Origin of the sequence: Klebsiella sp. C239 (assembly GCF_048822715.1) — a bacterium.
Taxonomy (GTDB): Bacteria; Pseudomonadota; Gammaproteobacteria; order Enterobacterales; family Enterobacteriaceae; genus Klebsiella; species Klebsiella quasipneumoniae.
This window is the reverse complement of sequence record NZ_JBMEZK010000003.1, coordinates 113,534-169,292: the sequence shown is the minus strand read 5'-3', so window position 1 is coordinate 169,292 and position 55,759 is coordinate 113,534. Positions and strand designations below refer to the sequence as shown.

The window sequence follows — 55,759 nt, the reverse complement described above, 5'->3', positions numbered from 1 at the left end:
GGCGATGGATCTACCGCCGGAAACGGTCTATGCCCAGACGCTGTATCAGATTGGCGCTCTGGCGGCGATCGTTCAGGCGCAGGGCGGCCAGCTGCAGCACGTGAAGCCGCACGGCATGCTCTACAACCAGGCGGCCAAATCGCCGCCGCTGGCCGACGCGATCGCCCGCGCGGTCCGCGATGTTAACCCGCAGCTGGTGCTGGTGGGTCTGGCGGGCAGCGAATTGATCCGCGCCGGACAGCGCTATGGTCTGACGACGCGTCAGGAGGTGTTTGCCGATCGCGGTTATCTGGCCGACGGCAGCCTGGTGCCGCGCAGCCAGACCGGGGCGCTGATTGACAGCGAAGAGCAGGCCCTGGCGCAAACCCTCGAGATGGTGCAACACCACCGGGTGCGCAGCGTCAGCGGCGAATGGGCGAATGTGGTGGCGCAGACGGTATGTCTGCACGGTGATGGTCCGCATGCCCTCGATTTTGCCCGCCGTTTGCGGGCGGCGTTCGCCGGGCGCCATATTCTGGTCAGCGCTCAGCCTGAGGCTGAGATATGACAATCGGCATGACCGCGAAGGAGAGGATGGTGGCGGGAGTATTACTCACCGGTTTCGAACCCTTTGACGGCGAGACGGTGAACCCTTCCTGGGAAGTGGTGCAGCAGCTTGACGGCACTATGATTGCTGGCCAGCCGGTGACCGCCCGGCAGCTTCCCTGCGTGTTTGGCGAGGCGCTGTCGGCGCTCGACGCGGCGATAGAGGACCTGCAGCCGAAGCTGGTTATCGCGGTGGGGCAGGCCGGCGGTCGGGTCGATATCAGCGTCGAACGTGTGGCGATCAACGTCGATGATGCGCGCATCCCCGATAACAAAGGCCAGCAACCCATCGACACGCCGATCGTCGACGGCGGGCCGGCGGCGTGGTTCAGCACCTTGCCGATCAAAGCGATCGTCAGCGCGCTGCGCGATCGCGGGATCCCGGCCTCGGTGTCGCAGACTGCCGGCACCTTCGTCTGCAACCACGTCATGTACGGCCTGTTGCACAGGCTGCAGGGTCAGGCTGAGGTGAGAGGCGGTTTTATCCATATTCCATGGCTACCGGCGCAGGCGGCGGCCCATCCCGGTGAGCCGAGTATGGCGATCGCCACCGTGCGGGAGGCGCTGGAGACGGCCATTGCCGTGGCCCTGCGCCAGCCTGTGGACAGTAAACTGGGCGGCGGCGCCACCCACTGACAAAAGGATGACAGTATGCCGGAAGGTCCGGAGATCCGCCGCGCGGCGGATACACTGGAGGCGGCAATCAAAGACGAACCCTTAACCGACGTCTGGTTCGCCTTTCCCCGGTTGCAACCCTACCAAACCCCGCTGATTGGTCAGCGGGTTACCCATATCGACACCCGGGGCAAAGCCCTGCTGACCCGCTTCTCCGGCGGCCTGACCCTGTACAGCCATAATCAGCTGTACGGCGTCTGGCGCGTGGTTGACGCTGGCGAACAGCCCGCCTCTAACCGGGTGCTGCGCGTCAGGCTCCAGACCGCCAGCAAGGCGATTTTGCTCTACAGCGCGTCGGACATTGAGATGCTCACAGCGGAGCAGGTGGCCAACCATCCGTTCTTGCTGCGCATCGGTCCGGACGTACTGGATATGACGTTAACCGCGGAGCAGGTGAAAGCGCGGCTGCTGTCGGCCAAATTCCGCCATCGTCAGTTTTCCGGCCTGCTGTTGGATCAGGCTTTTCTTGCCGGGCTGGGAAACTATCTGCGGGTGGAAATCCTCTGGCAGGTGGGGCTGACCGGGCAGCATAAGGCCTCGGAGCTGAATGCAATACAACTGGATGCGCTGGCGCACGCGCTGCTTGATATCCCGCGGCTTTCTTATCGTACCCGCGGCCAGCCCGATGACAACAAGCACCACGGCGCGCTGTTCCGCTTTAAGGTGTTCCATCGCGATGGCGAACAGTGCGAGCGCTGCGGGGGCGTGATTGAGAAGACGATGCTCTCCTCGCGGCCCTTTTACTGGTGCCCGCACTGCCAGCATTAAGCCGGCGGCCAGGCAGCGCCAGACCTCATCGTCAGGCATAAAAAAACGCGCCATCAGGCGCGTTTTTATCATCCGGACAGCGAGATTAACGCTTGATGTCGGACTGGAAATCGCGTTTTTCGTAGCCGGTATAGAGCTGACGCGGACGGGCGATTTTCATGCCATCGCTGTGCATTTCGTTCCAGTGCGCAATCCAGCCCACGGTACGCGCCATGGCGAAGATAACGGTAAACATGGAGGACGGAATACCCATCGCTTTCAGGATGATACCGGAGTAGAAGTCGACGTTCGGGTAGAGTTTCTTCTCGATGAAGTATGGGTCGTTCAGCGCGATATGCTCCAGCTCCATGGCCACCTGCAGCAGGTCGTCTTTGGTGCCCAGCTCTTTCAGCACTTCATGGCAGGTTTCACGCATCACGGTGGCGCGCGGGTCGTAGTTTTTGTACACACGATGGCCGAAGCCCATCAGGCGGAAAGAGTCATTCTTGTCTTTCGCACGACGAACAAATTCCGGAATGTGCTCAACGGAGCTGATCTCTTCCAACATTTTCAGCGCCGCTTCGTTGGCGCCGCCGTGCGCCGGTCCCCACAGGGAGGCGATGCCGGCTGCGATACAGGCGAACGGGTTAGCGCCGGAAGAGCCCGCGGTACGTACCGTCGAGGTCGAGGCGTTCTGTTCGTGATCGGCGTGCAGGATCAGAATACGGTCCATTGCGCGCTCCAGCACCGGATTGACTTCGTACTCTTCGCACGGCGTGGCGAACATCATGCGCAGGAAGTTGCCGGCGTAGGAGAGGTCATTGCGCGGATAAACAAACGGCTGGCCGATAGAATACTTGTAACACATGGCTGCCATGGTCGGCATTTTGGACAGCAGGCGATAGGCGGCAATTTCACGGTGACGCGGGTTATTCACGTCGAGGGAGTCGTGATAGAACGCCGCCAGGGCGCCGGTGATCCCGCACATAACGGCCATCGGGTGAGAATCGCGACGGAACGCATGAAACAGACGAGTAATCTGCTCATGGATCATGGTGTGGCGGGTGACGGTGGTTTTGAATTCGTCATATTCGGCCTGGGTCGGTTTTTCACCGTTCAGCAGAATGTAACAAACTTCAAGATAGTTTGATTCGGTCGCTAACTGGTCGATCGGGAAGCCACGGTGCAGCAGGATCCCCTCGTCACCATCGATAAACGTAATTTTAGATTCACAGGAAGCGGTAGATGTGAAACCTGGGTCAAAGGTAAATACGCCTTTTGAACCAAGACTACGAATATCAATAACATCCTGACCGAGCGTGCCTTTTAGCACATCCAGTTCAATAGCAGTGTCACCACCCAGGGTGATTTTTGCTTTAGCATCAGACATTTATGGTCTCCTTAGCGCCTTTATTGCTTAAGACTGCCGGGTGGTGGATTTGCTTTCGGCCCGCGCCCGTATACGTTACCAGTTTGTTATGTTGCACACAGCTCTGCGTCAGCGAAAAGGGCAGGGTACAGAGCAACGGCGCTTGATGGCACGTTCTTCAGGGCTGCGGTGAAACAACAGCAAATCAGCGTTTTAGCAGTCCGAATATTAAAACCTGTATACCACTAATAACTGTCCTGATTACATCGGTCAATACTGACACACTGTTACATAACTTATTCTCAGGTGAAAGCGTGACCTCATAACTTTTGAGCATTATTGCATTTAACTGGTAATGGTTGTAACAAGAATGTTTAATATTTGTCAAATCAGGTGATTAAAAATTAAAAAAATGTTGTTATCGTGACCTTGATCACTGTTCCGGAGAAAACCCAACAAACTATATGTAGGTTAATTGTAATGATTTTGTGAACGGCCTATACTGCGGCCAGGTCTCCGGAACACCCTGCAATCCCGAGCCACCCAGCGTTGTTTAGTGATGTTTTAATGCCTGAAAAGACGTTTTAACATGACTTCTGGTTATAGAAAGGACGCTGTCTGACCCGCAAGCAGACCGGAGGAAGGAAACAATAAGAACAGCATGTGGGCGTTATTCATGGTAAGAAATGTGAAAAAACAAAGACCTGTCAATCTGGATCTACAAACGATACGGTTCCCAATCACGGCGATAGCGTCCATTCTCCATCGCGTTTCCGGTGTCATCACCTTCGTGGCGGTCGGAATTCTGCTTTGGCTGCTGGGCACCAGCCTCTCCTCCCCTGAAGGTTTTCTGACGGCGGCCTCGATCATGGATAGCTTCTTTGTGAAGTTCATCATGTGGGGCATTCTCACCGCGCTGGCCTATCACGTCGTTGTTGGTATCCGCCATCTGATGATGGACTTTGGCTACCTGGACGAAACCCTCGAAGCAGGGAAACGTTCCGCCAAGATTTCTTTTGTTATTACTGTCGTGCTTTCACTTCTCGCAGGAGTCCTCGTATGGTAAGCAACGCCTCAGCACTGGGACGCAACGGCGTACATGACTTTATTCTGGTCCGTGCTACCGCCATCGTTCTGACCCTCTACATCATCTACATGGTTGGCTTCTTCGCGACCACCGGTGAAATCTCATGGGAAGTGTGGACCGGATTCTTTGCCTCCGGCTTCACTAAAGTCTTCACTCTGCTGGCTCTCGTTTCCATTCTTATCCATGCCTGGATCGGGATGTGGCAGGTGTTAACGGACTACGTTAAACCACTGGCTCTGCGCCTGGTTCTGCAACTGGCTATCGTTGTGGCGCTGGTGGCTTACGTTCTTTATGGATTTGTTGTGGTGTGGGGTGTGTAATGAAATTGCCAGTCAGAGAGTTTGATGCTGTTGTCATCGGTGCCGGCGGCGCAGGTATGCGCGCGGCGCTGCAAATTTCCCAGAGCGGACAGACCTGTGCGCTGCTCTCCAAAGTTTTCCCGACCCGTTCGCACACCGTATCCGCGCAGGGTGGTATCACCGTCGCGCTCGGTAACTCCCATGAAGATAACTGGGAATGGCATATGTACGACACCGTAAAAGGGTCGGACTATATCGGCGACCAGGACGCCATCGAATATATGTGTAAGACCGGCCCGGAAGCGATTCTCGAGCTGGAGCATATGGGCTTGCCGTTCTCCCGTCTTGACGACGGCCGTATTTATCAGCGCCCGTTCGGCGGCCAGTCGAAGAACTTTGGCGGCGAGCAGGCGGCGCGTACCGCGGCGGCGGCTGACCGTACCGGCCACGCCCTGCTGCACACCCTGTACCAGCAGAACCTCAAAAACCACACCACTATCTTCTCCGAATGGTATGCCCTCGATCTGGTGAAAAACCAGGACGGCGCGGTGGTGGGTTGTACCGCCCTGTGCATCGAGACCGGCGAAGTGGTCTACTTTAAAGCCCGCGCCACCGTGCTGGCGACCGGCGGCGCAGGCCGTATCTATCAGTCCACCACCAACGCCCACATCAACACCGGTGACGGCGTCGGGATGGCCATCCGCGCCGGCGTGCCGGTGCAGGATATGGAAATGTGGCAGTTCCACCCGACCGGTATCGCCGGGGCCGGGGTTCTGGTCACCGAAGGTTGCCGCGGCGAAGGCGGTTATCTGCTGAATAAACACGGTGAGCGCTTTATGGAGCGTTATGCGCCGAACGCGAAAGACCTGGCGGGTCGTGACGTGGTGGCGCGTTCCATCATGATCGAGATCCGCGAAGGCCGCGGCTGCGACGGTCCGTGGGGCCCGCACGCGAAACTGAAACTGGATCACCTGGGTAAAGAGGTTCTGGAATCTCGTCTGCCGGGTATCCTTGAGCTGTCCCGTACCTTTGCTCACGTCGATCCGGTGAAAGAGCCGATCCCGGTTATCCCAACCTGCCACTACATGATGGGCGGTATCCCGACCAAAGTGACCGGCCAGGCGCTGACCGTCAATGAGAAGGGCGAAGACGTGGTGATCCCGGGTCTGTTCGCGGTGGGCGAAATCGCCTGCGTATCGGTCCACGGCGCCAACCGTCTGGGCGGCAACTCGCTGCTCGACCTGGTGGTCTTCGGCCGCGCGGCGGGCCTGCATCTGCAGGAGTCTATCGCCGAGCAGGGCACGCTGCGCGACGCCAGCGAATCCGATATCGAAGGCTCGCTGGACCGCCTCAACCGCTGGAACAACACCCGTTCCGGTGAAGATCCGGTGGCGATCCGCAAAGCGCTGCAGGAATGTATGCAGCATAACTTCTCGGTGTTCCGCGAAGGCGATGCGATGCACAAAGGTCTGGAACAGCTGAAAGTGATCCGCGAGCGCCTGAAAAACGCCCGTCTCGACGATACCTCCAGCGAGTTCAACACCCAGCGCGTTGAGTGCCTGGAGCTGGATAACCTGATGGAAACCGCGTACGCGACCGCCGTATCCGCTAACTTCCGTACCGAGAGCCGTGGCGCTCACAGCCGCTTCGACTTCCCGGATCGTGATGATGAAAACTGGCTGTGCCATTCCCTGTATCTGCCAGAGTCGGAATCCATGACGCGTCGTAGCGTCAACATGGAACCGAAACTGCGTCCGGCATTCCCGCCGAAGATTCGTACTTATTAATGCGGAGACAGGAAAATGAAACTCGAGTTTTCAATTTATCGCTATAACCCGGATGTTGACGACGCTCCGCACATGCAGGATTACACCCTCGACGCGGAAGAAGGTCGTGACATGATGCTGCTGGATGCGCTGATCCAGCTGAAAGAAAAAGATCCGTCGCTGTCGTTCCGCCGCTCCTGCCGTGAAGGGGTCTGCGGTTCCGATGGCCTGAACATGAACGGGAAAAACGGTCTGGCGTGCATCACGCCAATCTCCGCGCTGAATCAGCCGGGCAAGAAGATTGTTATCCGTCCGCTGCCAGGATTACCGGTTATCCGTGATTTGGTGGTGGACATGGGGCAATTCTATGCACAATATGAGAAGATTAAGCCTTACTTGTTGAATAATGGGCAAAATCCTCCGGCTCGCGAGCATCTGCAGATGCCTGAGCAGCGTGAGAAGCTCGATGGCCTGTACGAGTGTATTCTGTGCGCATGTTGTTCGACCTCGTGCCCGTCGTTCTGGTGGAACCCGGACAAGTTCATCGGCCCGGCCGGCCTGTTGGCGGCGTATCGCTTCCTGATCGACAGTCGCGATACCGAAACCAGCGAGCGTCTGGACGGCCTGAGCGATGCTTTCAGCGTATTCCGCTGTCACAGCATTATGAACTGCGTCAGTGTGTGTCCTAAGGGGCTGAACCCGACGCGCGCCATCGGCCATATTAAGTCGATGCTGCTGCAGCGCAGCGCGTAAGTTGTTTTAGTTGCCGGATGGCGACGTAAACGTCTTATCCGGCCTACAGGAGCATATTTTGTAGGCCTGATAAGCGAAGCGCCATCAGGCAATAGATATAGCAGGAAATCTTTAAAAACCGCCAAATATGTACCAGTAATCAAGGCGTTCAGAGCGAGGTAAGGCGGCAACTGAACGCATCCCCGGGAGCATAGTGAACTATGTGACCGGGGAAAGTGAAGGCAGCTAACGCAACCGCAGCCTGAACGCCGAAGATTAATGGCAGTTTTTAAAGGTTCCTTAGCGGATAGAAACCACAACTCGTCCGCAACAAGTGAACCCCGGCACGTGCACTCGGTGTGCGTGGTAGTTTCTACGGCGAAATAAGCATATGAATGCTTAAGGGATCACGATGCAGAACGGCGCAATGAAAGCCTGGCTGGACTCTTCTTACCTCTCTGGTTCGAACCAGAGCTGGATAGAACAGCTCTATGAAGACTTCTTAACCGATCCTGACTCTGTTGACGCCAACTGGCGTTCAATGTTCCAGCAGTTACCTGGCACCGGAGTTAAACCGGATCAATTTCATTCCAAAACGCGTGATTATTTCCGTCGACTGGCGAAGGATGCCTCACGTTACACTTCTTCGATTTCCGACCCAGACACCAATGTGAAGCAGGTTAAAGTCCTGCAGCTCATCAACGCATACCGTTTCCGTGGCCACCAGCATGCGAATCTCGATCCGCTGGGGCTGTGGAAGCAAGAGAGAGTGGCGGATCTCGATCCGGCCTACCACGATCTGACCGAGGCCGATTTCCAGGAAAGCTATAACGTAGGTTCATTTGCCATCGGTAAAGACACGATGAAGCTGGGCGAGCTGATTGCCGCCCTTAAGCAAACCTACTGCGGCTCCATCGGCGCGGAATACATGCATATCACCTCTACCGAAGAAAAACGCTGGATCCAGCAGCGCATTGAATCGGTAGCCGGCAAAGCGAGCTTTACCGCGGAAGAGAAAAAGCGTTTCCTCGGCGAACTGACTGCCGCGGAAGGGCTGGAGCGCTACCTCGGCGCCAAATTCCCGGGGGCGAAGCGCTTCTCGCTGGAGGGTGGCGACGCCCTGATCCCCATGCTCAAAGAGATGATCCGCCATGCGGGTAAGAGCGGCACCCGTGAAGTGGTGCTGGGCATGGCGCACCGTGGCCGTCTCAACGTGCTGGTCAACGTGCTGGGTAAAAAACCGCAGGACCTGTTCGACGAGTTTGCCGGCAAACATAAAGAACACCTCGGTACCGGCGATGTGAAGTACCACATGGGCTTCTCTTCCGATATAGAAACCGAAGGCGGTCTGGTGCACCTGGCGCTGGCGTTTAACCCGTCGCACCTCGAGATCGTCAGCCCGGTGGTGATCGGTTCCGTACGCGCCCGTCTGGATCGTCTGGACGAGCCGAGCAGCAACAAGGTTCTGCCGATCACTATCCACGGCGACGCCGCGGTGACCGGCCAGGGCGTGGTTCAGGAAACCCTGAACATGTCCAAAGCCCGCGGTTACGAAGTGGGCGGGACCGTGCGCATCGTTATCAACAACCAGGTGGGCTTCACGACCTCTAACCCGCTGGATGCGCGTTCGACCCCGTACTGCACCGACATCGGTAAAATGGTGCAGGCGCCGATTTTCCACGTCAACGCCGACGATCCGGAAGCGGTCGCTTTCGTCACCCGTCTGGCACTGGATTTCCGCAATACCTTCAAACGCGATGTCTTCATCGACCTGGTGTGCTACCGCCGTCACGGCCATAACGAAGCCGATGAGCCGAGCGCAACCCAGCCGCTGATGTATCAGAAGATCAAAAAGCACCCGACCCCGCGCAAAATCTATGCTGACAAGCTGGAGCAGGACAAGGTCGCGACCCTGGAAGATGCTACCGAGCAGGTTAACCTCTACCGCGATGCGCTGGATGCCGGCGAATGCGTGGTGAAGGAATGGCGTCCGATGAACATGCACTCCTTTACCTGGTCGCCGTACCTCAACCATGAGTGGGACGAGAGCTATCCGGATAAAGTGGAGCCGAAGCGTCTGCAGGAGCTGGCCAAACGCATCAGTACGGTGCCGGAAGGTATCGAAATGCAGTCCCGCGTGGCGAAAATTTACGCCGACCGCCAGGCGATGGCGGCAGGTGAGAAGCTGTTCGATTGGGGCGGCGCTGAAAACCTGGCCTACGCCACGCTGGTTGACGAAGGTATTCCGGTGCGTCTGTCCGGGGAAGACTCCGGTCGCGGCACCTTCTTCCACCGTCATGCGGTGATCCATAACCAGACCAATGGTTCAACCTACACCCCGCTGCAGCATGTCCATAACGGTCAGGGCCAGTTCCGCGTTTGGGACTCCGTGCTGTCTGAAGAAGCGGTGCTGGCGTTTGAATATGGTTACGCCACCGCAGAGCCGCGTACTCTGACCATCTGGGAAGCGCAGTTTGGCGACTTCGCCAACGGCGCGCAGGTGGTGATCGACCAGTTCATCTCCTCCGGTGAGCAGAAGTGGGGCCGGATGTGCGGCCTGGTGATGCTCCTGCCGCACGGCTACGAAGGCCAGGGCCCGGAGCACTCCTCCGCCCGTCTGGAGCGTTATCTGCAGCTGTGCGCTGAGCAGAATATGCAGGTATGCGTGCCGTCCACGCCGGCGCAGGTGTACCACATGCTGCGTCGTCAGGCGCTGCGCGGTATGCGTCGTCCGCTGGTGGTGATGTCGCCGAAGTCGCTGCTGCGTCATCCGCTGGCGGTCTCCAGCATGGATGAGCTGGCGAACGGCACTTTCCTGCCGGCCATCGGTGAAATCGATCAACTTGATCCGCAGGCTGTGAAGCGCGTGGTGCTGTGCTCTGGTAAGGTTTACTACGACCTGCTGGAACAGCGCCGTAAAAACGAGCAAAAAGATGTCGCTATCGTTCGTATCGAGCAGCTCTATCCGTTCCCGCATCAGGCGGTGCAGGATGCGCTGAAAGCGTATGCGCACGTACATGATTTTGTCTGGTGCCAGGAAGAGCCGCTCAACCAGGGCGCATGGTACTGCAGCCAGCATCACTTCCGTGAAGTGATTCCGTTTGGGGCCTCTCTGCGTTATGCAGGCCGCCCGGCCTCCGCCTCTCCGGCGGTAGGGTATATGTCCGTTCACCAGAAACAGCAACAAGATCTGGTCAATGACGCGCTGAACGTCGATTAATTAAAGGATACACAATGAGTAGCGTAGATATTCTGGTTCCCGACCTGCCTGAGTCCGTAGCTGACGCAACCGTCGCCACCTGGCACAAAAAACCGGGCGACGCGGTCGTCCGTGACGAAGTCCTGGTCGAAATCGAAACTGACAAAGTGGTACTGGAAGTACCGGCATCAGCGGACGGCATTCTGGATGCAGTGCTGGAAGACGAGGGCGCTACCGTCCTGTCTCGCCAGATCCTTGGCCGCCTGCGCGAAGGTAATAGCGCAGGTAAAGAAAGCAGCGAAAAAGCCGATGCGAAAGCGTCCACGCCGGCGCAGCGTCAGCAGGCCTCTCTGGAAGAGCAGAACAACGATGCGCTGAGCCCGGCGATCCGTCGTCTGCTGGCTGAACACAACCTCGACGCGGCGGCCATCAAAGGCACCGGCGTCGGCGGCCGCCTGACCCGCGAAGATGTCGAGAAACATCTGGCGAAAGCCCCGGCGGCGGCAGAAGCCAAAGCGCCAGCCGCTGCCCCGGCAGCCGCGCCGGCGCCGCAGCTGGGCCACCGCTCTGAAAAACGCGTCCCGATGACCCGCCTGCGTAAACGTGTGGCCGAGCGTCTGCTGGAAGCGAAAAACTCCACCGCCATGCTGACCACGTTCAACGAAGTCAACATGAAGCCAATCATGGATCTGCGTAAGCAGTACGGCGACGCGTTCGAAAAACGTCACGGCATCCGTCTGGGCTTTATGTCCTTCTACGTGAAAGCGGTGGTGGAAGCGCTGAAACGCTATCCGGAAGTGAACGCCTCTATCGATGGCGACGACGTGGTGTACCACAACTACTTCGACGTCAGCATGGCCGTATCCACTCCACGCGGCCTGGTCACCCCGGTTCTGCGTGACGTTGACCTGCTGGGCATGGCGGATATCGAAAAGAATATTAAAGAGTTGGCGGTGAAAGGCCGTGACGGCAAGCTGACCGTAGACGACCTGACCGGCGGTAACTTCACCATTACCAACGGCGGCGTGTTCGGCTCCCTGATGTCCACGCCGATCATCAACCCACCGCAGAGCGCCATCCTGGGTATGCATGCCATTAAAGACCGTCCGATGGCGGTGAATGGCAAGGTAGAGATCCTGCCGATGATGTACCTGGCGCTCTCCTACGACCACCGTCTGATCGACGGACGTGAATCGGTAGGCTTCCTGGTGGCGATTAAAGAGCTGCTGGAAGATCCGACCCGTCTGCTGCTGGACGTGTAGTCAGCAAGCGTATTACCTACCGTAGGCCGGATAACACGCGTTAACGCCGTTATCAGGCCTACAGGTTTAAAGATAATTACACCCTGAAGGATGGACTGAACACATGAACTTACATGAATATCAGGCAAAACAACTTTTTGCCCGCTATGGCTTACCGGCGCCGGTGGGTTATGCCTGTACTACTCCGCGTGAAGCAGAAGAAGCCGCTTCAAAAATCGGCGCGGGTCCGTGGGTAGTGAAATGTCAGGTTCACGCTGGTGGCCGCGGCAAAGCGGGCGGTGTGAAAGTGGTGAAGAGCAAAGAAGAGATCCGCGCATTTGCCGAGCACTGGCTGGGCAAACGTCTGGTGACCTATCAAACAGATGCGAACGGCCAGCCGGTTAACCAGATCCTGGTTGAAGCGGCGACCGATATTGACAAAGAGCTGTACCTGGGCGCGGTCGTGGACCGTAGCTCCCGTCGCGTGGTCTTCATGGCCTCTACCGAAGGCGGCGTGGAAATCGAAAAAGTGGCGGAAGAGACCCCGCACCTGATCCACAAGATCGCCATCGATCCGCTGGCGGGCCCGATGCCTTATCAAGGTCGTGAACTGGCGTTCAAACTGGGTCTGGAAGGTAAACAGGTTCAGCAGTTCACCAAGATCTTCATGGGTCTGGCGACCATTTTCCTGGAGCGCGACCTGGCGCTGATCGAAATCAACCCGCTGGTTATCACTAAGCAGGGCGACCTGATCTGCCTCGACGGCAAACTGGGCGCTGACGGCAACGCGCTGTTCCGCCAGCCGGATCTGCGCGAAATGCGCGACCAGTCGCAGGAAGATCCGCGTGAAGCGCAGGCGGCGCAGTGGGAACTGAACTACGTCGCGCTGGACGGCAACATCGGCTGCATGGTTAACGGCGCAGGCCTGGCGATGGGTACCATGGACATCGTTAAACTGCACGGCGGCGAACCGGCTAACTTCCTCGACGTGGGCGGCGGTGCGACCAAAGAGCGCGTCACCGAAGCGTTCAAAATCATCCTCTCTGATGACAATGTGAAAGCGGTGCTGGTGAACATCTTCGGCGGTATCGTACGTTGCGACCTGATCGCTGACGGCATCATCGGTGCGGTAGCGGAAGTTGGGGTTAACGTTCCGGTCGTGGTTCGTCTGGAAGGTAACAACGCCGAACTGGGCGCGAAAAAACTGGCTGACAGCGGCCTGAATATTATTGCAGCGAAAAGTCTGACGGACGCAGCACAGCAGGTTGTTGCCGCAGTGGAGGGGAAATAATGTCAGTTTTAATTAATAAAGATACCAAGGTTATCTGCCAGGGCTTCACCGGTAGCCAGGGGACCTTCCACTCTGAACAAGCGATCGCTTACGGTACGCAAATGGTTGGCGGCGTGACGCCAGGCAAAGGCGGCACCACTCACCTGGGCCTGCCGGTGTTCAACACCGTGCGCGAAGCCGTTGAAGCGACCGGCGCCACCGCGACCGTGATCTACGTTCCGGCGCCGTTCTGCAAAGATTCCATTCTGGAAGCGATTGACGCGGGCATTAAGCTGATTATCACCATCACCGAAGGTATCCCGACGCTGGATATGCTGACCGTGAAAGTGAAACTGGACGAAGCGGGCGTGCGTATGATCGGCCCGAACTGCCCAGGCGTGATCACGCCGGGCGAATGCAAAATCGGCATCATGCCGGGTCACATTCACAAGCCGGGTAAAGTGGGCATCGTTTCCCGTTCCGGTACCCTGACCTATGAAGCAGTTAAGCAGACCACCGACTACGGCTTCGGTCAGTCTACCTGCGTCGGTATCGGCGGCGACCCGATCCCGGGCTCTAACTTCATCGATATCCTGAAGCTGTTCCAGGAAGACCCGCAGACCGAAGCGATTGTAATGATCGGTGAGATCGGCGGTAGCGCGGAAGAAGAAGCGGCTGCCTACATCAAAGAGCACGTGACCAAGCCGGTTGTCGGTTACATCGCCGGCGTGACCGCGCCGAAGGGCAAGCGTATGGGCCATGCTGGCGCCATCATCGCTGGCGGTAAAGGTACTGCCGATGAGAAATTCGCAGCCCTGGAAGCAGCCGGTGTGAAAACCGTTCGCAGCCTGGCCGATATCGGCGAAGCGCTGAAAGCTATCATCAAGTAAACCCTCTCTGCTTATCCGCAAGCAGAAATCTGTCCGATTTCGACATGGTTGGCCACCGTCAGGTGGCCTTTTTTTTGGCCGTTGTCCGCTTCTTCCGTACGCCGCTGCGTCAGTAAACCCTGCGTTTGGCAAAAACCTTATCTATCATATTGATTTTATGAATTATTTCATAAATATTATTGACGCGCGGTTGTCGGAAATGAAAATTTGCCCTGGTCGTACCGCAGGGTAACGAAACAGACAGTAAAAAAAGAGTGGGGGAGGGGAGAAGAAAGCAGGAAAAAATACTGTGAGCGGTCTAGCATTAATCGGATCGGCTCTTTTTTTTATTTTTTTCCTGTGGCGTTAAATAATATTACCTATGATTCTCATCTTTCCCTTTTTAGTAACCAATCAAGGCATACTTTAAACACAGCATTAACATTGGGTTTACCAATATTCTTTATTGAGCTACATAATTAACACGTAGAGTAAAAATTGATTTATATCAATACTTAATACTTGGAAAAATCCTTCAAAAAACGTTAAATTGTCTCAAGTCAAATTGGCCTAAACCGGCCATCTTCGCTATATATTGATCACCGTCGAAAAATGTAAAACTGGAACAATAAAAACATATTTATTGTAAGGTTATTGCGGCGTAATATATTGGGGAATCAATTGGGTTTTTCGTTAACGTATTTGTAACCTTGTCCTGGCGTGGTTTCACTTTCGGTTGAAACCCGCTCCGGGCGGGCGACAAATAAAAATTTGTATTGGGGCATGCGTATGAGCCAGAGCTTCTCGGTTCATTTTCGGAGTCTTCATGCGATGAGCAAGGAGTCATGATGTTAGATATAGTCGAACTGTCGCGCTTACAGTTTGCCTTGACCGCGATGTACCACTTCCTGTTTGTGCCACTGACGCTCGGTATGGCGTTCCTGCTGGCCATCATGGAAACGGTCTACGTCCTTTCCGGCAAACAGATTTATAAAGATATGACCAAATTCTGGGGCAAGTTGTTTGGTATCAACTTCGCGCTGGGTGTGGCGACCGGTCTGACCATGGAGTTCCAGTTCGGGACTAACTGGTCGTATTACTCACACTACGTGGGCGATATCTTCGGTGCGCCGCTGGCCATTGAAGGTCTGATGGCCTTCTTCCTCGAATCCACCTTTGTAGGTCTGTTCTTCTTCGGTTGGGATCGTCTGGGTAAAGTTCAGCATATGGCCGTCACCTGGCTGGTCGCTCTGGGCTCTAACCTCTCCGCGCTGTGGATCCTCGTCGCTAACGGCTGGATGCAGAACCCTATCGCATCGGACTTCAACTTTGAAACCATGCGTATGGAGATGGTCAGCTTCTCCGAACTGGTGCTCAACCCGGTTGCTCAGGTGAAATTCGTTCACACTGTGGCGTCTGGCTATGTCACCGGTGCGATGTTTATCCTGGCTATCAGCTCCTGGTACATGCTGAAAGGTCGTGACTTTGCCTTTGCTAAGCGCTCCTTCGCCATCGCAGCCAGCTTCGGTATGGCGGCGATCCTCTCCGTTATTGTGCTGGGTGACGAATCCGGTTACGAAATGGGTGACGTGCAGAAAACCAAACTGGCGGCTATCGAAGCAGAGTGGGAAACCCAGCCTGCGCCGGCGGCCTTTACCCTGTTTGGTATTCCCGATCAGAATGCGCAAACTAACCACTTCGCCATCCAGATCCCCTACGCGCTGGGCATCATTGCCACCCGCTCGGTGGATAAGCCGGTTATCGGTCTGAAGGATCTGATGGTTCAGCACGAAGAGCGTATCCGTAACGGCATGAAAGCCTACGCGCTGCTGGAGCAACTGCGCGCCGGTTCCACCGACCAGGCCGTTCGCGACCAGTTCAATAACGTGAAGAAAGATCTCGGCTATGGTCTGCTGCTGAAACGCTATACCCCGAACGTCGCTGACGCCACGGAAGAGCAGATCGCCAAAGCCACCAAAGACTCTATTCCAAGCGTCGCACCGCTGTACTTCGCCTTCCGTATCATGGTGGCGTGCGGCATCCTGATGCTGTTGATTATCGGCGCCTCCTTCTGGAGCGTGATTCGTAACCGTATCGGCGAGAAAAAATGGCTGCTGCGCGCCGCGTTCTATGGCCTGCCGCTGCCGTGGATTGCCGTGGAGTCGGGCTGGTTTGTTGCCGAATACGGCCGTCAGCCGTGGGCGATTGGTGAAGTCCTGCCGACGGCGGTGGCCAACTCGTCGCTGACCGCGGGCGATCTGATCTTCTCTATGTTGCTGATCTGCGGTCTGTACACGCTGTTCCTGGTGGCTGAACTGTTCCTGATGTTCAAGTTTGCCCGCAAAGGACCTAGTAGCCTGAAAACCGGCCGCTATCACTTTGAACAGTCCTCTGCGGCTATTCAGTCGGCACGCTAAGACAGGAGTCGTCAAATGATCGATTATGAAGTATTGCGTTTTATCTGGTGGCTGCTGATTGGCATCCTGCTGATTGGCTTCGCCGTCGCCGACGGGTTCGACATGGGGGTGGGCATGCTCACCCGCTTCCTCGGCCGTAACGACACCGAGCGTCGGATTATGATCAACGCCATCGCCCCGCACTGGGACGGTAACCAGGTGTGGCTGATCACCGCCGGCGGCGCGCTGTTCGCTGCCTGGCCGATGGTCTACGCCGCGGCGTTCTCCGGTTTCTATGTGGCGATGATTCTGGTGCTGGCCTCGTTGTTCTTCCGTCCGGTCGGTTTCGACTACCGTTCCAAGATCGAGGACACCCGCTGGCGCAATATGTGGGACTGGGGCATCTTCATCGGCAGCTTCGTGCCGCCGCTGGTGATTGGCGTGGCCTTCGGCAACCTGCTGCAGGGCGTGCCGTTCCATGTCGACGAATACCTGCGTCTGTTCTATACCGGTAACTTCTTCCAGCTGCTGAACCCGTTTGGTCTGCTGGCCGGTATCGTCAGCGTGGCGATGATCCTCACCCAGGGCGCGACCTACCTGCAGATGCGTACCGTAGGCGAACTGCATCTGCGCACCCGCACCGTCTCCACGGTGGCGGCGCTGGTGACGCTGGTCTGCTTCGCGCTGGCGGGCGTGTGGGTCTACTACGGCATCGACGGCTATGTGGTGAAATCGGTGATTGACCATACCGGCCCGTCTAACCCGCTGACCAAAGAAGTGGTGCGTGAAGCGGGCGCGTGGATGGTGAACTTTAACAATATGCCAGCGCTGTGGGCGATCCCTGCCCTGGGCGTGGTGCTGCCGCTGCTGACCGTCGTTTCGACCAAAGCGGATAAAGGCGCCTGGGCATTCCTGTTCTCCTCGCTGACCCTGGCCTGCATCATTCTGACTGCCGGTATCGCGATGTTCCCGTTCATCATGCCGTCCAGCACCATGCTGAACGCCAGCCTGACGATGTGGGACGCGACCTCCAGCCAGCGGACGCTGAACCTGATGACCTACGTGGCGATTGTCTTCGTGCCGATCATTCTGGGCTACACCAGCTGGTGTTACTGGAAGATGTTTGGCCGCATCACCCGTGAAGACATCGAAAAGAACACCCACTCGCTGTACTAAGGTAAGGAGCTATATATGTGGTACTTCGCATGGATTTTGGGAACGCTTCTTGCCTGTGCCTTTGGGGTGATTACCGCGCTGGCGCTTGAGCACGTGGAAGCCACCAAAGCAGGTAAAGAAGAACACTGATGAGTATTATCGTGATGCGATATACGAAATCATTCGGGTTGCATCGAGGCGGCAAGTCTGTGAATCCCCAGGAGCTTACACCAGTAAGTGACTGGGGTAAGCAGACGTAGCCAACAAAGAGGCGATGTGAATGATAAAGTATATGTATGCGATAATGGACAAGCGCCCGTTAAGGGCGCTTTCCTTGTTGATGGCGCTGCTGCTGGCAGGCTGCATTTTCTGGGATCCGTCGCGCTTTGCCGCGAAGACCAGCGAGCTGGAAATCTGGCACGGTTTCTTGCTGATGTGGGCGGTTTGCAGCGGCGTAATTCACGGCGTGGGCTTCCGCCCGCGTGCCGTTCACTGGCAGGGGATTTTTTGTCCGCTTATCGCTGATATCGTGCTCGCTTTAGGTCTCTTCTTTTTCTTCTTTTGAATAAGAGATCTCTGTTAATGCTATGGGCTTGCATAAGCCCATAAAAATTTACGCCCCGTTTACTTTCCCCCATTCCAAACCACCTTTCCCGCGCGTATAGTAGCGAAGTTTGAAAGCTCTAACCTTTTTTTGCATTACCGGGATGTAAAGTGAATACAACGCTGTTTCGATGGCCGGTTCGGGTCTACTACGAAGATACCGACGCCGGTGGTGTGGTTTACCACGCCAGTTACGTCGCTTTTTATGAAAGAGCACGCACAGAGATGCTGCGCCACCATCACTTTAGTCAACAGATTCTGTTGGCTGAACGCGTTGCCTTCGTGGTTCGCAAAATGACGCTGGAGTATTTTGCCCCCGCCAGACTCGACGACATGCTCGAAGTCCAGACGGAAATTACCTCGATGCGCGGCACCTCTTTGGTTTTCACGCAGCGAATCGTCAACGCCGAGAATACAGTGTTAAACGAAGCTGAGGTTCTCATTGTGTGCGTTGATCCACTCTTAATGAAGCCACGTGCGCTTCCCAAGTCTATTGTCGCGGAGTTTAAGCAGTGACTGACATGAATATCCTTGATTTGTTCCTGAAGGCGAGCCTTCTGGTTAAACTTATCATGTTGATTTTGATTGGTTTTTCTATCGCTTCCTGGGCTATCATTATTCAGAGAACGCGTATCCTTAACTCGGCCGCGCGCGAAGCTGAAGCGTTCGAGGACAAATTCTGGTCCGGGATTGAACTGTCCCGTTTGTATCAGGAGAGCCAGGGGCGTCGCGATAATCTGACCGGTTCGGAGCAGATCTTCTACAGCGGCTTCAAAGAGTTTGCGCGCTTGCATCGGGCCAACAGCCATGCGCCGGAGGCGATCGTCGAAGGGGCATCGCGCGCGATGCGTATTTCGATGAACCGCGAGCTGGAAACGCTGGAGACCCATATTCCGTTCCTCGGCACCGTAGGCTCCATCAGCCCGTATATCGGTCTGTTCGGCACCGTCTGGGGGATCATGCACGCCTTTATCGCCCTTGGCGCGGTGAAGCAGGCCACCCTGCAGATGGTGGCGCCGGGTATCGCCGAAGCGCTGATCGCCACCGCGATCGGTCTGTTCGCTGCTATCCCGGCGGTGATGGCGTACAACCGCCTGAACCAGCGGGTGAACAAGCTTGAACTGAATTACGACAACTTTATGGAAGAGTTCACCGCTATTCTGCACCGTCAGGCCTTTACCACCAGCGAAAGCAATAAGGGGTAAGCCATGACCAGAGCACGTGGACGCGGACGTCGCGAACTGAAGTCCGAGATCAACATCGTTCCGCTGCTGGATGTCCTGCTGGTGCTGTTGCTGATCTTTATGGCAACGGCGCCGATCATTACGCAGAGCGTGGAAGTCGATCTGCCGGACGCCACGGAATCGCAAGCGGTGAAAAGCAATGACGATCCGCCGGTGATTGTGGAAGTCTCCGGGGTAGGGCAGTACAGCGTGAAAGTGGGGCAGGAGACGCTGTCCCAGCTGCCGCCGGAGCAGGTGATTGCCGAAGCGAAGCGTCGTCTTGAAGCCAATGAGAAAACGGTATTCCTGATCGGCGGTGCGAAAGACGTCCCTTACGATGAAATTATTAAAGCGCTGAACCTGTTGCATAGCGCAGGGGTTAAATCGGTCGGCTTGATGACCAAACCTATTTAATCGCTTCAGGTAGGTGCGTCCGCACGGCGTTCGGCGGCGAGTATCGCTCGCCGTCGGTGCGCATCGCGGGTACAGGCGAACAGTTTTTGGGAACCGATAGTGTCAAAGGCAACCGAACAAAACGACAAGCTTAAACGAGCGATCATCATTTCAGTCGCGCTGCACATCATACTGATCGCGCTGCTGATCTGGAGTTCGTTTGACGAGCATCTGGATGCCTCTGCCGGCGGCGGCGGGGGATCGTCGATTGATGCCGTCATGGTCGATCCGGGGGCGGTGGTAAACAATTATAACCGTCAGCAACAGCAGCAGGCCAGCGCACGTCGCGCCGCTGAACAGCGTGAAAAACAGGCGCAGCAGCAGGCGGAAGAGTTACGTGAGAAGCAGGCGGCGGAACAGGAACGGCTGAAACAGCTCGAACAGGAGCGGCTGCAGGCGCAGGAAGCGGCGAAAGAAGCGAAGGAACAACAGAAGCAGGCTGAGGAAGCCGCTGCCAAGGCTGCCGCGGCGGCGAAAGCCAAAGCGGATGCGCAGGCCAAAGAAGCGCAGGAAGCGGCGGCCAAAGCGGCCGCCGAGGCGAAAGCGAAGGCGGATGCCCAAGCGAAAGCGGCTGAACTGGCGGCAGCGAAAGCGGCGGCTGACGCGAAGAAACAGGCCGAAGCCGCCGCCGCGAAAGCGGCCGCCGATGCGAAGAAACAGGCGGAAGCCGAAGCGGCGAAAGCCGCGGCAGAGGCACAGAAGAAAGCGGAAGCGGCAGCGGCGAAGAAAGCGCAACAGGAAGCGGAGAAGAAGGCCCAGCAGGAAGCGGCTAAGCAGGCAGCGGCTGAAAAAGCGGCAGCAGAAAAAGCCGCCGAAAAAGCCGCTGAGAAGGCCGCCGCGCAAAAAGCGGCCGCGGAGAAGGCCGCCGCCGAGAAAGCCGCCGCAGCTGAAAAAGCCGCGGCAGCCAAAGCGGCTGCTGCTGAGAAGGCGGCGGCCGATAAAGCGGCCAAAGCGGCAGCAGCAAAAGCCGCGGCAGCGAAGAAAGCGGCTGCCGCGAAAGAAGCGGACGGCGTGGACGACCTGCTCGGCGATCTGAGCTCAGGTAAGAATGCGCCGAAAGGTAGCACCAGCGGTAGCACAGGTGGCTCTTCACCTGCTAAAGGAAGTAAACCGGGGCAGGGCGGCGCGTCTCAGGCGGAGATTGCCAGCTATATTTCGCAGGTGCAGGCCGCGATTAAAGGACATCTCTATGACTGGGATACGTACAAGGGTAAAGTATGTACGTTGCGCGTAAACCTGGCTCAGGATGGAACGTTGTTGAGTGTGAAATCGGAAGGCGGCGATCCGGCGTTCTGCCAGCAAATGCTGGCGGCCACCAGTCGGATGAGCAAATTCCCTAAACCGCCGTCGCAGGCTGTTTATGAAACGTTCAAAAATGCGCCACTGGACTTCAAACCTTAAGCGCTTTTTCCCCCGCGTCAGCGGGGGGAAAGAAAATAGGGCGGTCATGGGTTTTGGTAGTTTTGTGTATTTGAGTTTGTTAACATTCTGCTAAATTATCGTGGGCTTTCCGCCCGGATAAGGGAGATATGATGAAGCAGGCATTACGAGTAGCATTTGGTTTTTTAATGCTGTGGGCGGCGGTGCTGCACGCAGAAGTACGTATCGAGATCACCCAGGGGGTGGACTCGGCGCGCCCCATCGGCGTGGTACCGTTCCAGTGGGCCGGCCAGGGCGCTGCGCCGGAAGATGTTGGCGGTATCGTGGCGGCTGACCTGCGCAACAGCGGTAAATTCAACCCGCTGGATCGCTCGCGTCTGCCGCAGCAGCCGACCAGTGCCCAGGAAGTGCAGCCTGCTGCCTGGTCTGCGCTGGGCATTGACGCCGTGGTCGTCGGTCAGGTGACGTCAAACCCGGATGGTTCTTACCAGGTAGCGTATCAGCTGGTGGATACCGGCGGTGCGCCGGGCACAACGCTGGCGCAAGGCTCTTTCAAAGTCACTAAACAGTACCTGCGCTATGCCGCGCACACTGCCAGCGACGCGGTATTTGAAAAGCTGACCGGTATTAAAGGCGCCTTCCGGACTCGTATCGCCTACGTGGTGCAGACCAATGGCGGTCAGTTCCCGTATGAGCTGCGCGTTTCCGATTATGATGGCTACAACCAGTTTGTGGTTCACCGCTCCTCCCAGCCGCTGATGTCCCCGGCCTGGTCACCGGACGGTTCAAAACTGGCTTACGTCACCTTCGAGAGCGGTCGCTCTGCGCTGGTGGTGCAGACCCTGGCGAACGGCGCTGTGCGTCAGATTGCCTCCTTCCCGCAGCACAACGGCGCGCCGGCGTTCTCGCCGGATGGTTCTAAACTGGCCTTCGCGCTGTCGAAAACCGGTAGCCTGAACCTGTACGTGATGGATCTGGGCTCGGGTCAGATTCGTCAGGTGACCAACGGTCGCAGCAACAACACCGAACCAAGCTGGTTCCCGGACAGCCAGAACCTGGCCTTCACCTCTGACCAGGCCGGTCGTCCGCAGGTGTATAAAGTCAATATTAATGGCGGCACGCCGCAGCGTATCACCTGGGAAGGTTCGCAGAACCAGGACGCTGACGTGAGCGCGGATGGTAAAACGATGGTAATGGTCAGCTCGGCCGGCGGCCAGCAGCACATTGCCAAACAAGATCTGGAAGCGGGTGGTGTACAGGTTCTGTCATCAACGTTTTTAGACGAAACGCCAAGTCTGGCACCTAACGGCACTATGGTAATCTACAGCTCTTCTCAGGGGATGGGATCCGTGCTGAATCTGGTTTCTACAGATGGGCGTTTCAAAGCGCGTCTTCCGGCAACTGATGGACAGGTAAAATCGCCTGCCTGGTCGCCGTATCTGTGATAATAAATAATTGATTATTAAAGGAATCAAAGAAATGCAACTGAACAAAGTGCTGAAAGGGCTGATGATCGCTCTGCCGGTTATGGCAATCGCGGCATGTTCTTCTAACAAGAACGCCAGCAACGACCAGAGCGGTGAAGGCATGCTGGGTGCCGGCACTGGTATGGACGCTAACGGTAACGGCGGCAACATGTCTTCTGAAGAGCAAGCTCGTCTGCAGATGCAGCAGCTGCAGCAGAACAACATCGTTTACTTCGATCTGGACAAGTACGATATCCGTTCTGACTTCGCTGCAATGCTGGACGCGCACGCTAACTTCCTGCGCAGCAACCCGTCCTACAAAGTGACTGTAGAAGGTCACGCGGATGAGCGCGGTACCCCGGAATACAACATCGCGCTGGGTGAGCGTCGTGCTAACGCCGTTAAGATGTATCTGCAGGGCAAAGGTGTTTCTGCCGATCAGATCTCCATCGTTTCTTACGGTAAAGAAAAACCAGCAGTACTGGGTCATGACGAAGCGGCATATGCCAAAAACCGTCGCGCCGTACTGGTTTACTAAGAGAATTGCATGAGCAGTAACTTCAGACATCATTTATTGAGTCTGTCGTTACTGGTTGGCATAGCGGCCCCCTGGGCCGCTTTTGCTCAGGCGCCAATCAGTAGTGTCGGCTCAGGCTCGGTCGAAGACCGTGTCACTCAACTCGAGCGTATTTCCAATGCTCACAGCCAGCTTTTAACCCAACTCCAGCAACAACTCTCTGATAACCAGACTGACATTGATTCTCTCCGTGGTCAGATCCAGGAGAACCAGTATCAGCTGAATCAGATCGTTGAGCGTCAGAAGCAGATTCTGCTGCAGATTGACGGGCTGACGAGCGGAGGTGGCGCAGCGGCGGCGGGCGCTCAGGCGTCGTCGTCTTCCAGCGATCAGAGTGCGGCTACCGCCAGCGCAGCGCCAGCGGCCTCGTCAGGCGCTCCGGCGATGACCGGCGATGCGAACACCGATTACAATGCGGCCATTGCCCTGGTGAAGGATGCTTCACGCCAGGATGACGCCATGGTGGCGTTTCAGAACTTCGTTAAAAAGTACCCGGATTCAACTTATCAGCCGAACGCCAACTATTGGCTCGGACAGTTGAACTACAATAAGGGGAAAAAAGACGATGCGGCGTTTTACTTCGCCTCGGTGGTGAAGAACTACCCGAAATCGCCAAAAGCTCCGGACGCCATGTTTAAGGTCGGCGTGATCATGCAGGACAAAGGTGATACCGCGAAAGCGAAAGCGGTTTACCAGCAGGTGATCAGCAAATTCCCCGGCACCGACGGTGCGAAACAAGCGCAAAAACGACTTAATGCTCTTGGTTGATTACGGCATGACCAGAAATCGCGTTATTTCTGGTCTTGTCGCCTGAATCGCCAGCAGTTAAGTGATCTTTATCGAAATTTTAGTTGCGCTGAATTCTGAAATCAGTAATATATGCCGCCGTTGCCAAGGGATATCAAACAAGCCCAAAGCGACGCCAGAGTGGGTCGTTAGCTCAGTTGGTAGAGCAGTTGACTTTTAATCAATTGGTCGCAGGTTCGAATCCTGCACGACCCACCAATCGTTCTGGTGGAACGCGATAGTAAAACGTGAAGGATAACGTTGCGACAGCAACGGCCCATAGGGCGAGGCGAAGCAGAGTCATCCTGCACGACCCACCAATTAGCAGTATCCAGCGTAGTATCGGGTGATTAGCTCAGCTGGGAGAGCACCTCCCTTACAAGGAGGGGGTCGGCGGTTCGATCCCGTCATCACCCACCACCGGGTCGTTAGCTCAGTTGGTAGAGCAGTTGACTTTTAATCAATTGGTCGCAGGTTCGAATCCTGCACGACCCACCATTTTAATGATGGGGTCGGTGGAGGCAGTATCAGCAGTATCCAGCGTAATATCGGGTGATTAGCTCAGCTGGGAGAGCACCTCCCTTACAAGGAGGGGGTCGGCGGTTCGATCCCGTCATCACCCACCACTCGGGTCGTTAGCTCAGTTGGTAGAGCAGTTGACTTTTAATCAATTGGTCGCAGGTTCGAATCCTGCACGACCCACCAATTTCAGCATTTAATTCAGATGTTGAACGTGAAGGATAACGTTGCGTCAGCAACGGCCCGTAGGGCGAGGCGAAGCCGAGTCATCCTGCACGACCCACCAATTCCAATATTGGTGTCGAGTGAAATTATTCAGGTAGTACCAGAGCGGGTCGTTAGCTCAGTTGGTAGAGCAGTTGACTTTTAATCAATTGGTCGCAGGTTCGAATCCTGCACGACCCACCAATCTTTAATGATGGTAACTGGTAGAAACGTGAAGGATAACGTTGCGACAGCGACGGCCCGAAGGGCGAGGCGAAGCCGAGTCATCCTGCACGACTCACCATCCTGAATGGTGACAGTAGCAAAATCCCGCAAGGGGTCGTTAGCTCAGTTGGTAGAGCAGTTGACTTTTAATCAATTGGTCGCAGGTTCGAATCCTGCACGACCCACCAATGTAAAAAGGCGCCCTAAAGGCGCCTTTTTGCTATCCGCGGAACTTAACGATTCGAACCTGCAGCAGGTTCGGGTCGAACGCAGTGAGACAACGGAGCCGCTTGCGGCGACGGCCCGAAGGGCGAGGCGAAGCCGAGTCATCCTGCACGACCCACCAATGTAAAAAGGCGCCCTAAAGGCGCCTTTTTGCTATCTGCCCGCCCATCAATTGCCACAATATTGTATTCAGCGCTTACCCACGGTCGCGCTGCGCTTACCACGCCTGCACAAGGCGCGAACCGGTAGCCCGGACAGCGACGCAGCATCGTCCCCTGGAACAGGCGCTGATGTACAAAATTCATCACGACTTTTGGCGCGTAATCGGCTATCTTGTTTAGCATATAAAACACCATGACCGTATCATGGCGCGGGCAGGCCATACTGACGGTCTTAGAGTTAAGCCAGTAAAACGAGATTGCATGATGAGCGTAATGTTTGATCCTGAAACGGCGATTTATCCCTTCCCACCGAAACCGCAGCCGCTGACCGTCGACGAAAAGCAGTTTTACCGCGAAAAAATCAAGCGTCTGCTGCGCGAGCGCGATGCCGTGATGGTGGCGCATTACTACACCGATCCTGAAATTCAGCAGCTGGCGGAAGAGACCGGCGGCTGTATTGCCGACTCGCTGGACATGGCGCGCTTTGGCGCCCGCCATTCGGCCTCTACGCTGCTGGTCGCCGGGGTGCGTTTTATGGGGGAAACCGCCAAAATCCTCAGCCCGGAAAAGACCATTCTGATGCCGACCCTGAACGCCGAGTGTTCCCTGGATCTGGGCTGTCCGATTGAGGAGTTCAACGCCTTTTGCGACGCTCATCCTGACCGCACTGTGGTGGTCTATGCCAATACGTCTGCCGCGGTGAAGGCTCGCGCCGACTGGGTGGTGACCTCCAGCATCGCCGTGGAACTCATTGACCATCTGGATAGCCTTGGTCAAAAAATCCTCTGGGCGCCGGACCGCCATCTTGGCCGTTACGTTCAGCGTCAGACCGGCGCAGATGTGCTCTGCTGGCAGGGGGCGTGCATCGTGCACGACGAGTTTAAAACCCAGGCGTTGATGCGGATGAAGGCTCTGCATCCCGAAGCCGCTGTGCTGGTCCATCCCGAGTCGCCGCAGGCGATCGTCGAGATGGCCGATGCCGTAGGCTCCACCAGCCAGCTGATCGCGGCGGCGAAAAGCCTGCCCCAGCGCCAGCTGATCGTGGCGACCGATCGCGGTATCTTTTATAAAATGCAGCAGGCGGTGCCGGAGAAAACGCTGCTGGAAGCGCCCACCGCCGGTGAAGGGGCGACCTGCCGCAGCTGCGCGCATTGTCCGTGGATGGCGATGAACGGCCTGAAAGCCATTGCCGAGGGTCTCGAGCAGGGCGGCGCTGAACATGAAATCCACGTCGACGAAGCGCTGCGGACTGGCGCATTAATTCCCCTTAACCGGATGCTGGATTTTGCGGCTACACTACGGGGATAACCTATTGCCGCGTCATCTGGCGCTGAGAGGATAAAATGGATTTTTTTAGCACGCAGAATATTTTAGTACATATACCCATCGGCGCCGGGGGGTACGATCTCTCCTGGATAGAGGCCGTGGGGACCATCGCCGGGCTGTTGTGCATCTGGCTGGCGAGCCTGGAGAAGATCAGTAACTATGCCTTCGGTCTGGTCAACGTCACGCTGTTCGCCATCATCTTCTTTCAGATCCAGCTGTACGCCAGCCTGTTGCTGCAGCTGTTCTTCTTTGCCGCTAACGTTTACGGCTGGTATGCCTGGTCGCGGCATAGCAGCAACCATGAGGCTGAGCTGCAGATCCGCTGGCTACCGCGCAGTAAAGCCCTGGGCTGGCTGGCGGCCTGCGTGGTGGCGATCGGCTTGCTGACCCTGTTTATCAATCCGTTTTTTGCTTTCCTGACGCGGATCGCGGTCAGCCTGATGCAAGCGCTCGGTTTGCAGGTCACTATGCCGGAACTGCAGCCGGACGCCTTCCCGTTCTGGGACTCCTGTATGACGGTGCTGTCGGTAGTGGCGATGATCTTAATGACCCGCAAATACGTTGAGAACTGGCTGCTGTGGGTCATCGTCAACGTCATCAGCGTGGTGATTTTTGCCCGTCAGGGCGTCTATGCGATGTCGCTGGAATATCTCTTGCTGACGTTCATTGCGCTGAACGGCAGCCGGATGTGGATAAACAGCGCGCGTGAGCGAGGTTCTCACGCGTTTTCTGGCTAATGGTGGTGGTGATGATCGTGCCCGGCGTGCATCGTGTTGAGATGGCACTCCGGGCCGCTGCAGGGCTGGTACTCCATCTGTACCGTGGCATGCTCAATTTCATATTTATGTTCCAGGAAATGCAGGATACGGTTGAGTAACGCATCATGATCGTGCGGCGGCACCACCTGCACATGCAGCGTCATCACCGGTTTTTCCCCCACCAGCCAGACGTGGACGTGGTGAACATCGCGCACCTCCGGGATAGAGCGGCGGATATCCCGCTGCAGGGCCGTCACATCCAGCGAACGCGGCGCGCCTTCCAGCAGCTCATTCAGACTCTCCTTCAGCAGACGCCAGGCGCTACGTAACACCAGGCAGGAAACCAGCACGGAAAGGATCGGGTCGACAGGCGTCCAGCCGGTGGTGAGGATCACCACGGCGGCCACAATCGCGCCAACCGAGCCCAGCAGATCGCCGAGCACGTGTAGCGCCGCGGCGCGCACGTTGAGGTTCCGCTCTTCGCTGCCACGATGCAGGATCCAGAAAGCCAGCACGTTGGCCAGCAGGCCAGCGACCGCAATCACCATCATCGTCACGCCGGCAACCGGCTGCGGGTGCTGGAAGCGCTGAATGGCCTCCCAGACAATCAGCATGGTGATCACCACCAGAGCAATGGCATTGAGAAACGCAGCCAGGGTGGTCAAACGCAGCCAGCCAAAGGTATGGCGGGCATTCGGGGGACGGCTGGCGAAGCGAACCGCCAGCAGCGCAAACAGCAGGGCGGCGGAGTCGGTGAGCATATGGCCGGCATCCGCCAGCAGGGCCAACGAGCCGGAGATCGCGCCGCCGATGGCTTCTACCAGCATAAAACCGGCGGTGACGATGAACGCCCAGAGCAGCCGGCGGGCGTTGCCGTTATCCGGAGCCTGGGCAGGGGAGTGCGAATGCGAGTGCGCCATAGTGTCGTCCCTTGATAGTTATCATTATCACGCTATGACATCATAAACAGAGAACGATAACAAACAGAGAAAAGGCGAGCCCGGCTCGCCTTTTCTCTGTTTGCACTCACCGCATCAATTATTGGGTGGTGCCGTCGGTTTTGCTGTTGTCATGGTTCATGCTGTCGCCGTTGTCCAGCTTCTTACCGGTGTCCGGACAGCGGCCGTCTTTACACATCGAGTTTTTATGGACCTCATCGCTCGACATATTGTCCTGGCTCATCGTCGAGCCGTCAGGATGAAGCATGGTGCCGCCAGTGCCAGTGCCAGAGCCAGAATTGATTTGGCTATTATCGACGTTATTCGGCGCCACGTTTTCACGGGCGTCCGGCGCCACCTGACCGGCATCAGCGGAAGAGTTGGCCTGGCCATTGTTGGACTGGGCGCCGGCATCTGCCGCCAGGGCCGCGCCGCTGGCAAGACCTAAGGTGGCGGTGAGCAAAAGGGTCGTCAGTTTTTTCATGTTCATCGGATACTCCTGTTGGGTCGGGAAGCGGTAACCACGCCTCCAGCGGTAAGTGTGCCAGGGATCTGACTCGCTATGGTTAAAGACTCCGCAGACGATCGCAGTGTCACTATATAATCCTGAAACGTAAGACTTAATTAGCTTTAACAGTTAAATATTGTAGTTCATGAGTCTGGTTTCGCTACTTTATGGCGTATTTTTGCCTATTTCCAGGATTATTCCATCACTACTGTAAAATCACGTTTACACTATTTCAGCGAAGAGATAGATTGGAGGGATTGCATTTCATTGAATAAGTATGGCAACGCTGGAAAGAAGATGAATTATCAGAACGACGATTTACGCATTAAAGAGATCAACGAATTATTACCTCCCGTTGCGCTCCTGGAAAAATTCCCTGCTACCGAAAATGCTGCAAACACCGTTGCACATGCTCGCAAAGCGATCCACCAGATCCTCAAAGGTGATGATGACCGCCTGCTGGTGGTGATTGGGCCCTGTTCTATTCACGACCCGGCGGCGGCGAAAGAGTACGCTTCCCGTCTGCTGACCCTGCGCGAGGCGCTGAAGGGCGAGCTCGAGATCGTCATGCGCGTCTATTTTGAGAAACCGCGCACCACCGTCGGCTGGAAAGGGCTTATCAACGATCCCCATATGGATAACAGCTTCCGCATCAACGACGGGTTACGCATTGCGCGCAAACTGCTGCTGGACATTAACGACAGCGGCCTGCCGGCGGCGGGGGAATTCCTCGATATGATCACCCCGCAGTATGTCGCCGATCTGATGAGCTGGGGCGCCATTGGGGCGCGTACCACCGAATCCCAGGTGCACCGCGAGCTCGCCTCGGGGCTCTCCTGCCCGGTGGGCTTTAAAAACGGTACCGATGGCACCATCAAGGTGGCTATCGACGCGATTAACGCCGCCGGCGCGCCGCACTGTTTCCTGTCGGTCACCAAGTGGGGCCACTCCGCTATCGTCAATACCAGCGGCAACGGCGACTGCCATATTATTCTGCGCGGCGGCAAAGAGCCGAACTACAGCGCGAAGCACGTGGCGGAGGTGAAAATCGGTCTGGCGAAAGCGGGCCTGCCGGCCCAGGTGATGATCGACTTCAGCCACGCCAACTCCAGCAAGCAGTTCAAGAAGCAGATGGAAGTAGGCGCCGACGTATGCCAGCAGATTGCCGGCGGCGAGCGCGCCATTATGGGCGTGATGATTGAAAGCCATCTGGTGGAAGGCAACCAGAGCCTCGAGAGCGGTGAACCGCTGACCTACGGCAAGAGCGTTACTGACGCCTGCATCGGCTGGGAGGATACCGAAGCGATCCTGCGTCAGCTGGCGGAAGCGGTGAAAACCCGCCGCGGCTAAGCTACGTTGCGCTCGCGCAGGTCATAAAAAAAGCGTGGAGATTTCCACGCTTTTTTATTTTCACCGGGGGAAATTACTTCGCTTTACCCTGGTTGGCGACGGCAGCCGCTTTCGCCGCGATCTCTTCCGCATTGCCCAGATAGTAATGTTTGATCGGCTTGAAGTTTTCATCGAACTCATACACCAGCGGTACGCCGGTCGGGATGTTCAGTTCGAGGATCTCGTCTTCGCCCATGTTGTCGAGGTATTTAACCAGCGCGCGCAGGGAGTTACCGTGAGCGGCGATGATCACGCGCTCACCGCTTTTCAGGCGCGGCAGAATGGTTTCGTTCCAGTAAGGCACGACGCGGTCGATGGTCAGCGCCAGGCTTTCAGTGGTCGGCAGTTCCGCGTCGGTCAGTTTTGCATAGCGCGGATCGTGGCCCGGGTAGCGCTCGTCGTCTTTGGTCAGCTCCGGCGGAGTAACGGCGAAGCCGCGACGCCACTGTTTAACCTGCTCGTCACCGTATTTCTCAGCAGTTTCCGCTTTGTTCAGGCCCTGCAGCGCGCCGTAATGACGCTCGTTCAGCTTCCAGGATTTCTCAACCGGCAGCCAGGCCTGATCCAGTTCGTCCAGCACGTTCCACAGGGTGTGGATGGCACGTTTCAGCACGGAGGTATAAGCAAAATCAAAGCTGAAGCCTTCAGCCTTCAGCAGTTTACCTGCTGCTTTCGCTTCGCTAACGCCTTTCTCGGACAGATCAACGTCGTACCAACCGGTGAAGCGGTTTTCGTTGTTCCACTGGCTTTCGCCATGACGAACCAGTACCAGCTTAGTTACAGCCATTCTCTTACTCCTCTCTACACGCCATCCCTCGCGCCGCGAACGGTGCGCTGAATATGTTGGTGTATGTGTTATTGATTGATAACTATTCTCATTATATTGCCGTGATTTGGCTCACGGCAATGCTTATCCCTAACCATAGCGAAAATAGTGGCTCAGTGTAAGGTGCTTGTAAAACACAGGTTATTTTTTTGTCCTTTGATGACGGAAAATAGAGCAGATTGCTGAAAAAAGAGTCGGTAGAGAGGAGGGCGGGGACGAAACTCAGCGCCCCCGGCGGAGGGCGCTGGCGATTAGCGGGCAATAAACTGATATTCCGTCAGGCTGACGTACTCCTGGCCTGGACGTAACACACAGTCCGGCTGCGGCCATTCCGGATGATTCGGCGAATCCGGCAGGAATTCGCTCTCCAGCGCCAGCCCCTGCCAGTCGGCGTAGGGTTCCGTCGTCTGCGACGGGGTGCCGCCGAGATAGTTGCCGGAATAAAACTGTAGCGCCGGAGCGGAGGTATAGACCGTCATCTGCAGCTTACCGTCCTGCGACCAGACCTGCGCCGCAGGTTGACTGGCGTCGCCTCTGGCGTCCAGCAGGAAGGCATGGTCGTAACCCTTTACCTTTTGCTGATCGGCATCCGCGAGGAAGTCGGCGGCGATGGTTTTCGGCTGGCGGAAATCAAAGCTGGTGCCGGCGACGTCTTTGAGTCCGCCGCCCGGGATACCATCGCTTTCCACCGGCAAATAGCGATGGGCGAGGATCTGCAGCTGGTGCTGGCGCACGTCGCCCTGGTCACCGTCGAGGTTGAAATAGACGTGATTGGTCATGTTCACCGGGCAGGGTTGGTCCACGGTGGCGCGATAGGTAATCGCGATGCGGTTATCGTCGGTCAGACGATAGTGCGCGGTGGCCTGCAGAGTGCCCGGAAAGCCTTGATCGCCATCGGGCGAGGTCAGGGCGAACAGCGCTTCCTGCTCGTCAGCGCGGACGATGCGCCAGCGGCGTTTATCAAAACCTTCCGGGCCGCCGTGAAGCTGGTGGCCCGCGTCGTTTGACGGCGTGACGGTGACGAGCTGGCCGTCAAGCGGGAAGCGGCTATTGCCGATACGGTTGGCGTAGCGGCCTACCGAGGCGCCAAGAAACGCGGCCTGGCGGGCATAGTCTTCCAGCTTTGCGCAGCCCAGCAGCGGATGGCGCACGCTGCCATCGGCCAGCGGCACCTCGGCGCTGAGCAGCGTCGCGCCCCAGTCCGCCACGGTGACGGTCATCCCCGCCTTATTGCGCAGGGTTACCTGCTGCCATGGCTGGCCGTCCGGCGCCAGCGCGGTAGTTTGCGTTACCATTGACCAGCCCCCTGTGACGGTTTGCAGACATAAAACGTCTCTTTAATTCCGGTTTTCGCTTCATACTCGTTGGCAACGGCCTGCTGAACGGTATCGACCAGATCTTCCGGGACCAGCGCTACCACACAGCCGCCAAAACCGCCGCCGGTCATGCGCACGCCGCCCTTATCGCCGATTGTCGCCTTGACGATCTCCACCAGGGTGTCGATCTGCGGGACGGTGATCTCGAAATCATCGCGCATCGAGGCGTGGGATTCGGCCATCAGCTCGCCCATCCGCTTCAGGTCGCCTTTTTCAAGGGCGCTGGCGGCTTCCACGGTGCGGGCATTCTCCGTCAGCACATGACGTACCCGCTTCGCCACCACAGGATCCAGCTCATGGGCGACAGCGTTGAATTGCTCAAGGGTGACATCGCGCAGAGCGGGCTGCTGGAAGAAGCGCGCGCCGGTCTCGCACTGTTCACGACGGGTGTTGTACTCGCTGCCGACGAGGGTGCGCTTAAAGTTACTGTTGATGATCACTACCGCCACGCCTTTCGGCATCGAGACGGCTTTGGTGCCCAGCGAGCGGCAGTCGATCAGCAGCGCATGGTCTTTTTTGCCCAGCGCCGAAATCAGCTGATCCATGATCCCGCAGTTGCAGCCGACGAACTGATTTTCCGCCTCCTGGCCGTTGAGGGCGATTTGCGCGCCATCGAGCGGCAGATGGTAGAGCTGCTGGAACACGGTGCCGACGGCGACCTCCAGCGAGGCTGAGGAGCTTAAGCCCGCGCCCTGCGGCACATTGCCGCTGATCACCAGATCCGCGCCGCCGAAGTGGCTGTTCCGCTGTTGCAGATGCTTCACCACGCCGCGGACATAGTTCGACCACTGCTGGGTGTCGTGGCTGAGAATCGGCGCGTCGAGAGAGAATTCGTCGGTCTGATTGTCGTAATCGGCGGCAATCACCCGCACGGTACGATCGTCGCGCGGCGCACAGCTGATCACCGTCTGGTAGTCGATGGCGCAGGGCAACACAAAGCCGTCGTTGTAATCGGTATGCTCGCCGATCAGGTTGACGCGGCCTGGCGCCTGAATGACATGGCTGGCCGGGTAGCCGAAGGCCTCAGCAAACAGGGTTTGGGTTTTCTCTTTCAGACTCATCATTACACTCCGGATTCACGAAAATGGACGTCGCTGACGGCGCGCAGTCGTTCGGCAGCTTGCTCGGCGGTGAGATCGCGCTGCGTTTCGGCCAGCATTTCGTAGCCAACCATAAACTTGCGGACCGTCGCGGAGCGCAGCAGCGGCGGATAAAAGTGGGCGTGAAGCTGCCAGTGGTTATGGTCTTCATCGTTAAACGGCGCGCCGTGCCAGCCCATGGAGTAGGGGAATGAGCACTGGAACAGGTTGTCGTAACGGCTGGTCAGCTTTTTCAACGCCAGCGCCAGATCGCTGCGCTGGGCGTCGCTTAAATCGGTAATACGCTGCACGGGCGCTTTCGGCAGCAGCAGCGTTTCGAACGGCCACGCGGCCCAGTAGGGCACGACCGCCAGCCAGTGATCGGTGTCGATCACCGTGCGGCTGCCGTCGGCCAGTTCGCGCCGGGCGTAGTCCAGCAGCATCGGCTGGCCCTGGCTGGCGTAATACGCTTTCTGCAGACGGTCTTCCCGTTCCGCTTCATTAGGCAGGAAGCTGTTGGCCCATACCTGACCGTGCGGGTGTGGGTTGGAGCAGCCCATCGCTGCTCCTTTGTTTTCAAAGACCTGCACCCACGGGTAGCTTTTCCCGAGGTCCGCGGTCTGTTCCTGCCACGCTTTAACCACGCCTTCCAGCGCTTCAAGGCTCAGTTCCGGCAGCGTTTTGCTGTGGTCTGGCGAGAAGCAGATCACCCGACTGGTGCCGCGCGCGCTCTGGCAGCGCATCAGCGGATCGTCACTCTCCGGGGCATCCGGCGTGTCGGTCATCAGGGCCGCAAAGTCGTTGGTAAACACGTAGGTGCCGGTGTAATTCGGATTCGTGTCGCCGGTGACCCGGGTGTTGCCCGGGCACAGGAAACAGTCCGGATCGTGGGCCGGCAAGGTCTGTTTCGCCGGCGTCTCCTGCGCTCCCTGCCAGGGGCGCTTGGCGCGATGCGGAGAAACCAGAATCCACTGCCCGGTTAACGGGTTATAACGACGATGCGGATGGTCAACGGGGTTAAATACGCTCATGAAGGTTCCTTAGTCTGGATAACCCTGCGGATGGCGGGACTGCCAGTTCCAGGTGTCCTGCGCCATTTCGTCCAGGTTGCGCGTCACGCGCCAGTTCAGCTCGCGGTCGGCCTTGGCGGCATCCGCCCAGTAGGCCGGGAGGTCGCCATCGCGGCGCGGCGCGAAATGGTAGTTAATCGGTTTGCCGCAGGCCTTGCTGAAAGCATTGACCACGTCGAGCACGCTGCTGCCGACGCCGGCGCCAAGGTTGTAGATATGGACCCCGGCTTTGTCAGCCAGTTTTTCCATGGCCGCGACGTGGCCGTCGGCAAGGTCCATCACGTGGATATAATCGCGCACGCCGGTGCCATCTTCGGTCGGGTAGTCGTTACCAAACACGGCCAGCGATTCGCGGCGGCCAACGGCGACCTGGGCGATGTAGGGCATCAGGTTATTCGGGATCCCCTGCGGGTCTTCGCCCATGTCGCCCGACGGGTGGGCGCCGACCGGGTTGAAGTAGCGCAGCAGCGCAATGCTCCACTCCGGCTGCGCTTTTTGCAGGTCGGTCAGGATCTGCTCCACCATCAGTTTGCTTTTACCGTAGGGGCTTTGCGGGGTGCCGGTCGGGAAGCTTTCGACATACGGGATTTTCGGCTGGTCGCCGTAGACGGTGGCGGAGGAGCTAAAGATGAAGTTCTTCACGCCCGCGGCGCGCATGGCGGAGACTAATTTCAGTGTGCCGGTGACGTTATTGTCGTAATATTCCAGCGGCTTGGCGACGGACTCCCCGACGGCTTTCAGCCCGGCGAAGTGGATCACCGCTTCAATGGCGTGATCGTGGAGGATCTCGGTCATCAGCGCTTCGTTACGAATATCGCCTTCAATAAAGGTGGCTTCTTTGCCGCCGAGACGCTCAATCACCGGCAGTACGCTGCGCTTGCTGTTGCAGAGATTGTCGAGGATCACCACCTCATGCCCCTGCAGCAGCAGTTGAACGCAGGTATGACTTCCAATGTAACCGCTACCACCTGTAACCAGAACTTTCATGATTCGCTCCATTCGGCTTATCGTGTATGAGGAAGATAGCATATCAAAGAAGTGAAAAGTGTGACACAGAACAAGTTAGTGGAATCGTTTACACTCGGGGGTGAAACGGCATCGTTTAATATATTTTTTTTAAAATACATATTGTTAGATGAGTAAGGCGCTATTTTTCTGAAAAATACCAGGGATCTTGCGATCCCCGGCAGGGGGCGTCAGGCCACGGGGCCGAGCTGATAAGTGTAACCGTCTCCACTAGGAACGAACGCCAGGCGATGGGTAATACAGTCCGGGGCATCTTCCGCATGGTGCGAGACAAACAACAGCTGTGTGGCGCCTTCGCCAATCAGGACGTCGACGAAGCGGCGCACCAGCTGGCGATTGAGGGGATCCAGCCCCTGCAGTGGTTCATCAAGGATCAGCAGGGTGGGATGCTTCACCAGCGCGCGGACGATAAGCGCCAGCCGCTGCTGGCCCCACGACAGGCTGTGAAACGGCGCGTCGGCGGTGCGCTTATCGATGCCGAGAATATCCAGCCATTGCTGCACCAGCTTATGCTGTTTATCCGACACCGCCTGATAAATGCCGATCGAGTCAAAATAGCCCGACAGAATCACGTTGCGGACGTTGGTGCTGACCCGGTAGTCCAGATGCAGGCTGCTGCTGACGTAGCCGATATGCTTTTTAATATCCCAGATGGTCTCGCCGCTGCCGCGCCGACGGCCAAAGAGGGTGAGATAGTTGCTGTAGCCCTGGGGGTGATCGCCGGTGATAAGGCTTAAGAGGGTGGATTTACCCGCGCCGTTGGGGCCGACGATCTGCCAGTGTTCTCCAGGGTTTACGGTCCAGGAGAGGTGGTTGATGACCGGGCGATCGTTGTAGGAGACCACCCCGTCATTGAGGACGATACGCGGCGCCGTCTCCGTCAGCGTATGGCGGGCCGGTGGGGCATCCGGCTCCGGGAGGGTGATACCGTCCAGTTTTTCACTGTGCGCCAGCTGGGCGACCAGCGCCTGCTGCAGCAGAGCGTGCTTCTCGCCGGTCTCGCTGAGGAGGCAGTCAGCCAGCACGCCGGCGTATTGTACAAAGTCCGGGATCTCATCGAAACGGTTGAGTACCAGCACCAGGGTGATGCCGGCGCGATGCAGGTCGGCCAGCAGGGCGGCCAGCTGCTGGCGGGAGTTGACGTCGAGGCCGTCGAACGGCTCGTCGAGGATCAGCAGTTGCGGATCGCTCATCAGGGCCTGGCACAGCAGGGTCTTACGCGTTTCGCCAGTGGACAGATACTTAAAGCGGCGGTCCAACAGGGCGCTGATGGCAAACTGTTCGGCAAGCTGCGCGCAGCGGGCCGGATCTTTCACCTCATCCTGAATAATCTCCGCGGTAGTGCGTCCGGTATCTTCTTCTCCGGGGCTGAGCAGGTCGGTGTTATTGCGCTGCCACTCGTCACTGACCAGCTTCTGCAGCTGTTCGAAGGAGAGGCGGGTTACGCGGGAGAAGAGGCTGTCGCGCTGGCCGCTGAGCAGGGTCAGGTCGCCGGCCAGGGCCCGCGCGAGGGCGGATTTGCCGCTGCCGTTGCTGCCGACGAACGCCCAGCTTTCACCCGCCGCCACGCTCAGGTGGTCTATTTTTAAGGTTTTTGTATCGCTCAGGCGAAACGTGCCTTGCGAAATTTGCAATGATGACATGATGTATCCCATTTTTTGCAGCGATGTGCATCAGGGATACGACGTCAGGCGCGCAATGTCAATGGGGTCAGCATAATGTAGCGAGAATGATGCGATCGGCGTTGAAGTACGCGATCGCCTCCGTCCCTTCGGTCAGGCCAGAGGTCTGGGCCTGCGGCAGGGTGGCGCACAGGGTCTGGCCGTCCGCAAGGGTCATCAGCACTTCGCACTGCCCGGAGCCGCATTCGATATGGCTGATGCGACCCGACAGCTGGTTCTCGGCCTGGCGGGCCACCGCTGGGTCGAGGGTGATGCCAACCCAGGGCGCTTTCAACAGGACCAGCACCTCCTGGCCCTCATCGAGCCCCAGCTTTTCAGCGCTTTGGGCGGTAATGGCGACGTTCAGGCGGGTCTGCCCGTCGGCCAGCAGCACCTCGACGTGCTGCTGCACCTGCTGGCGATCGCGGCCGGTGATAGTGCCGAACCACTGGTTGCGGGCGCTGGTTTGCAGGGAAAAGCGCGAGATGGCCGCCAGCAGGCTGTCCAGCGGCAGGGCGTCGTCATCGCTGAGCACATCAAACGCTTTCTGCTGGATCTGCGCCAGCAGATCGTACAGTTGGATCAGACGCTGCCCGTAGCGGGTCAGCACCGCGCCGCCGCCGCCTTTGCCGCCGGTGGCGCGATCCACCAGCGGCTGTTCGCTGAGCTGGTTCATCTCGTTGATGGCATCCCACGCGCTTTTATAGCTGATACCCGCGTGCTTCGCCCCCTGGCTTATCGAACCGGTCTGGTCAATCTGTTTGAGCAGGGCGATCCGCCGGGGGTCGGCAAACAGGCGCTGCTGAAGCTTAAGGGTGAGAAGAATTTCGGCCTGCATAATCGTTTCCTGACAAAAAAGCGTATTGTGACCGATAGTCACCCCGTTGCAAAACCTCTCTGCGCGGTTTGTCATTAACCACCGCACAAATGGGGCGTGTTTTTTCGGCTGAAACCGTTACAATCAGGGAATCATACTATCTGGAGTGAACCATGTTAGAGCTTTTGAAAAGTCTGGTTTTTGCGGTCATCATGGTACCGGTGGTGATGGCGGTCATCCTGGGATTGATTTACGGTCTTGGTGAAGTGTTCAACCTCTTCTCCGGCGTCGGCCACAAAGATCGCAGCCAGCAAAATCATTGATTTCCCGGCGCCCGGTTTAACCGGGCGCTGTGCTATTTCCCTCCTGTATCATTTCCCTTCATTTTATTGTCCTGCGTCACTATAAAAACGCTTCGCATATCGTTATATTGTCGAGTACATAACGCATTGACAGGAGATTCAGATGACAGGTTCTTGGTTACGCGGGGTGGTCGGGGTATCGCTCACGCTGTGCGTCGCGGGTCAGGCGCTGGCGGCAGAAGGGAAAGTGACCGTTTTCGCGGCCGCGTCGTTAACCAACGCGATGCAGGATATCGCCCAGGCGTATAAGAAAGCGAAAAACGTCGAGGTCGTCTCGTCGTTTGCCTCGTCGTCGACGCTGGCGCGGCAGATTGAAGCAGGCGCCCCGGCGGACCTGTTTATCTCCGCCGATCAAAAGTGGATGGATTACGCGGCAGACAAAAAGGCCATCGATCCGGCGACCCGCGCCACCCTGCTTGGCAACAGCCTGGTGGTGGTGGCGCCGAAAGCCAGCGCGCAGGGGGCGATAACCATTGATGAGAAAACCGACTGGACCAGCCTGCTGAAAGGGGGCCGTCTGGCGGTGGGCGATCCGCAGCACGTTCCGGCAGGTATCTACGCCAAAGAAGCGCTGCAGAAACTGGGCGCCTGGGAGACCCTGTCGCCGAAGCTCGCCCCGGCGGAAGACGTGCGCGGCGCGCTGGCGCTGGTGGAGCGTAGCGAAGCGCCGCTGGGCATCGTCTACGGATCGGATGCCGTGGCCAGCAAAGGGGTGAAAGTGGTTGGCACTTTCCCTGAGGCGTCGCATCAGAAAGTCGAGTACCCGCTGGCGATTGTCGATGGCCACCGCAACGCGGCCGTGAGCGCTTTCTATGACTACCTGAAAGGGCCGGAAGCGTCGGCGATTTTTCAACGTTACGGATTTACCACCCGCTGATGTTTCTGAGCGAACCCGAATGGCAGGCGGTGCTGCTGAGCCTGAAAGTCTCCTCCCTGGCGGTGGCCCTGAGCCTGCCCTTTGGCATCTTTTTTTCCTGGCTGCTGGTCCGCCGCACCTTCCCCGGCAAGGCGCTGCTCGACAGCCTTCTCCATCTGCCGCTGGTGCTGCCGCCGGTGGTGGTGGGGTATCTGCTGCTGGTGGCCATGGGGCGGCGCGGGTTTATTGGCAGCTGGCTGTATGACTGGTTCGGCATCAGCTTTGCCTTCAGCTGGCGCGGGGCGGTGCTGGCGGCGGCGGTGATGTCTTTCCCGCTGATGGTGCGCGCCATCCGCCTGGCGCTGGAGGGGGTGGACATCAAACTGGAGCAGGCGGCGAGAACCCTCGGGGCCAGCCGCTGGCGGGTATTTTTCACCATTACGCTGCCGCTGACTCTGCCGGGAATTATTGTCGGCACGGTGCTGGCCTTCGCCCGCTCGTTAGGGGAGTTTGGCGCGACCATCACGTTCGTCTCCAATATTCCCGGTGAAACGCGCACCCTGCCTTCGGCGATGTACACCTTGATCCAGACCCCGGGCGGGGAGGGGGCGGCGGCCCGCCTCTGCCTCATCGCTATCGGTCTGGCGCTGGTCTCGCTCTTGATTTCAGAATGGCTGGCCCGCGTGAGCCGCCAGCGAATGGGAGGATCATGATGCTCGAGCTCGACTTCACCCAGACCCTCGGCAGCCACTGTCTGCAGATCCGTGAAACGCTGCCCAGCAGCGGGATCACCGCCATCTTTGGCGTCTCAGGCGCCGGGAAAACGTCGTTGATCAACGCTATCAGCGGCCTGACCCGGCCGCAGGCGGGGCGGATCGTCCTCAACGGCAGGGTGCTGAACGACACCGCGCAGCGTATCTGCCTGGCGCCGGAGCAGCGGCGGATCGGCTATGTATTTCAGGATGCGCGCCTGTTTCCCCACTATAAAGTGCGCGGCAATCTGCAGTACGGAATGGCGAAATCCATGGTCAGCCAGTTCGATAAGCTGGTGGAACTGCTGGGAATTGCGCCCTTGCTGGATCGGCTGCCGGGCCGGTTATCCGGCGGCGAAATGCAGCGCGTGGCCATCGGCCGCGCCCTGCTGACCGCGCCGGAGCTGCTGCTGCTGGACGAGCCGCTGGCCTCGCTGGATATTCCGCGCAAACGCGAACTGTTGCCCTATCTGCAGCGGCTGGCGCAGGAGATCCATATTCCGATGCTCTACGTCAGCCACTCGCTGGACGAGATCCAGCATCTGGCCGATCGCGTGCTGGTGCTGGAGGCCGGTAAGGTGAAGGCTTTCGGTCCGCTGGAGGAGGTCTGGAGCAGCAGCGTGATGCACCCCTGGCTGCCGGCGGAACAGCAGAGTACGATCCTCAGCGCCACCGTCGCCGCGCAGCATCCGCAGTACGCGATGACCGCGCTGACGCTGGGGGATCAAATGCTGTGGGTTAACCGGCTCGATCGTCCCGCCGGGGAGAGCGCGCGGATCCGCATCCAGGCGTCGGACGTCTCGCTGGTGCTGGCCCAGCCGTCCGCAACCAGCATCCGCAATATCTTACGCGCCGAGGTGGTTCAGTGTCTGGAGGTCAACGGGCAGATTGAGGTTCAGCTCAGGGTGAGCGGCCATCCGCTGTGGGCTCGAATCAGCCCGTGGGCGAGGGATGACCTGGCGATAGCGCCAGGCCAGCAGGTATTTGCCCAGATCAAAAGCGTGTCGATTGCCGCCTGATCACAGCAGCTGACGGTAGATAAACTCGGCGATGCTGGCGGACTCATTGTCGCCGATGACCACGTTGGCGCGGGCTTTGACGTCGTCCACCGCGTTACCCATCGCCACCCCGGTGCCTGCCGCTTCCAGCATACTCAGATCGTTGTAGTTATCGCCGAAGGCCACCACATTCTGCATCGACAGCCCCTGGTCAGCGACCCACTGCGCCAGGCGTTTGCCTTTGCTGTTGCCGGCGCGAGCGATATCCACCTGGTCGTGCCACGACCATTCGCACTCGAGGCCCAGCGTCTCGCCGACCTCCTGCGCAAAGCGCTGCAGACGGGGAATGTCGTCGTCGGTGAGGGCGAATTTCCATACCGCCTTGACCTCGCGGACCGCCTGCGCCAGCGAGTCGACCTGGCTGAAGACCGGGCGCTGATCCTCCGGTAACGCCTGCGCCCAGTTGCGGGTGCGGATCACATGCCCGGTGGGCTGTTCGTAAAGCATCGCGTCATCCACATAGGCCAGGCCGTGGATCTGCTGTTCGGCGAGCATGGCGGTGAGGCTTACCGCGTGTTCCACCGACATAGGATCGGCCGCCAAAACCTTTTTTGCGTGATAATCATACAAATAAGTGCCATTACAACAAATTGCAGGTGTATCGAGAGCCAGTGCCTGATAAAAAGGATGAATAGCGACGTGATGACGTCCGGTAACGACGATCACCTGGTAGCCCGCCTCTCTGGCGCGGGCCAGCGCTTCCAGCGAAGCGGGCAGGATGGTTTTTTTGCTGGTGAGCAGGGTGCCGTCTAAATCCAGGGCAATCACGCGTGTTGTCATGTGTTATTTCCGGTTGATGTTGAAAAGTGACCTGGCCATGATGGTACACCGCCGTGGCGTCAGGACCAATTTTTCCACATCTGCCGTGAATGTCTGTATGCCCTTTGTGCCGCCGTCCGTCGGTAATTCGGCGGGCGATGCGAGTATCATGGGCGGATGTCTTATAATTTTCAGGGTGCAGTTATCCTGAAAATGAAAAATCCACGTGCAGTGAGGGAAGGAGTAGTCATGAAACAAACCGTTTATACCGCCAGCCCGGAAAGCCAGCAAATCCACGTCTGGAGTCTTGAAGCGGACGGCAAACTGACGCTGGTGCAGGTGGTTGATGCCCCGGGGCAGGTCCAGCCGATGGTGGTCAGCCCCAATAAGGAGTATCTGTACGTTGGCGTTCGTCCGGAGTTTCGCGTGTTAGCTTATCGCATCACGCCGGATAACGGGGCGTTGACCTTCGCAGGGGAAGCGGCGCTGCCGGGCAGCCCGACCCACATCTCTACCGATCATCATGGTCGCTTTGTCTTCAGCGCCTCCTACAATCAGGGCTGCGTCAGCGTGACCCCGCTGCAGGATGGTCTGCCGGGCGAAACCATCACAGTGGTGGACGGGCTGGAAGGCTGCCACTCGGCCAATATCTCCCCGGACAATCGTACCCTGTGGGTGCCGGCGCTGAAGCAGGATCGCATCTGTCTGTTTACCCTCAGCGAGGATGGTTTCCTCTCCGCCCAGGAGCCAGCGGAAGTCACCACCGTCGAAGGGGCGGGTCCGCGCCACATGGTGTTCCATCCGAACCAGCAGTATGGTTACTGCGTCAATGAGCTAAACAGCTCAATTGACGTCTGGGAGCTGAAAGACCCGAATGGCAATATCGAATGTGTACAAACGCTGGATATGATGCCGTCTGATTTCACCGGCGTGCGCTGGGCGGCGGATATTCATATCACTCCGGACGGTCGTCACCTGTACGCCTGCGATCGTACCGCCAGCATCATCACGGTGTTCAGCGTGTCGGAAGATGGCAGCGTGCTGGCGGTGGAGGGCTATCAGCCGACCGAAACCCAGCCGCGCGGCTTTAATCTCGATCACAGCGGTAAGTATCTGATTGCCGCCGGGCAGAAGTCGCACCATATCGCGGTGTACGAAATTACCGGCGAGCAGGGGCTGCTGCAGGAGAAAGGTCGCTATGCGGTCGGGCAGGGGCCGATGTGGGTGGTAGTCAACGCCCACTGATCCGTCAGGCGTAAATGAAAAAACCTCGCGTCAGCGAGGTTTTTTTTAACAGAGCGGACAGGCTCTGTCGGAAAGGGGTTGCCCTGGCGGGCCTGAAGCGTGACGGCCTTAGATATCGTCCATGGTGTAGCCGACGACAATCTCCAGCGTTTTACGGATCACGTCTGCGGTCACCACGTCATCGGTGCTTTCCAGCGCCTGAATCAGCCATAAAATAATGGCCTTATTGTTCAGGTGACCTTCTGACTGGAGAATACTGTTAATGGCCAGCGACATCACGGCGGACTCATCAACCAGCTTATCACCGGCGTTACGGAAATAGTCGGAGAGCGCGGTGTCCTGCAGTCCTGCGTAAATATCGGGTTGCTGATGCATAGTCTGTCTCATCACATTCTCACTCTGTGTTATTCACCACGGTTAGGATACTCAGTGGATCTTTTTACCTTCCGGCGCCATGGCGCTTTGCGCCGGCGATCCTCGGGTTTCCCAACGGCCATTGATTTTCTTTACCTGCAAAGGCGCTTGCTTCCGCTGACGGGCAAGCTTCGCGCAAATTTCTTCAATCACGGCAGCGATGACCTTTCTTCGCTGTCGGTCTGACTCTGTCGCCTGCATCAACCGAAGTCGAACCAGCAGGGTCGGGGTGGTAATAGGGCGATTCGTTTTCAGAAGCGCGAGTACCGCCTCGCCGATGATCTCATCGGTGATTTCCTCAGTTTCACTGCTATTCATAACCGTCTCACTGCATGCCACTCTCTCCCTGAATCTGCGAACGGGCATTCAGGTCAGCAGCAGGTTTATGGAAGCGATCGCCCCTCATCTGCTACTGCGGTTGCAACAGGCGACGATCGATGACGTTATTCCTGATCGGCAAACAGCAGACCAATTAAGGTCTGATAGTGACTCTCTTCCTCGGGGGCACGGGCCCGATCGAGGCGGCTCAACAGTTTAGTGCACAGCGCCTTGCGGTTGAGATGACGCCCTTCGTTGAGAATATCCATCACAATCTGACCCAGCGTTTCCTGCTGGGAAGGTAACGATGCTTTGTTGAAATACTGGGCAATTGCGTTCGCTGTATCTGGAATGTAACCATTCTGCTGCATATCTGCTCCTTACATTTCACTCATCTGTTAACTGCCATTAAACTTATACAATAATTGTTAACCTGTACACACAAAGTTGAACAATAATGATTCAGGCATGGTTAAATCATTGATTTTTAATAATTTATTTTTATGTGTTTTGTTCGATTTTGGCTTGTAAAGGTAGGATTTAACGGTGCACGTTGTACAAGAAAAGAAAAATGAAAAAGCCTTGCACAAAAAAGGGATTTTTAGTGTATCTTTTTTGTTAAGACAAAACGTAGTTTTACAAGACGATTAGCCTGATAACTGCTACTGTGAATGCTTACCCTCCCATCTGGAATCACTATGCTAACCACCATCATTTATCGCAGCCATATTTGCGACAATGTCTCATTCAAATCGATCGAGGCCATGGTTGCCAGGGCAAACGAAAGAAATGGGCAGGCGGACGTCACCGGTATTTTACTTTTTAACGGGACGCATTTTTTTCAACTCATTGAGGGGCCTGAAGAAAAGGTTCAGGATATTTATCAGCATATTTGCCGCGATCCCCGCCATTATAACCTGGTAGAGCTTCTGTGCGATTATGCGCCGTCCCGCCGTTTCGGTAAGGTCGGTATGGAACTGTTTGATTTACGGGAACATGATCGCGAGGAGGTGCTGCAGACGGTGATGGACCGCGGGACCACAAAATATCAGCTCACCTATGACGACCGGGCACTGCAATTTTTCCGCACCTTTGTCGAATCAACGGAAAAAGCGAACTATTTTGAGATTCCTTCCGCTGACAGCTGGGTATTTATCCCCGATCAGAATACTTTCTATCCTGATACGCCGATAATTGACAATAAGGAAAGCTGGTCCTTTGCCTTCCAGCCGATCGTCGACCCTTTCGCCTGCGAAATTATTTCGTGGGAAGCGCTGTTACGCACACCGGACGGCCAGTCGCCTGGCGCCTATTTTGCCGGGCTTTCCGGGGACGATATTTATCTCGCCGATCTGCACAGTAAACGCGTCGCGCTGTCGCTGGCCGGGAAATTAGGCTTACGCAATAAGGCGTTAAGTATTAATTTACTGCCGATGACGCTGGTTAAAGCGCCGAACGCGGTGGGTTTCCTGCTCGATCAAATTCAGCGTAATGATCTTATTCCTGAACAGATTATTGTCGAGTTTACCGAACGGGAAGTGATTTCGCGGATGGATGATTTTACCGATGCGGTGCGAAAGCTAAAAGGGGCGGGCATCAATCTTGCCATCGATCACTTCGGCGCAGGGTTTGCCGGGCTGTCGCTGCTGGCGCAATACCAGCCCGACAGAATTAAAATCGACCATGAGCTGATCCGCAATATCCACCAGGATGGACCGCGTCAGTCAATTGTACAGGCGATTATCAAATGCTGTTTTTCGCTGGAGATTGCGGTCTCTGCCGTCGGCGTTGAGCGTGCTGAAGAGTGGATGTGGCTGGAATCAGCCGGTATTTCGCAGTTTCAGGGGAATTTGTTCGCCAGCGCGCGCCTGGGGGGCTTACCCGCCGTCGCCTGGCCGGAAAAAAAATAATCCACCGCGAAATCAGCCAACTATTTTTTCATCTTTTTCCCAAGCGCTGTGAGCCACAACCTGTTATCTTTATCTGTACAAGAAAATAGAGTTGTACAGGATGCCTGAATTCGTTAGTTTAGGTATTAAAGTATCAGGTTGATGTGAGGCTGCTATGGCGTTTTACAGTATCGGTGAAGTCGCCGAACGTTGCGGAATCAATCCGGTCACACTGCGCGCCTGGCAGCGTCGTTACGGTCTACTGAAACCGCAGCGTAGCGAAGGCGGGCATCGGCAGTTTGATGAAGAAGATATCCTGCGCATTGAAGAGATCAAGCGCTGGATCGAGCGCGGCGTATCTGTCGGGAAAGTCAAAGCGCTGCTGGAGGGTAACCTGCCGGCGGCGCGCGACGAATCCGCGCATCTTCAGGAAGAGATGATGTCCATTCTGCGTTATATGCAGCCCGCCAGAATCCGTGCCAAATTACTGGCGCTAAGCCATCAACACCCCGTCGACACGCTCATCGACAGCCTGTTAGTGCCGGTACGTCAGCGTCTAAAGCTCGATCAGAATACCTCTCTGGTGATTAGTAGTTTGCTGGATGGTCTGCTGATTGACTGCGTGGCGCTGTTTCTCGCCGAAGCGCGTAAAAAGAACGGCAGGGAGACGCTGCTGGTGGGCTGGAGCAATGAGGACAGGACGCGTCTGTGGCTGGAGGCATGGCGTCTTTCCCAGCGCGGCTGGCACGTCAACGTCCTCGCCGAACCGCTGGAGTCGCCGCGGCCCGAGCTGTTCCCCGGGCAGCATATCTTCGTCTGGACCGGACGCGCCGCCACCCCTCTCCAGGAAGAGCTGCTCAGCCACTGGCAGGAGCAGGGCTTCAGCATCCATTTTCACGGTAATAATTAATCGCCCCGATCCGCAAAGCAGACCGGGGCTAACGCGCCGGGTTACAGGTGGATCTGGCTCCAGGATTTAAAGGTTTCGCTGCGGCTGATATTAAAAAAATCGGTCCTACCGCTACAGCCGAGCTTTTTAATCAGATTCAGCCGGATCTGATAAATGGTTTTAATATGCAGATTCAGCGACCGGCCAATGCTGGCGACCGCTTCGCCATTGCTGATAAGTTGAATCACTTTCTTTTCCCGCTCGGTAAACTGCACCGAGGCGCCCGGCGCCGGGTGGGTTTTATAGTAGCGGGTTGGCTGGTGCAGAAATATCTTTAACTCTTCCGGCGTTGAATTGGCCGGTAAGCGCAGCATAGGCAGTTCACTAAGAAAATTAAGATCGTTGCCTTCGGTTAACAGAATAAATAACGTATCCCGACGATTATAGTTGTGCTGCAGTACCGCGAAATAATTGTCGCTGGTAAAGAAAACGTGTTTTTTGCGAAAGTAAGATGCCGGCAGACTATTCAGGATCAGCGACATCCCATAGAGAAGAAAACGATTATCAAACCACAGATCGTAATGTTCAGTACGATAGCAGGTATTATGGTGTGACATTTTATTTGCCTCAGTTAGCCGATAGAGACCCAGGCGTGCCGGCACCGCAGGCTTAAGCCTGCTGCCAGCTCCGCGAGTTTAATTAATGATGAGGTTTGCTGTACAGCATATCCAGCGCCTGCAAATAGAGGTCGGAGAGTATTTCATTACTTTCCGTTTTCAGGCGATGCTGAATTTCCGTAATCATCCGCTCATTATTTATCGTTCTGTGCTGCTTAATGAGCGTATTTTCAATATTCTTCATCAGGGCCGAATTGAAGACAAACTCTGCTGGAATGGTATTTTTAATATGCATAGCTCGAACTCTCCCACGTATAACGCAAACTGACAATAAAAGTCGCTACGTACCATCGGTACGCGCCAAGTCACGAACAGGAAATGCAAAACCAGGAACCACCGCCTGACTTGCCGCGCCACCGTTAAACATCCCCGCTTCGTTGCGCAACAAGCAGTTAACACTCCAAACTATAGACGGTGATCCCATTATGTACAACTTTTTTCAGAACTATATGTACAACAGAACGGCTGATTTTTAGTTTGTGTTTTTAGTTATTGATTTTAAATAGTTTAATTGCTTGCATAACTTGTACATAAAAGCCGGTTTGTGCAGGATCCACCTGTAAAACTAGCGGGAAGAGGCTGACGACAGGCGTGAGCTCAATGGGAAGGTATTGTGCTGGCTGGCGTGTTGGATGAAATCGCGCCGACGCAGGAAGGGGTACACAGCAACTCTGTCGTCGACAGGTGGCTTTCTTCCGCGTCGGACGCTGATCATAGCGGATATCAGGTGAGGTTTTGTCTGTTTTTTGCACAATCAGGTAAAGAGCAACACATCGGCCATTTCGTTAACGCTTCGGTCGGTTTGTTGGCGGATAAGGCGTGTGCTACGCTTTTTACTAGCGATGCGATGGTTCGGCATCGTTATCTTTCTCCCATTTCCCTGTCGGGTCTTTTACCTCTGTCACGACCGGTAAATACGGCAAAGGCAGTCTGTCTATAGACAGGCGTTGAGGTGTGAGGAGGGGAAATGCGCGGTAAAAGCGTGATGCTCCTGGCCGGGTTAGCGACTTTCGCGCAGTCGAAAGAGATTAACCTCTATTCGGTGAATACCGGTTCCTATGTTTACCATCTGACCAATAATCACGGTCAATATACTGAGAATTTCGAGAACCACTTTTTCTCGGTGGAGCGGAAATTCTCTGCCGACTCGAAATACAGCCTGCTGATTGGCACCATGAATAACAGTTTCGACGATCGCTGTCTGGCGCTGGGGGTGAGAAGAGACTGGTACCACAACGGCAGCGGGTGGACCTTCAAAGGCGTTTACGGCTATACCGGCGAATTCTTCTTCGACGCCTTCGAGCATTGCGGCGATCATGGCTCCTATAAAGATTTTAAGGACGCCACCGGGATCGGCTTTTCACCCTATATCTACCATGCTATCCAGTACAACTTTACCGACTATTTCGCCCTTGAGAGCGGCATTATTATTCCCAGCGTGTTTGTGATCAGCATCCAGTGGAGCTTCCGCTAAGTTGCCGCGTCGTTTGTTACAGGGTTATCACCTTCCTGAGCAGCGTACTGGAGAGCGCGGCGAGGGAAATGAGCACCGACAGGACAAACGTTAGGGCAATCACTCCCAGCTTGGTGGCTAACGAGTGAATAGGGATCAGCATCACCAGCAGGTGAAAAACGGAGTAGTGCAAAATATAGACCCCGGTCATCGCTTTGCTAACCGTCGCCAGCACGGCCTCCTTCAGCTCGCGGTTCTTTTTAAACTGCACGGCGTTAGCGGCGATCACCAGCAGGACGATCAGAATATAAATCTGCGACCCCGTGAGAATGAACGCATTGCGATCGGCTTTAAACAGCGCGAAGAAAAAGTGGCGTTCATAAAACCAGGTAAATAAATAGACAAAGGGCAGGGCGATAATGGCGGCTTTAATCACCCGCGGGTCGCGTATCCACTCCGTGACCCGCGGATCGTTAAACAACTGCCCGGTTAAATAAAAAAGTAGCCACGTCCACAGACGATACTGCGGCGCCAGGCTGAAAAGATGTCTTTCCGGGTAGAGCACCGAGAGCAGGTCGTAACCATAAGAGCAGCACAGTAGCGTCAGGACCACGGAGAAAAACAGACCGCGCCGCTGGCTGAGCCAGGCAATCAGGGGATGGAAGGTATAGATGACAATCAGGGCGAAAATAAACCAGGGCTGGATCAGATAGCCGCGCTGGTAAGGCTCCCAGACATAATAGACCGTCACCCAAAACAGAAAGACGATCACCACGCTTTTAATTTTGCCAATTTGCCAGTTGGCGTCGTGTCGCGTTTGCGCATCAAGATAGCCGGCCACCACAAAAAACAGCGGCGTGGCGATGGTCGAGACAAAGGTCAGCAGCCCGAGGATCCAGTGATAGTCATAATCAAAGCGATCCCAGGTGTTATAGATGGTGAAAAAAGTCACCGCTGTCATACAGCCGAGTGTCTTAATAATGCTCAGACCGGTACTGTTCATCGTTGAGGCGTCATATCCTTATGGTGAAAGCAGGCGTAAATCACCGGCAGAACCAGCAACGTCAGCACGGTGGCGAAGGCCAGACCGAACATAATCACCACTGCCATACTCTGGAAAAAAACATCGCGCAGCAGCGGGGCAAGGCCAAGCACGGTGGTGAAGGCGGTCAGCAGGATCGGCCGCAGACGAGATGTTGCCGCATCAATGATCGCTTGTCGTTGATCTTTCTCCTGTTTTTGTTGCTCTATCTCTTCCACCAGCACAATGCCGTTGCGGATCAGCATGCCGCTGAGGCTGAGAAGGCCGATTAAGGCCATAAAGCCGAAGGGGATGCCGGTCAGCAAAAAGCCGGGCGTGACGCCGATCAGCGCCAGCGGGACGGTCAGCCAGATGGCGACAGCGTTTTTCAGCGAACTGAACATCAGCACCGTAATGATAAACATCACCAGATAGCCAAGCGGCAGGGTCGTGAACAGCCCTTGCTGTGCTTCACTGGAGTTCTCGGCATCGCCGCCCCATTCGATGCGATAGCCATGCGGCAGCGTCAATGCGTCAATGCGCGGTTTCACCCGGGCGAGAATATCACCCGAGGTTTGGCCGCTTTGCGGGCTGGGATCGGTCTGGACCGTCAGCACCCGGGTGCGATCCCGGCGGAGAATTAATGGATCTTCCCACTCCAGGGAGAAGCCATGGATGACGTTACTCAACGGGATATACTGCTGGCGGCTCTGGCTCCAGACCAGCACGTTATGCAGATGGTTGGCATCCTGTCGCTCCGCTGCCGGCGGCCGGACGATCACTGGCAGCAGATCGGCGCCCTCGCGATATAACCCGGCGCGACTGCCGGAGAAATTCATCTCCAGCGCGTTATCAATGTCCTGTTTATCCACCCCCAGTTCGCGCCCCAGCGCTAGGGAGTACTGCGGGCGGATCACCTTGCTGCGGTTCTGCCAGTCGTTACGCACGCTGTCGGTCGCCGGATCCTCAGCGAGAATATCGCTCACCTGACTGGCCAGCGCGCGCAGCGTATCCGGGTCAGGGCCCTTAATGCGCACTTCAATCGCGCTATCCCCGGAGGGGCCGAACATAATGCGTTTGGTGCTGGCGTTCACCTGCGGGTAGTTTCTGGCGATCCAGGTTTCGACGTGGCGGGTGACGGGGGCGATGCCGCGCTGGTCGTCCATCCGCACCATAATCTGCGCGTAGTTGCTGTACTGCCGCTGACCGCTGTAGGTAAGAATAAAACGCATACTGCCCTGGCCAATGGTGGCGACGGTGGTGACCACCCCCGGCTGGCCGGCGATCGACCGCTCAATATCGCGGGTCATCTGCTCGGTGGCGTTAATATCGGTACCGTAGGGCAGCCACAGGTCGACAAAGAAAATGGGCGTATTCGATGACGGAAAGAAATTCTGCCGCACGAAGGTGAAGCCCCAGATCGCCGCGGCCAGCAGGGCGCCCATCAGCACCAGGGTCAGGGTCTTTTGCTGCAGCAGTATTCGCAGCGTCTGCTGATAGCCACGGTAAAAGCGGCCGCGGTAGGGATCGGCTTTCTCCGCCGGCGCGGCGGCCGGCGGGGCGTGTTTAAACAACCACCACTTAATGAGCACCGGAGTGATGGTCAGGGCGGAGAACCAGCTGAGCATCAGGGAGATCAGCAGCACCTGGAACAGGGATTTGCAATACTCTCCGGTGGAGTCCTGCGAGAGGCCAATCGGCGCGAAGGCGAGGATGGCGATGACCGTGGCGCCGAGCAGCGGCAGGGCGGAGCGGCGGATCACATAGTTAATGGCGCCCAGCAGCGGCGATCCTTGATGGCGGGCGATCAGCACCCCTTCGACAATGACAATGGCATTATCCACCAGCATACTCAGGGCGATGATCAGCGCCCCGAGGGAGATCCGCTGTAACTCGATCCCCCAGACAAACATGATAAGCAGGGTGCCGAGGACGTTGAGCGCCAGCGACAGGGCGATAATGATCCCGCTGCGTACTCCCATGAACACCAGCAGCACGCCGACCACGATCGCCAGGGCCATCAGGAAGTTGGTAATAAAGCCATTGACCGAGTGGGCGACCTCAGCCGCCTGATCGTAAAAAATGGCGATGTCGATACCCGCCGGTTTGTCGGCGGCCATCTGCTGGAGGCGGGCTTCAAGGGCGTGCCCGACGTCAATGACGTTGACGCCAGGAATAAAAGAGACCCCCATGGTCACCGCCTGGCGGCCGTTGGCATGATAAATACTGGACGGCGAGTCAGTCAGCCCGCGCGACAGCGTGGCAATATCCCGCAGTCGAGTGGTGGCGCTGGCGCCGTGAGGGCTGACCAGCAGATCCCCCAGTTCATCGATGCTCTGAAACTCCCCGGTGGGGTGTAGGCGGATCGATTCGCTGCCAACGCGGATCTCTCCGGCGCTGGACACCACGTTGAGCCGGGTCAGGATAGCGGCGAGCTGGTTGAGCGTGATCCCGCGCGCCGCCATTTTCGCCAGCGAGATATCAACATTGATCTGTTGCGGAATGACGCCGCCGATAGCGACTTTACCGACCCCAGGAACCAGCACCAGCTCCCGACGCAGCTGTTCGGCATAGCGCACCAGCTCGGGGTTGGTAAAACTGTCGCCCGAGATAGCGAAGAAAAAGCCAAACACATCGCCAAAGTCATCGTTGACGAAGGGGGTCACTACGCCAGGGGGGAAAAGTCGGCTGGCGTCACCGACGCGGCGACGTAGCTCATCCCAGATTTGCGGCAGCTCGCTGGAATGGTACTGCGAAGCGATATTCACCGTAATTTGCGATAAGCCATTTGAGGAGATGGAGCTGACGTTATCCAGTGAGGGAAGCTGCTGAATCGCGTTTTCCAGCGGCAGGGTCACCTCCTCCTCCACCTGTTGAGCGGACGCGCCCGGGTAGTGGGTCACGATCACCGCCGTTTTAATGGTGAAGGCAGGATCTTCCAGACGGCCGATATTGAGCAGGGCGAACAGACCACCCACCCCCAGCAGCAGAATGGCTAACCAGACGCGGGTCGGGTTATTAATAAACTGACGGGAAATGTCCATTTATAATCCTCGTTCACGCGTCCAGATCCGCACCGGCTGCCCGGCATGCAGCTCGCTCACGCCCGCCGCGACCACCTCTTCACCCGCGCGGAGACCGTCGGTGATGGCCACTCCCTGCGAGGTCACCTCGCCGACCGTGACCTTGCGCTCCTCAAGAAACCGATGCGCGTTGTCGCCTTTTACCACCCAGACGACCGGTTCATTCTTCGGCCGGTTATCCGGGTTAAACACCGCCTCTACCGGCACCATAAGCGTTTCCCTTCCGGCGCTGGCCGGTAAATTGCCGAGATTGACCGTCACGGTGCCGCTGACCCCGCCGACGGTGGGAAAATCATCCGGCCGCGGCATGGTTAAAATGATCTGCCAGGTAAGGGTGCTGTTGTCGCTGCTGCCGGTATGCTCTTTGTATTCCGCCGTAAATTCGCGGCCCGGCAGGGTATTGATCCTGACGACGGGGCGGTAGGCGGTATTGCGGATATCCAGGGAGGTGAACAGATTTTCGGGAATGCTGAAGACCACATCCAGCAGGTCGGTACGCGTCAGGGTGATCACCGGCTGGCCGGCGGCGACCACCTGATGGTTGCGGATATGCACGCCGGCGGCAATCCCGCCGAAGGGCGCGGTGAGGCTCATTTGCGCCAGCTCTTCACGGGCGATTTTTAAGGCCGCGTTGGCGGCATCGCGATTGGCGCGCTGCACGTCCATCTCCGCCTGGGAAATCGCCTGACGTCCCGCCAGGGTTTGGAAGCGATCAAACTGACGCTGGGCGAGCGTAGCCGCCGTTTGTCGTTCATTGACCCGCTGTTGGGCCTCGCGGGCATTCAGGCGCGCCAGCGTTTGCCCCTGGGCGATGGTCGCCCCCTGGCGAATATCCAGCGATTCCACCTGGCCCCCCCGCTTAAACGACAGCTCGGTGGAGTCGCCAGACTCGATACGTGCCGGAAATGTTCGCTGCTGGGTATTGCCCACGGCGGTCACCTGCGCCACCTTGACCATGCGCGGGGCGGACTCGACGGACGGCGATTTCTGATCGCAAGCGGTTGTAAATAAAATAACAACCGGGATGAGAGAAAAATAACGGTTCACAGTATTCCCCTCAGATTCAGGATTTATTTTACATTTTTATTACGCGGCGCACGCTTATTCGGCGAGGGCGGCGACAACCAGATAGGTGAATAGTCCCACCAGCGTGCAGGCGACAATGGCCAGCGCGACAAATAATCCCAGACGTAACAGGCTATAACCAAACATGATTTTCTCCCTTTACTCCCACCCGAACCGCGAATGTCATTTAATTCGGCCCCCACGGTGACCACCGGACATTCGGAGCGGCACTCCTGCTTGTAATCAGCATAGTCGGAGAAAAGGTGAAGTGTTAAAAAAGAGCATACCGCGAGCGGCAGCGGCACTGTTGGGGAAAACGCAGGAGATCTGCAGGGAATATATGGTTTTTATAATATTTTTCAGTCTATTAATCCGTCATTTTCTAATGTTAATTTTCCTGTGCTACGTTTAATAACATCTATTCCGCTCGCCGCTTCTGTTGTTGAGATTTCGTTCCTCCCCAAGTATGGGGTTATTCATCACTACGCATTGTATTGGTAATAAAAGGATTATCTCATGTATAAAAATATCGTTGTTCCCGTTGACGTGTTTGATGCAGGCCTGGCCGACAAAGCCCTCTCTCATGCGAAATTCCTCGCCCAGCATTCTTCCGGGCAAATTCATCTTGTCCATGTCATTCCGGCATTCTCTCCGGTGTTAACGCGCGGATTTATCTCTGATGCGCGAAAGATGGAAGACCATTTGATTAATACCGCTAAGGAAAAACTGACTGAGCTGGTCAAAAAAAATGGCCTTGCGGAAGACGCCAGCCATCTTTATGTGCGCAGTGGCAATGTTCGCGATCAAGTGATTGCTCTGGCCGATGAGCTACAAGCGGACGTGGTGATTGTCGGTTCGCGCAATCCGGGGATTCAGACTCACCTGCTGGGCTCGGAAGCGGCCAATATCGTGCGCTATGCCCATGTACCGGTTTTCGTTGTGCGCTGATGACGGCGGGATGTCGTCCTGACTTCCGCTTCAGAAATCGAGGGAGAGAGTATGAATACAGATAAACCGGGGGCGCCCTATTATCAGCGCTCCGTCGAGGAGACGCTCGCCAGCGTACAGAGTTCGCCGGACGGGATTAGCGGAACAGAGGCGGCCACGCGCCTGCAGCAGTATGGCGAAAACGCCCTGCCGCAGAAGCCGGGTAAACCCGCCTGGCTGCGTTTTATTGTGCATTTTAACGATGTGCTGATCTACGTTCTGCTGGCGGCGGCGCTGCTGAAGGCGGTAATGGGCCACTGGATCGACATGTCAGTGATCCTCGCGGTGGCGGTGGTCAATGCGCTGATCGGCTTCATTCAGGAGAGTAATGCGGAAAAATCGCTGCAGAGTATCCGCAATATGCTGTCCAGCGAGGCGGTGGTGATCCGACAGGGCAACCATGAAACCATCCCCACCACCTCGCTGGTACCCGGCGATATCGTGGTGATCCGCGCCGGCGACCGTATCCCCGCCGATTTACGGGTGATTGAGGCGCACAACCTGCGGGTGGAAGAGGCGATCCTCACCGGCGAGTCGACGGTGGTGGAAAAAACCACCGAGCCGCTAAGCGGCGATTTACCGCTTGGCGATCGCAGCAACCTGTTGTTTTCCGGGACCACCGTCAGCTCAGGGGCGGGGAAAGGGATCGTGGTGGCCACCGGCGGCGATACCGAGCTGGGCCACATCAACCAAATGATGGCGGGCATTGAGAAGCACCGCACGCCGCTGCTGGTGCAGATGGACAAGCTGGGCAAAGCCATCTTCATCCTGATTCTGGTGATGATGGCGGCGCTGTTCGTCTTTAGCCTGCTGTTCCGTGATATGCCGGTCTCCGAACTGATGCTGTCGTTGATTAGCCTCGCGGTGGCCTCGGTCCCGGAAGGGTTGCCGGCGATTATCTCGATTATTCTGTCGCTCGGCGTGCAGGCGATGGCCCGCCAGAAA

Annotated in this window: 55 protein-coding genes, 7 tRNA genes, 1 other RNA gene and 1 pseudogene (2 of these 64 cut by a window edge); 43 read left to right on the top strand and 21 right to left on the bottom strand. The window is 56.8% G+C overall.

Translation table 11 applies throughout. The features are described from left to right. The 3 genes in view from pxpA to nei are tightly spaced (at most 29 nt apart) and all read left to right on the top strand, a layout consistent with a single transcriptional unit that may run on beyond the window. Positions 1–547, top strand: the 3' portion of a protein-coding gene (gene pxpA / locus ACOI6Z_RS09715) for a 5-oxoprolinase subunit PxpA (RefSeq protein ID WP_065812195.1). 206 nt of this gene lie to the left of the window's left edge; 547 of the gene's 753 nt are visible here — the last part of the coding sequence; its start codon lies beyond the left edge, outside the window; the stop codon is at positions 545–547. A gap of 29 nt (positions 548–576) precedes the next feature. Continuing rightward, positions 577–1,221 carry a pyroglutamyl-peptidase I gene (pcp, locus tag ACOI6Z_RS09710; RefSeq protein WP_048334976.1) on the top strand — a complete coding sequence of 215 codons (645 nt, stop codon included), beginning with the start codon at positions 577–579 and terminating at the stop codon, positions 1,219–1,221. 15 nt (positions 1,222–1,236) lie between these two features. Further along, positions 1,237–2,028 carry an endonuclease VIII gene (gene nei, locus ACOI6Z_RS09705; protein ID WP_023288872.1) on the top strand — a complete coding sequence of 264 codons (792 nt, stop codon included), beginning with the start codon at positions 1,237–1,239 and terminating at the stop codon, positions 2,026–2,028. Between the two features lie 85 nt (positions 2,029–2,113). On the opposite strand, the gene gltA is transcribed toward nei, so the two are convergent. After that, on the bottom strand, positions 2,114–3,397 hold the full coding sequence (gene gltA / locus ACOI6Z_RS09700) for a citrate synthase (protein WP_023288873.1): 1,284 nt from the start codon (positions 3,395–3,397) through the stop codon (positions 2,114–2,116). 184 nt (positions 3,398–3,581) lie between these two features. Beyond that, positions 3,582–3,713, bottom strand: a complete 132-nt coding sequence (locus tag ACOI6Z_RS09695) for a hypothetical protein (RefSeq protein WP_420537587.1) — start codon at positions 3,711–3,713, stop codon at positions 3,582–3,584. 324 nt (positions 3,714–4,037) lie between these two features. Here ACOI6Z_RS09695 and sdhC point away from each other — a divergent pair, with 324 nt between their 5' ends. The 27 genes from sdhC to ACOI6Z_RS09560 all read left to right on the top strand — a co-directional run bounded on the left by sdhC (position 4,038) and on the right by ACOI6Z_RS09560 (position 25,172). After that, complete coding sequence (gene sdhC / locus ACOI6Z_RS09690; RefSeq protein WP_004142216.1) at positions 4,038–4,442, top strand: succinate dehydrogenase cytochrome b556 subunit; 405 nt, start codon at positions 4,038–4,040, stop codon at positions 4,440–4,442. Continuing rightward, positions 4,436–4,783 carry a succinate dehydrogenase membrane anchor subunit gene (gene sdhD, locus ACOI6Z_RS09685; protein ID WP_002894949.1) on the top strand — a complete coding sequence of 116 codons (348 nt, stop codon included), beginning with the start codon at positions 4,436–4,438 and terminating at the stop codon, positions 4,781–4,783. The genes sdhC and sdhD overlap by 7 nt, the downstream gene beginning before the upstream one ends. Further along, the gene (gene sdhA, locus ACOI6Z_RS09680; protein ID WP_004179067.1) at positions 4,783–6,549 is read left to right on the top strand and encodes a succinate dehydrogenase flavoprotein subunit; all 1,767 of its coding nucleotides are present in this window, start codon (positions 4,783–4,785) and stop codon (positions 6,547–6,549) included. The genes sdhD and sdhA overlap by 1 nt, the downstream gene beginning before the upstream one ends. Positions 6,550–6,564: 15 nt before the next feature. Beyond that, positions 6,565–7,281 (top strand): succinate dehydrogenase iron-sulfur subunit SdhB, encoded by a 717-nt coding sequence (gene sdhB / locus ACOI6Z_RS09675; RefSeq protein WP_023288874.1) that lies wholly within the window; start codon positions 6,565–6,567, stop codon positions 7,279–7,281. Positions 7,282–7,672: 391 nt separating this feature from the next. Further along, positions 7,673–10,480 carry a 2-oxoglutarate dehydrogenase E1 component gene (gene sucA / locus ACOI6Z_RS09670; RefSeq protein ID WP_023288875.1) on the top strand — a complete coding sequence of 936 codons (2,808 nt, stop codon included), beginning with the start codon at positions 7,673–7,675 and terminating at the stop codon, positions 10,478–10,480. A gap of 14 nt (positions 10,481–10,494) precedes the next feature. Beyond that, positions 10,495–11,721 carry a 2-oxoglutarate dehydrogenase complex dihydrolipoyllysine-residue succinyltransferase gene (odhB, locus tag ACOI6Z_RS09665; protein ID WP_023288876.1) on the top strand — a complete coding sequence of 409 codons (1,227 nt, stop codon included), beginning with the start codon at positions 10,495–10,497 and terminating at the stop codon, positions 11,719–11,721. Positions 11,722–11,824: 103 nt separating this feature from the next. Further along, entirely contained in the window at positions 11,825–12,991 is a 1,167-nt protein-coding gene (gene sucC / locus ACOI6Z_RS09660; RefSeq protein WP_002895039.1) for an ADP-forming succinate--CoA ligase subunit beta, read from the top strand. Continuing rightward, on the top strand, positions 12,991–13,860 hold the full coding sequence (gene sucD / locus ACOI6Z_RS09655) for a succinate--CoA ligase subunit alpha (protein WP_004885990.1): 870 nt from the start codon (positions 12,991–12,993) through the stop codon (positions 13,858–13,860). Before sucC ends, sucD begins: the two co-directional genes overlap by 1 nt. 827 nt (positions 13,861–14,687) lie before the next feature. After that, complete coding sequence (gene cydA, locus ACOI6Z_RS09650; protein WP_002895047.1) at positions 14,688–16,256, top strand: cytochrome ubiquinol oxidase subunit I; 1,569 nt, start codon at positions 14,688–14,690, stop codon at positions 16,254–16,256. Positions 16,257–16,271: 15 nt separating this feature from the next. After that, the gene (gene cydB, locus ACOI6Z_RS09645; RefSeq protein ID WP_004885993.1) at positions 16,272–17,411 is read left to right on the top strand and encodes a cytochrome d ubiquinol oxidase subunit II; all 1,140 of its coding nucleotides are present in this window, start codon (positions 16,272–16,274) and stop codon (positions 17,409–17,411) included. Between the two features lie 15 nt (positions 17,412–17,426). Further along, positions 17,427–17,540 carry a cytochrome bd-I oxidase subunit CydX gene (cydX, locus tag ACOI6Z_RS09640; protein ID WP_004100325.1) on the top strand — a complete coding sequence of 38 codons (114 nt, stop codon included), beginning with the start codon at positions 17,427–17,429 and terminating at the stop codon, positions 17,538–17,540. Between the two features lie 130 nt (positions 17,541–17,670). Then, the gene (ybgE, locus tag ACOI6Z_RS09635) at positions 17,671–17,955 is read left to right on the top strand and encodes a cyd operon protein YbgE (protein ID WP_008805691.1); all 285 of its coding nucleotides are present in this window, start codon (positions 17,671–17,673) and stop codon (positions 17,953–17,955) included. Between the two features lie 149 nt (positions 17,956–18,104). Further along, entirely contained in the window at positions 18,105–18,509 is a 405-nt protein-coding gene (ybgC, locus tag ACOI6Z_RS09630) for a tol-pal system-associated acyl-CoA thioesterase (protein WP_049014769.1), read from the top strand. Continuing rightward, positions 18,506–19,198 (top strand): Tol-Pal system protein TolQ, encoded by a 693-nt coding sequence (tolQ, locus tag ACOI6Z_RS09625; protein ID WP_004152221.1) that lies wholly within the window; start codon positions 18,506–18,508, stop codon positions 19,196–19,198. Before ybgC ends, tolQ begins: the two co-directional genes overlap by 4 nt. Positions 19,199–19,201: 3 nt before the next feature. Next, complete coding sequence (tolR, locus tag ACOI6Z_RS09620; RefSeq protein ID WP_065812193.1) at positions 19,202–19,630, top strand: colicin uptake protein TolR; 429 nt, start codon at positions 19,202–19,204, stop codon at positions 19,628–19,630. A 99-nt stretch (positions 19,631–19,729) separates the two neighbouring features. After that, positions 19,730–21,070 carry a cell envelope integrity protein TolA gene (tolA, locus tag ACOI6Z_RS09615; protein ID WP_004885996.1) on the top strand — a complete coding sequence of 447 codons (1,341 nt, stop codon included), beginning with the start codon at positions 19,730–19,732 and terminating at the stop codon, positions 21,068–21,070. Between the two features lie 131 nt (positions 21,071–21,201). Next, a complete protein-coding gene (gene tolB / locus ACOI6Z_RS09610; RefSeq protein WP_023288877.1) occupies positions 21,202–22,494 on the top strand; it encodes a Tol-Pal system beta propeller repeat protein TolB in 1,293 nt (430 codons plus the stop codon). Positions 22,495–22,528: 34 nt separating this feature from the next. Further along, complete coding sequence (gene pal, locus ACOI6Z_RS09605; RefSeq protein WP_002895068.1) at positions 22,529–23,053, top strand: peptidoglycan-associated lipoprotein Pal; 525 nt, start codon at positions 22,529–22,531, stop codon at positions 23,051–23,053. A 9-nt stretch (positions 23,054–23,062) separates the two neighbouring features. Continuing rightward, positions 23,063–23,860 carry a cell division protein CpoB gene (cpoB, locus tag ACOI6Z_RS09600; protein ID WP_064158152.1) on the top strand — a complete coding sequence of 266 codons (798 nt, stop codon included), beginning with the start codon at positions 23,063–23,065 and terminating at the stop codon, positions 23,858–23,860. A 161-nt stretch (positions 23,861–24,021) separates the two neighbouring features. Further along, positions 24,022–24,097: transfer RNA gene (locus ACOI6Z_RS09595), tRNA-Lys, on the top strand. 125 nt (positions 24,098–24,222) lie between these two features. Next, positions 24,223–24,298, top strand: a tRNA-Val gene (locus ACOI6Z_RS09590). A 2-nt stretch (positions 24,299–24,300) separates the two neighbouring features. After that, positions 24,301–24,376: transfer RNA gene (locus tag ACOI6Z_RS09585), tRNA-Lys, on the top strand. Positions 24,377–24,428: 52 nt separating this feature from the next. After that, positions 24,429–24,504, top strand: a tRNA-Val gene (locus ACOI6Z_RS09580). A gap of 3 nt (positions 24,505–24,507) precedes the next feature. Beyond that, positions 24,508–24,583, top strand: a tRNA-Lys gene (locus tag ACOI6Z_RS09575). Between the two features lie 146 nt (positions 24,584–24,729). After that, positions 24,730–24,805, top strand: a tRNA-Lys gene (locus ACOI6Z_RS09570). A 133-nt stretch (positions 24,806–24,938) separates the two neighbouring features. Beyond that, positions 24,939–25,014, top strand: a tRNA-Lys gene (locus ACOI6Z_RS09565). A 24-nt stretch (positions 25,015–25,038) separates the two neighbouring features. Beyond that, a non-coding RNA gene (locus tag ACOI6Z_RS09560) (RtT sRNA) lies at positions 25,039–25,172 on the top strand. Positions 25,173–25,260: 88 nt separating this feature from the next. Here ACOI6Z_RS09560 and ACOI6Z_RS09555 read toward each other — a convergent pair. After that, positions 25,261–25,407: pseudogene (locus ACOI6Z_RS09555) on the bottom strand (hypothetical protein); the annotation flags it as partial. 69 nt (positions 25,408–25,476) lie between these two features. On the opposite strand from ACOI6Z_RS09555, the gene nadA reads away from it, so the two are divergent. Then, positions 25,477–26,520: a quinolinate synthase NadA gene (nadA, locus tag ACOI6Z_RS09550; protein ID WP_064158189.1), complete on the top strand. Its 1,044-nt coding sequence runs from the start codon at positions 25,477–25,479 to the stop codon at positions 26,518–26,520. Between the two features lie 35 nt (positions 26,521–26,555). Next, the gene (gene pnuC / locus ACOI6Z_RS09545) at positions 26,556–27,275 is read left to right on the top strand and encodes a nicotinamide riboside transporter PnuC (RefSeq protein ID WP_064158151.1); all 720 of its coding nucleotides are present in this window, start codon (positions 26,556–26,558) and stop codon (positions 27,273–27,275) included. On the opposite strand, the gene zitB is transcribed toward pnuC, so the two are convergent. After that, complete coding sequence (zitB, locus tag ACOI6Z_RS09540) at positions 27,272–28,216, bottom strand: CDF family zinc transporter ZitB (protein ID WP_032455168.1); 945 nt, start codon at positions 28,214–28,216, stop codon at positions 27,272–27,274. The genes pnuC and zitB overlap by 4 nt on opposite strands. Before the next feature lie 118 nt (positions 28,217–28,334). Continuing rightward, positions 28,335–28,724 carry a YbgS-like family protein gene (locus tag ACOI6Z_RS09535; protein ID WP_023288881.1) on the bottom strand — a complete coding sequence of 130 codons (390 nt, stop codon included), beginning with the start codon at positions 28,722–28,724 and terminating at the stop codon, positions 28,335–28,337. Between the two features lie 315 nt (positions 28,725–29,039). On the opposite strand from ACOI6Z_RS09535, the gene aroG reads away from it, so the two are divergent. After that, positions 29,040–30,092 carry a 3-deoxy-7-phosphoheptulonate synthase AroG gene (gene aroG, locus ACOI6Z_RS09530; RefSeq protein ID WP_023288882.1) on the top strand — a complete coding sequence of 351 codons (1,053 nt, stop codon included), beginning with the start codon at positions 29,040–29,042 and terminating at the stop codon, positions 30,090–30,092. 73 nt (positions 30,093–30,165) lie between these two features. Here the strand turns inward: aroG and gpmA are convergent, their stop codons facing one another. From gpmA to modE, 7 genes are all read right to left on the bottom strand, one after another. Beyond that, positions 30,166–30,918, bottom strand: a complete 753-nt coding sequence (gpmA, locus tag ACOI6Z_RS09525) for a 2,3-diphosphoglycerate-dependent phosphoglycerate mutase (protein WP_002895089.1) — start codon at positions 30,916–30,918, stop codon at positions 30,166–30,168. Positions 30,919–31,208: 290 nt separating this feature from the next. After that, a complete protein-coding gene (galM, locus tag ACOI6Z_RS09520) occupies positions 31,209–32,252 on the bottom strand; it encodes a galactose-1-epimerase (RefSeq protein ID WP_049013646.1) in 1,044 nt (347 codons plus the stop codon). Beyond that, positions 32,246–33,394, bottom strand: coding sequence for a galactokinase (galK, locus tag ACOI6Z_RS09515; RefSeq protein ID WP_032455171.1), 1,149 nt, complete (start codon positions 33,392–33,394; stop codon positions 32,246–32,248). The genes galM and galK overlap by 7 nt, the downstream gene beginning before the upstream one ends. A gap of 2 nt (positions 33,395–33,396) precedes the next feature. After that, entirely contained in the window at positions 33,397–34,443 is a 1,047-nt protein-coding gene (gene galT / locus ACOI6Z_RS09510) for a galactose-1-phosphate uridylyltransferase (protein ID WP_023288885.1), read from the bottom strand. 9 nt (positions 34,444–34,452) lie between these two features. After that, positions 34,453–35,469, bottom strand: a complete 1,017-nt coding sequence (gene galE, locus ACOI6Z_RS09505) for a UDP-glucose 4-epimerase GalE (RefSeq protein WP_023288886.1) — start codon at positions 35,467–35,469, stop codon at positions 34,453–34,455. A gap of 209 nt (positions 35,470–35,678) precedes the next feature. Continuing rightward, entirely contained in the window at positions 35,679–37,151 is a 1,473-nt protein-coding gene (gene modF / locus ACOI6Z_RS09500; RefSeq protein WP_065812191.1) for a molybdate ABC transporter ATP-binding protein ModF, read from the bottom strand. Between the two features lie 67 nt (positions 37,152–37,218). Beyond that, a complete protein-coding gene (gene modE, locus ACOI6Z_RS09495; protein WP_004886029.1) occupies positions 37,219–38,007 on the bottom strand; it encodes a molybdenum-dependent transcriptional regulator in 789 nt (262 codons plus the stop codon). Positions 38,008–38,159: 152 nt separating this feature from the next. Here modE and ACOI6Z_RS09490 point away from each other — a divergent pair, with 152 nt between their 5' ends. The 4 genes from ACOI6Z_RS09490 (at position 38,160) to modC (ending at position 40,975) form a co-directional block, all read left to right on the top strand. Continuing rightward, the gene (locus tag ACOI6Z_RS09490; protein ID WP_002895156.1) at positions 38,160–38,309 is read left to right on the top strand and encodes an AcrZ family multidrug efflux pump-associated protein; all 150 of its coding nucleotides are present in this window, start codon (positions 38,160–38,162) and stop codon (positions 38,307–38,309) included. Positions 38,310–38,451: 142 nt separating this feature from the next. Next, entirely contained in the window at positions 38,452–39,225 is a 774-nt protein-coding gene (gene modA / locus ACOI6Z_RS09485) for a molybdate ABC transporter substrate-binding protein (RefSeq protein WP_023288888.1), read from the top strand. Then, complete coding sequence (modB, locus tag ACOI6Z_RS09480) at positions 39,225–39,917, top strand: molybdate ABC transporter permease subunit (protein ID WP_023288889.1); 693 nt, start codon at positions 39,225–39,227, stop codon at positions 39,915–39,917. Before modA ends, modB begins: the two co-directional genes overlap by 1 nt. Then, positions 39,917–40,975 (top strand): molybdenum ABC transporter ATP-binding protein ModC, encoded by a 1,059-nt coding sequence (gene modC / locus ACOI6Z_RS09475; protein ID WP_065812216.1) that lies wholly within the window; start codon positions 39,917–39,919, stop codon positions 40,973–40,975. The genes modB and modC overlap by 1 nt, the downstream gene beginning before the upstream one ends. Here modC and ACOI6Z_RS09470 read toward each other — a convergent pair whose 3' ends face one another. Beyond that, positions 40,976–41,794: a pyridoxal phosphatase gene (locus ACOI6Z_RS09470; RefSeq protein ID WP_044521692.1), complete on the bottom strand. Its 819-nt coding sequence runs from the start codon at positions 41,792–41,794 to the stop codon at positions 40,976–40,978. It abuts the gene before it with no gap. 228 nt (positions 41,795–42,022) lie between these two features. On the opposite strand from ACOI6Z_RS09470, the gene pgl reads away from it, so the two are divergent. Beyond that, entirely contained in the window at positions 42,023–43,018 is a 996-nt protein-coding gene (gene pgl / locus ACOI6Z_RS09465; protein WP_023288892.1) for a 6-phosphogluconolactonase, read from the top strand. A gap of 108 nt (positions 43,019–43,126) precedes the next feature. Here the strand turns inward: pgl and ACOI6Z_RS09460 are convergent, their stop codons facing one another. The 3 genes from ACOI6Z_RS09460 to ycgZ form a co-directional block, all read right to left on the bottom strand. Beyond that, positions 43,127–43,393, bottom strand: coding sequence for a biofilm development regulator YmgB/AriR family protein (locus ACOI6Z_RS09460; protein ID WP_004886050.1), 267 nt, complete (start codon positions 43,391–43,393; stop codon positions 43,127–43,129). A gap of 51 nt (positions 43,394–43,444) precedes the next feature. Beyond that, complete coding sequence (locus tag ACOI6Z_RS09455; RefSeq protein ID WP_023288893.1) at positions 43,445–43,750, bottom strand: hypothetical protein; 306 nt, start codon at positions 43,748–43,750, stop codon at positions 43,445–43,447. 125 nt (positions 43,751–43,875) lie between these two features. Next, positions 43,876–44,121, bottom strand: a complete 246-nt coding sequence (ycgZ, locus tag ACOI6Z_RS09450) for a regulatory protein YcgZ (RefSeq protein ID WP_023288894.1) — start codon at positions 44,119–44,121, stop codon at positions 43,876–43,878. A 327-nt stretch (positions 44,122–44,448) separates the two neighbouring features. On the opposite strand from ycgZ, the gene ACOI6Z_RS09445 reads away from it, so the two are divergent. Both ACOI6Z_RS09445 and ACOI6Z_RS09440 read left to right on the top strand, forming a co-directional pair. Further along, positions 44,449–45,660, top strand: coding sequence for a diguanylate phosphodiesterase (locus tag ACOI6Z_RS09445; RefSeq protein WP_023288895.1), 1,212 nt, complete (start codon positions 44,449–44,451; stop codon positions 45,658–45,660). Positions 45,661–45,814: 154 nt separating this feature from the next. Then, a complete protein-coding gene (locus ACOI6Z_RS09440; RefSeq protein ID WP_023288896.1) occupies positions 45,815–46,549 on the top strand; it encodes a MerR family transcriptional regulator in 735 nt (244 codons plus the stop codon). A 41-nt stretch (positions 46,550–46,590) separates the two neighbouring features. On the opposite strand, the gene ACOI6Z_RS09435 is transcribed toward ACOI6Z_RS09440, so the two are convergent. Both ACOI6Z_RS09435 and ACOI6Z_RS09430 read right to left on the bottom strand, forming a co-directional pair. Next, complete coding sequence (locus tag ACOI6Z_RS09435) at positions 46,591–47,145, bottom strand: helix-turn-helix transcriptional regulator (RefSeq protein WP_017899620.1); 555 nt, start codon at positions 47,143–47,145, stop codon at positions 46,591–46,593. An 82-nt stretch (positions 47,146–47,227) separates the two neighbouring features. Further along, positions 47,228–47,440 carry a biofilm development regulator YmgB/AriR family protein gene (locus ACOI6Z_RS09430; RefSeq protein WP_044521698.1) on the bottom strand — a complete coding sequence of 71 codons (213 nt, stop codon included), beginning with the start codon at positions 47,438–47,440 and terminating at the stop codon, positions 47,228–47,230. 732 nt (positions 47,441–48,172) lie between these two features. Here ACOI6Z_RS09430 and ACOI6Z_RS09425 point away from each other — a divergent pair. Continuing rightward, complete coding sequence (locus tag ACOI6Z_RS09425; protein ID WP_065812189.1) at positions 48,173–48,679, top strand: hypothetical protein; 507 nt, start codon at positions 48,173–48,175, stop codon at positions 48,677–48,679. Between the two features lie 16 nt (positions 48,680–48,695). On the opposite strand, the gene ACOI6Z_RS09420 is transcribed toward ACOI6Z_RS09425, so the two are convergent. Genes ACOI6Z_RS09420 through ACOI6Z_RS09410 form a run of 3 tightly spaced genes read right to left on the bottom strand, consistent with a single transcriptional unit; the run spans position 48,696 to position 53,809 of the window. Beyond that, positions 48,696–49,619, bottom strand: a complete 924-nt coding sequence (locus ACOI6Z_RS09420) for an acyltransferase (protein WP_072199205.1) — start codon at positions 49,617–49,619, stop codon at positions 48,696–48,698. 38 nt (positions 49,620–49,657) lie between these two features. After that, on the bottom strand, positions 49,658–52,723 hold the full coding sequence (locus ACOI6Z_RS09415) for an efflux RND transporter permease subunit (RefSeq protein ID WP_269135177.1): 3,066 nt from the start codon (positions 52,721–52,723) through the stop codon (positions 49,658–49,660). After that, a complete protein-coding gene (locus ACOI6Z_RS09410; RefSeq protein ID WP_023288901.1) occupies positions 52,724–53,809 on the bottom strand; it encodes an efflux RND transporter periplasmic adaptor subunit in 1,086 nt (361 codons plus the stop codon). Positions 53,810–54,343: 534 nt separating this feature from the next. On the opposite strand from ACOI6Z_RS09410, the gene ACOI6Z_RS09405 reads away from it, so the two are divergent. Together ACOI6Z_RS09405 and ACOI6Z_RS09400 are read left to right on the top strand one after the other, a co-directional pair. Next, the gene (locus ACOI6Z_RS09405; RefSeq protein WP_023288902.1) at positions 54,344–54,775 is read left to right on the top strand and encodes a universal stress protein; all 432 of its coding nucleotides are present in this window, start codon (positions 54,344–54,346) and stop codon (positions 54,773–54,775) included. Positions 54,776–54,826: 51 nt separating this feature from the next. Continuing rightward, positions 54,827–55,759: the 5' portion of a cation-transporting P-type ATPase gene (locus ACOI6Z_RS09400; protein WP_050532962.1), read on the top strand. Its footprint extends 1,755 nt past the window's final position; 933 of the gene's 2,688 nt are visible here — the first part of the coding sequence; its start codon is at positions 54,827–54,829; its stop codon lies off the right edge, out of view.

Bases quoted from the DNA above. Each gene is read 5' to 3' on its own strand.
- nei (WP_023288872.1), top strand. From the start codon at position 1,237: ATGCCGGAAGGTCCGGAGATCCGCCGCGCGGCGGATACACTGGAGGCG.
- gltA (WP_023288873.1), bottom strand. From the start codon at position 3,397: ATGTCTGATGCTAAAGCAAAAATCACCCTGGGTGGTGACACTGCTATT.
- ACOI6Z_RS09695 (WP_420537587.1), bottom strand. From the start codon at position 3,713: ATGCTCAAAAGTTATGAGGTCACGCTTTCACCTGAGAATAAGTTATGT.
- sdhC (WP_004142216.1), top strand. From the start codon at position 4,038: ATGTGGGCGTTATTCATGGTAAGAAATGTGAAAAAACAAAGACCTGTC.
- sdhD (WP_002894949.1), top strand. From the start codon at position 4,436: ATGGTAAGCAACGCCTCAGCACTGGGACGCAACGGCGTACATGACTTT.
- sdhA (WP_004179067.1), top strand. From the start codon at position 4,783: ATGAAATTGCCAGTCAGAGAGTTTGATGCTGTTGTCATCGGTGCCGGC.
- sdhB (WP_023288874.1), top strand. From the start codon at position 6,565: ATGAAACTCGAGTTTTCAATTTATCGCTATAACCCGGATGTTGACGAC.
- sucA (WP_023288875.1), top strand. From the start codon at position 7,673: ATGCAGAACGGCGCAATGAAAGCCTGGCTGGACTCTTCTTACCTCTCT.
- odhB (WP_023288876.1), top strand. From the start codon at position 10,495: ATGAGTAGCGTAGATATTCTGGTTCCCGACCTGCCTGAGTCCGTAGCT.
- sucC (WP_002895039.1), top strand. From the start codon at position 11,825: ATGAACTTACATGAATATCAGGCAAAACAACTTTTTGCCCGCTATGGC.
- sucD (WP_004885990.1), top strand. From the start codon at position 12,991: ATGTCAGTTTTAATTAATAAAGATACCAAGGTTATCTGCCAGGGCTTC.
- cydA (WP_002895047.1), top strand. From the start codon at position 14,688: ATGTTAGATATAGTCGAACTGTCGCGCTTACAGTTTGCCTTGACCGCG.
- cydB (WP_004885993.1), top strand. From the start codon at position 16,272: ATGATCGATTATGAAGTATTGCGTTTTATCTGGTGGCTGCTGATTGGC.
- cydX (WP_004100325.1), top strand. From the start codon at position 17,427: ATGTGGTACTTCGCATGGATTTTGGGAACGCTTCTTGCCTGTGCCTTT.
- ybgE (WP_008805691.1), top strand. From the start codon at position 17,671: ATGATAAAGTATATGTATGCGATAATGGACAAGCGCCCGTTAAGGGCG.
- tolR (WP_065812193.1), top strand. From the start codon at position 19,202: ATGACCAGAGCACGTGGACGCGGACGTCGCGAACTGAAGTCCGAGATC.
- tolB (WP_023288877.1), top strand. From the start codon at position 21,202: ATGAAGCAGGCATTACGAGTAGCATTTGGTTTTTTAATGCTGTGGGCG.
- pal (WP_002895068.1), top strand. From the start codon at position 22,529: ATGCAACTGAACAAAGTGCTGAAAGGGCTGATGATCGCTCTGCCGGTT.
- cpoB (WP_064158152.1), top strand. From the start codon at position 23,063: ATGAGCAGTAACTTCAGACATCATTTATTGAGTCTGTCGTTACTGGTT.
- nadA (WP_064158189.1), top strand. From the start codon at position 25,477: ATGAGCGTAATGTTTGATCCTGAAACGGCGATTTATCCCTTCCCACCG.
- pnuC (WP_064158151.1), top strand. From the start codon at position 26,556: ATGGATTTTTTTAGCACGCAGAATATTTTAGTACATATACCCATCGGC.
- zitB (WP_032455168.1), bottom strand. From the start codon at position 28,216: ATGGCGCACTCGCATTCGCACTCCCCTGCCCAGGCTCCGGATAACGGC.
- ACOI6Z_RS09535 (WP_023288881.1), bottom strand. From the start codon at position 28,724: ATGAACATGAAAAAACTGACGACCCTTTTGCTCACCGCCACCTTAGGT.
- aroG (WP_023288882.1), top strand. From the start codon at position 29,040: ATGAATTATCAGAACGACGATTTACGCATTAAAGAGATCAACGAATTA.
- gpmA (WP_002895089.1), bottom strand. From the start codon at position 30,918: ATGGCTGTAACTAAGCTGGTACTGGTTCGTCATGGCGAAAGCCAGTGG.
- galM (WP_049013646.1), bottom strand. From the start codon at position 32,252: ATGGTAACGCAAACTACCGCGCTGGCGCCGGACGGCCAGCCATGGCAG.
- galK (WP_032455171.1), bottom strand. From the start codon at position 33,394: ATGAGTCTGAAAGAGAAAACCCAAACCCTGTTTGCTGAGGCCTTCGGC.
- galT (WP_023288885.1), bottom strand. From the start codon at position 34,443: ATGAGCGTATTTAACCCCGTTGACCATCCGCATCGTCGTTATAACCCG.
- galE (WP_023288886.1), bottom strand. From the start codon at position 35,469: ATGAAAGTTCTGGTTACAGGTGGTAGCGGTTACATTGGAAGTCATACC.
- modF (WP_065812191.1), bottom strand. From the start codon at position 37,151: ATGTCATCATTGCAAATTTCGCAAGGCACGTTTCGCCTGAGCGATACA.
- modE (WP_004886029.1), bottom strand. From the start codon at position 38,007: ATGCAGGCCGAAATTCTTCTCACCCTTAAGCTTCAGCAGCGCCTGTTT.
- ACOI6Z_RS09490 (WP_002895156.1), top strand. From the start codon at position 38,160: ATGTTAGAGCTTTTGAAAAGTCTGGTTTTTGCGGTCATCATGGTACCG.
- modA (WP_023288888.1), top strand. From the start codon at position 38,452: ATGACAGGTTCTTGGTTACGCGGGGTGGTCGGGGTATCGCTCACGCTG.
- modB (WP_023288889.1), top strand. From the start codon at position 39,225: ATGTTTCTGAGCGAACCCGAATGGCAGGCGGTGCTGCTGAGCCTGAAA.
- modC (WP_065812216.1), top strand. From the start codon at position 39,917: ATGCTCGAGCTCGACTTCACCCAGACCCTCGGCAGCCACTGTCTGCAG.
- ACOI6Z_RS09470 (WP_044521692.1), bottom strand. From the start codon at position 41,794: ATGACAACACGCGTGATTGCCCTGGATTTAGACGGCACCCTGCTCACC.
- pgl (WP_023288892.1), top strand. From the start codon at position 42,023: ATGAAACAAACCGTTTATACCGCCAGCCCGGAAAGCCAGCAAATCCAC.
- ACOI6Z_RS09460 (WP_004886050.1), bottom strand. From the start codon at position 43,393: ATGCATCAGCAACCCGATATTTACGCAGGACTGCAGGACACCGCGCTC.
- ACOI6Z_RS09455 (WP_023288893.1), bottom strand. From the start codon at position 43,750: ATGAATAGCAGTGAAACTGAGGAAATCACCGATGAGATCATCGGCGAG.
- ycgZ (WP_023288894.1), bottom strand. From the start codon at position 44,121: ATGCAGCAGAATGGTTACATTCCAGATACAGCGAACGCAATTGCCCAG.
- ACOI6Z_RS09445 (WP_023288895.1), top strand. From the start codon at position 44,449: ATGCTAACCACCATCATTTATCGCAGCCATATTTGCGACAATGTCTCA.
- ACOI6Z_RS09440 (WP_023288896.1), top strand. From the start codon at position 45,815: ATGGCGTTTTACAGTATCGGTGAAGTCGCCGAACGTTGCGGAATCAAT.
- ACOI6Z_RS09435 (WP_017899620.1), bottom strand. From the start codon at position 47,145: ATGTCACACCATAATACCTGCTATCGTACTGAACATTACGATCTGTGG.
- ACOI6Z_RS09430 (WP_044521698.1), bottom strand. From the start codon at position 47,440: ATGCATATTAAAAATACCATTCCAGCAGAGTTTGTCTTCAATTCGGCC.
- ACOI6Z_RS09425 (WP_065812189.1), top strand. From the start codon at position 48,173: ATGCGCGGTAAAAGCGTGATGCTCCTGGCCGGGTTAGCGACTTTCGCG.
- ACOI6Z_RS09420 (WP_072199205.1), bottom strand. From the start codon at position 49,619: ATGACAGCGGTGACTTTTTTCACCATCTATAACACCTGGGATCGCTTT.
- ACOI6Z_RS09415 (WP_269135177.1), bottom strand. From the start codon at position 52,723: ATGGACATTTCCCGTCAGTTTATTAATAACCCGACCCGCGTCTGGTTA.
- ACOI6Z_RS09405 (WP_023288902.1), top strand. From the start codon at position 54,344: ATGTATAAAAATATCGTTGTTCCCGTTGACGTGTTTGATGCAGGCCTG.